General features: G+C 63.1%; 49 protein-coding genes (3 of these 49 only partly in view). 31 read left to right on the forward strand and 18 right to left on the reverse strand.

Translation table 11 applies throughout. The features are described 5' to 3' along the window. Together AQ12_RS02945 and AQ12_RS02950 are read left to right on the forward strand one after the other, a co-directional pair. Positions 1-752, forward strand: partial view of a glutamate-5-semialdehyde dehydrogenase gene (locus tag AQ12_RS02945; RefSeq protein WP_048438357.1) — the 3' portion only. The gene continues 544 nt to the left of window position 1, outside the view; the window shows 752 of its 1,296 coding nt (coding positions 545-1,296); its start codon lies beyond the left edge, outside the window; the stop codon is at positions 750-752. After that, positions 749-1,765: a DUF6352 family protein gene (locus AQ12_RS02950; protein WP_048438358.1), complete on the forward strand. Its 1,017-nt coding sequence runs from the start codon at positions 749-751 to the stop codon at positions 1,763-1,765. Before AQ12_RS02945 ends, AQ12_RS02950 begins: the two co-directional genes overlap by 4 nt. A 682-nt stretch (positions 1,766-2,447) precedes the next feature. On the opposite strand, the gene AQ12_RS22620 is transcribed toward AQ12_RS02950, so the two are convergent. The 4 genes from AQ12_RS22620 to AQ12_RS02975 all read right to left on the reverse strand — a co-directional run bounded on the left by AQ12_RS22620 (position 2,448) and on the right by AQ12_RS02975 (position 17,563). Beyond that, positions 2,448-3,188 (reverse strand): hypothetical protein, encoded by a 741-nt coding sequence (locus tag AQ12_RS22620; protein WP_152682649.1) that lies wholly within the window; start codon positions 3,186-3,188, stop codon positions 2,448-2,450. A 315-nt stretch (positions 3,189-3,503) separates the two neighbouring features. Continuing rightward, entirely contained in the window at positions 3,504-4,175 is a 672-nt protein-coding gene (locus AQ12_RS02965; RefSeq protein ID WP_193387952.1) for an ankyrin repeat domain-containing protein, read from the reverse strand. Positions 4,176-4,296: 121 nt separating this feature from the next. Next, entirely contained in the window at positions 4,297-4,998 is a 702-nt protein-coding gene (locus AQ12_RS02970; RefSeq protein WP_048438361.1) for an ankyrin repeat domain-containing protein, read from the reverse strand. A gap of 178 nt (positions 4,999-5,176) precedes the next feature. Beyond that, complete coding sequence (locus AQ12_RS02975; protein WP_048438362.1) at positions 5,177-17,563, reverse strand: LysM peptidoglycan-binding domain-containing protein; 12,387 nt, start codon at positions 17,561-17,563, stop codon at positions 5,177-5,179. 197 nt (positions 17,564-17,760) lie between these two features. Here AQ12_RS02975 and gshA point away from each other — a divergent pair, with 197 nt between their 5' ends. The 5 genes from gshA (at position 17,761) to gshB (ending at position 23,623) form a co-directional block, all read left to right on the forward strand. Further along, positions 17,761-19,056 carry a glutamate--cysteine ligase gene (gene gshA, locus AQ12_RS02980; RefSeq protein ID WP_048438363.1) on the forward strand — a complete coding sequence of 432 codons (1,296 nt, stop codon included), beginning with the start codon at positions 17,761-17,763 and terminating at the stop codon, positions 19,054-19,056. 140 nt (positions 19,057-19,196) lie between these two features. Then, on the forward strand, positions 19,197-21,065 hold the full coding sequence (locus AQ12_RS02985; RefSeq protein WP_048438364.1) for a potassium transporter Kup: 1,869 nt from the start codon (positions 19,197-19,199) through the stop codon (positions 21,063-21,065). A 15-nt stretch (positions 21,066-21,080) separates the two neighbouring features. Then, positions 21,081-22,028, forward strand: coding sequence for an aldo/keto reductase (locus AQ12_RS02990; protein ID WP_238587632.1), 948 nt, complete (start codon positions 21,081-21,083; stop codon positions 22,026-22,028). A gap of 9 nt (positions 22,029-22,037) precedes the next feature. Continuing rightward, a complete protein-coding gene (locus AQ12_RS02995; RefSeq protein WP_048438366.1) occupies positions 22,038-22,631 on the forward strand; it encodes a DUF6064 family protein in 594 nt (197 codons plus the stop codon). Between the two features lie 44 nt (positions 22,632-22,675). Beyond that, on the forward strand, positions 22,676-23,623 hold the full coding sequence (gshB, locus tag AQ12_RS03000) for a glutathione synthase (RefSeq protein WP_048438367.1): 948 nt from the start codon (positions 22,676-22,678) through the stop codon (positions 23,621-23,623). A gap of 187 nt (positions 23,624-23,810) precedes the next feature. Here gshB and AQ12_RS03005 read toward each other — a convergent pair whose 3' ends face one another. Next, positions 23,811-24,572 carry a class II glutamine amidotransferase gene (locus AQ12_RS03005; RefSeq protein WP_048438368.1) on the reverse strand — a complete coding sequence of 254 codons (762 nt, stop codon included), beginning with the start codon at positions 24,570-24,572 and terminating at the stop codon, positions 23,811-23,813. Between the two features lie 13 nt (positions 24,573-24,585). After that, the gene (locus AQ12_RS03010) at positions 24,586-24,804 is read right to left on the reverse strand and encodes a cysteine-rich CWC family protein (RefSeq protein ID WP_048438429.1); all 219 of its coding nucleotides are present in this window, start codon (positions 24,802-24,804) and stop codon (positions 24,586-24,588) included. Positions 24,805-24,863: 59 nt separating this feature from the next. Between AQ12_RS03010 and AQ12_RS03015 the strand changes: the two genes are divergently transcribed. After that, positions 24,864-25,730 carry a GNAT family N-acetyltransferase gene (locus AQ12_RS03015; RefSeq protein ID WP_152682651.1) on the forward strand — a complete coding sequence of 289 codons (867 nt, stop codon included), beginning with the start codon at positions 24,864-24,866 and terminating at the stop codon, positions 25,728-25,730. Here the strand turns inward: AQ12_RS03015 and AQ12_RS03020 are convergent. Next, positions 25,711-27,909, reverse strand: a complete 2,199-nt coding sequence (locus tag AQ12_RS03020) for a malate synthase G (protein WP_048438370.1) — start codon at positions 27,907-27,909, stop codon at positions 25,711-25,713. The two genes, AQ12_RS03015 and AQ12_RS03020, sit on opposite strands and share 20 nt — an antisense overlap. A gap of 167 nt (positions 27,910-28,076) precedes the next feature. On the opposite strand from AQ12_RS03020, the gene AQ12_RS03025 reads away from it, so the two are divergent. The 11 genes from AQ12_RS03025 (at position 28,077) to AQ12_RS03075 (ending at position 37,714) form a co-directional block, all read left to right on the forward strand. After that, complete coding sequence (locus AQ12_RS03025; RefSeq protein ID WP_048438371.1) at positions 28,077-29,012, forward strand: hydroxymethylglutaryl-CoA lyase; 936 nt, start codon at positions 28,077-28,079, stop codon at positions 29,010-29,012. An 11-nt stretch (positions 29,013-29,023) separates the two neighbouring features. Continuing rightward, positions 29,024-30,223 (forward strand): CaiB/BaiF CoA-transferase family protein, encoded by a 1,200-nt coding sequence (locus tag AQ12_RS03030; RefSeq protein WP_048438430.1) that lies wholly within the window; start codon positions 29,024-29,026, stop codon positions 30,221-30,223. Positions 30,224-30,267: 44 nt separating this feature from the next. Beyond that, positions 30,268-30,735, forward strand: a complete 468-nt coding sequence (locus AQ12_RS03035; protein WP_048438372.1) for a nuclear transport factor 2 family protein — start codon at positions 30,268-30,270, stop codon at positions 30,733-30,735. 66 nt (positions 30,736-30,801) lie between these two features. Then, a complete protein-coding gene (locus AQ12_RS03040; protein WP_048438373.1) occupies positions 30,802-32,010 on the forward strand; it encodes a PAS domain-containing sensor histidine kinase in 1,209 nt (402 codons plus the stop codon). Next, positions 32,007-32,681: a response regulator transcription factor gene (locus AQ12_RS03045; protein WP_048438374.1), complete on the forward strand. Its 675-nt coding sequence runs from the start codon at positions 32,007-32,009 to the stop codon at positions 32,679-32,681. Before AQ12_RS03040 ends, AQ12_RS03045 begins: the two co-directional genes overlap by 4 nt. A gap of 106 nt (positions 32,682-32,787) precedes the next feature. Then, complete coding sequence (locus tag AQ12_RS03050; protein WP_048438431.1) at positions 32,788-34,155, forward strand: CmpA/NrtA family ABC transporter substrate-binding protein; 1,368 nt, start codon at positions 32,788-32,790, stop codon at positions 34,153-34,155. After that, complete coding sequence (gene ntrB / locus AQ12_RS03055) at positions 34,152-35,009, forward strand: nitrate ABC transporter permease (RefSeq protein ID WP_048438375.1); 858 nt, start codon at positions 34,152-34,154, stop codon at positions 35,007-35,009. Before AQ12_RS03050 ends, ntrB begins: the two co-directional genes overlap by 4 nt. A 13-nt stretch (positions 35,010-35,022) precedes the next feature. Next, on the forward strand, positions 35,023-35,847 hold the full coding sequence (locus AQ12_RS03060; RefSeq protein ID WP_238587634.1) for an ABC transporter ATP-binding protein: 825 nt from the start codon (positions 35,023-35,025) through the stop codon (positions 35,845-35,847). Beyond that, the gene (gene cynS / locus AQ12_RS03065) at positions 35,844-36,287 is read left to right on the forward strand and encodes a cyanase (protein WP_048438376.1); all 444 of its coding nucleotides are present in this window, start codon (positions 35,844-35,846) and stop codon (positions 36,285-36,287) included. The genes AQ12_RS03060 and cynS overlap by 4 nt, the downstream gene beginning before the upstream one ends. Before the next feature lie 36 nt (positions 36,288-36,323). Further along, positions 36,324-37,247, forward strand: a complete 924-nt coding sequence (locus AQ12_RS03070) for a LysR family transcriptional regulator (RefSeq protein WP_048438377.1) — start codon at positions 36,324-36,326, stop codon at positions 37,245-37,247. Positions 37,248-37,258: 11 nt separating this feature from the next. Next, the gene (locus AQ12_RS03075) at positions 37,259-37,714 is read left to right on the forward strand and encodes a DUF2214 family protein (protein WP_048438378.1); all 456 of its coding nucleotides are present in this window, start codon (positions 37,259-37,261) and stop codon (positions 37,712-37,714) included. Between the two features lie 61 nt (positions 37,715-37,775). On the opposite strand, the gene AQ12_RS03080 is transcribed toward AQ12_RS03075, so the two are convergent. Continuing rightward, complete coding sequence (locus AQ12_RS03080; RefSeq protein WP_048438379.1) at positions 37,776-38,228, reverse strand: PsiF family protein; 453 nt, start codon at positions 38,226-38,228, stop codon at positions 37,776-37,778. Between the two features lie 95 nt (positions 38,229-38,323). On the opposite strand from AQ12_RS03080, the gene argS reads away from it, so the two are divergent. The 8 genes from argS to AQ12_RS03120 all read left to right on the forward strand — a co-directional run bounded on the left by argS (position 38,324) and on the right by AQ12_RS03120 (position 46,161). Then, the gene (argS, locus tag AQ12_RS03085) at positions 38,324-39,997 is read left to right on the forward strand and encodes an arginine--tRNA ligase (protein WP_048438380.1); all 1,674 of its coding nucleotides are present in this window, start codon (positions 38,324-38,326) and stop codon (positions 39,995-39,997) included. Between the two features lie 10 nt (positions 39,998-40,007). Continuing rightward, the gene (locus tag AQ12_RS03090) at positions 40,008-40,724 is read left to right on the forward strand and encodes an SPOR domain-containing protein (protein ID WP_048438381.1); all 717 of its coding nucleotides are present in this window, start codon (positions 40,008-40,010) and stop codon (positions 40,722-40,724) included. 61 nt (positions 40,725-40,785) lie between these two features. Further along, positions 40,786-41,439 (forward strand): thiol:disulfide interchange protein DsbA/DsbL, encoded by a 654-nt coding sequence (locus AQ12_RS03095; RefSeq protein WP_048438382.1) that lies wholly within the window; start codon positions 40,786-40,788, stop codon positions 41,437-41,439. A gap of 78 nt (positions 41,440-41,517) precedes the next feature. Continuing rightward, on the forward strand, positions 41,518-42,147 hold the full coding sequence (gene lptA, locus AQ12_RS03100; RefSeq protein ID WP_048438383.1) for a lipopolysaccharide transport periplasmic protein LptA: 630 nt from the start codon (positions 41,518-41,520) through the stop codon (positions 42,145-42,147). Further along, on the forward strand, positions 42,147-42,944 hold the full coding sequence (gene lptB, locus AQ12_RS03105) for an LPS export ABC transporter ATP-binding protein (RefSeq protein ID WP_048438384.1): 798 nt from the start codon (positions 42,147-42,149) through the stop codon (positions 42,942-42,944). Before lptA ends, lptB begins: the two co-directional genes overlap by 1 nt. 16 nt (positions 42,945-42,960) lie before the next feature. After that, the gene (locus AQ12_RS03110) at positions 42,961-44,511 is read left to right on the forward strand and encodes an RNA polymerase factor sigma-54 (protein ID WP_048438385.1); all 1,551 of its coding nucleotides are present in this window, start codon (positions 42,961-42,963) and stop codon (positions 44,509-44,511) included. Further along, positions 44,508-45,773, forward strand: coding sequence for a class I SAM-dependent RNA methyltransferase (locus AQ12_RS03115; RefSeq protein ID WP_048438386.1), 1,266 nt, complete (start codon positions 44,508-44,510; stop codon positions 45,771-45,773). The genes AQ12_RS03110 and AQ12_RS03115 overlap by 4 nt, the downstream gene beginning before the upstream one ends. Beyond that, positions 45,751-46,161, forward strand: a complete 411-nt coding sequence (locus tag AQ12_RS03120) for a putative toxin-antitoxin system toxin component, PIN family (RefSeq protein WP_048438387.1) — start codon at positions 45,751-45,753, stop codon at positions 46,159-46,161. Before AQ12_RS03115 ends, AQ12_RS03120 begins: the two co-directional genes overlap by 23 nt. A gap of 143 nt (positions 46,162-46,304) precedes the next feature. Here AQ12_RS03120 and AQ12_RS03125 read toward each other — a convergent pair whose 3' ends face one another. From AQ12_RS03125 to AQ12_RS03140, 4 genes are read right to left on the reverse strand one after another with little or no spacing between them, the layout of a single operon-like run. Beyond that, positions 46,305-47,975 (reverse strand): FMN-binding glutamate synthase family protein, encoded by a 1,671-nt coding sequence (locus AQ12_RS03125; protein ID WP_048438388.1) that lies wholly within the window; start codon positions 47,973-47,975, stop codon positions 46,305-46,307. Beyond that, the gene (locus AQ12_RS03130) at positions 47,972-48,877 is read right to left on the reverse strand and encodes an alpha/beta fold hydrolase (protein WP_048438389.1); all 906 of its coding nucleotides are present in this window, start codon (positions 48,875-48,877) and stop codon (positions 47,972-47,974) included. Before AQ12_RS03130 ends, AQ12_RS03125 begins: the two co-directional genes overlap by 4 nt. Next, positions 48,874-49,368 carry a nuclear transport factor 2 family protein gene (locus AQ12_RS03135; protein ID WP_048438390.1) on the reverse strand — a complete coding sequence of 165 codons (495 nt, stop codon included), beginning with the start codon at positions 49,366-49,368 and terminating at the stop codon, positions 48,874-48,876. The genes AQ12_RS03130 and AQ12_RS03135 overlap by 4 nt, the downstream gene beginning before the upstream one ends. A gap of 19 nt (positions 49,369-49,387) precedes the next feature. Next, on the reverse strand, positions 49,388-50,272 hold the full coding sequence (locus AQ12_RS03140) for a LysR family transcriptional regulator (protein WP_048438391.1): 885 nt from the start codon (positions 50,270-50,272) through the stop codon (positions 49,388-49,390). A gap of 112 nt (positions 50,273-50,384) precedes the next feature. On the opposite strand from AQ12_RS03140, the gene AQ12_RS03145 reads away from it, so the two are divergent. Then, complete coding sequence (locus AQ12_RS03145; protein ID WP_048438392.1) at positions 50,385-51,581, forward strand: hypothetical protein; 1,197 nt, start codon at positions 50,385-50,387, stop codon at positions 51,579-51,581. On the opposite strand, the gene AQ12_RS03150 is transcribed toward AQ12_RS03145, so the two are convergent. The 4 genes from AQ12_RS03150 to thiL are packed head-to-tail and all read right to left on the reverse strand — an operon-like array spanning position 51,550 to position 54,038. Beyond that, the gene (locus AQ12_RS03150; RefSeq protein ID WP_048438393.1) at positions 51,550-52,029 is read right to left on the reverse strand and encodes a CinA family protein; all 480 of its coding nucleotides are present in this window, start codon (positions 52,027-52,029) and stop codon (positions 51,550-51,552) included. The two genes, AQ12_RS03145 and AQ12_RS03150, sit on opposite strands and share 32 nt — an antisense overlap. Continuing rightward, positions 52,029-52,580, reverse strand: a complete 552-nt coding sequence (locus AQ12_RS03155; RefSeq protein ID WP_048438394.1) for a phosphatidylglycerophosphatase A — start codon at positions 52,578-52,580, stop codon at positions 52,029-52,031. Before AQ12_RS03155 ends, AQ12_RS03150 begins: the two co-directional genes overlap by 1 nt. Continuing rightward, positions 52,577-53,044 (reverse strand): thermonuclease family protein, encoded by a 468-nt coding sequence (locus AQ12_RS03160; RefSeq protein WP_048438433.1) that lies wholly within the window; start codon positions 53,042-53,044, stop codon positions 52,577-52,579. The genes AQ12_RS03155 and AQ12_RS03160 overlap by 4 nt, the downstream gene beginning before the upstream one ends. Positions 53,045-53,084: 40 nt before the next feature. Then, positions 53,085-54,038, reverse strand: a complete 954-nt coding sequence (thiL, locus tag AQ12_RS03165; RefSeq protein ID WP_048438434.1) for a thiamine-phosphate kinase — start codon at positions 54,036-54,038, stop codon at positions 53,085-53,087. Between the two features lie 108 nt (positions 54,039-54,146). On the opposite strand from thiL, the gene gph reads away from it, so the two are divergent. Beyond that, a complete protein-coding gene (gene gph, locus AQ12_RS03170) occupies positions 54,147-54,827 on the forward strand; it encodes a phosphoglycolate phosphatase (protein WP_048438435.1) in 681 nt (226 codons plus the stop codon). Here gph and AQ12_RS03175 read toward each other — a convergent pair. Continuing rightward, complete coding sequence (locus tag AQ12_RS03175) at positions 54,824-55,105, reverse strand: hypothetical protein (protein ID WP_152682652.1); 282 nt, start codon at positions 55,103-55,105, stop codon at positions 54,824-54,826. The two genes, gph and AQ12_RS03175, sit on opposite strands and share 4 nt — an antisense overlap. A 173-nt stretch (positions 55,106-55,278) precedes the next feature. Continuing rightward, entirely contained in the window at positions 55,279-55,875 is a 597-nt protein-coding gene (locus tag AQ12_RS03180) for a chalcone isomerase family protein (protein ID WP_053076537.1), read from the reverse strand. 297 nt (positions 55,876-56,172) lie between these two features. Here AQ12_RS03180 and trpE point away from each other — a divergent pair, with 297 nt between their 5' ends. Then, a protein-coding gene (gene trpE, locus AQ12_RS03185) for an anthranilate synthase component I (RefSeq protein ID WP_048438396.1) crosses the window boundary here: on the forward strand, positions 56,173-57,671 show its 5' portion. It continues 1 nt past the right edge of the window; 1,499 of the gene's 1,500 nt are visible here — the first part of the coding sequence; it begins with the start codon at positions 56,173-56,175; only part of the stop codon is in view: it crosses the right edge, with 2 bases visible at positions 57,670-57,671. Beyond that, positions 57,669-57,671, forward strand: the start of a protein-coding gene (locus AQ12_RS03190; RefSeq protein WP_048438397.1) for an aminodeoxychorismate/anthranilate synthase component II. 570 nt of this gene lie beyond the right edge of the window; the window shows 3 of its 573 coding nt (coding positions 1-3); the start codon lies at positions 57,669-57,671; the stop codon falls past the right edge of the window. Before trpE ends, AQ12_RS03190 begins: the two co-directional genes overlap by 4 nt.

Below are 57,671 nucleotides of genomic sequence, written 5' to 3' on the forward strand. Positions count from 1 at the left end.
AGCTCGTGCAGACCACCGACCGGGACGCTGTGGGCCAGCTCATTGCCATGCCGCAATACGTGGATGTGATCATCCCGCGCGGTGGCAAGGGCCTGATCGAACGCATCAGCCGCGAGGCGAAGGTGCCGGTGATCAAGCACCTGGACGGCAACTGCCATGTGTATGTCGATGATCCATGCGACATCGATATGGCCGTGCGGGTTGCAGACAATGCCAAGACGCAGAAGTACAGCCCATGCAATGCGATTGAAGGCTTGCTGGTCGCGCGTTCAGTCGCTGAAGAGTTCTTGCCAAAGATCGGTGCCGTGTTCGCAGCCAAGGGCGTCGAGATGCGTTGCGACGCAGCGGCCAAGACGATCCTCCACCCCACCGTTCGCCCTGAGCTTGTCGAAGGGCTCCTCAAGGACGCCACCGAACAGGACTGGTTCGAGGAATACCTCGCCCCCATCATCAGCATCAAGGTCGTCGAAGGGCTGGACGAAGCCGTCGCCCACATCAACCACTACTCCAGCCACCACACCGACGCGATCATCACGCGCGACCACATGCATGCGCAGCGGTTCCTGCGCGAAGTGGATTCGGCCAGCGTGATGGTCAACACCAGCCCGCGTTTTGCCGATGGATTCGAGTTCGGCCTGGGTGCTGAAATCGGCATCAGCACAGACAAGTTCCACGCACGTGGTCCAGTCGGCATCGAAGGCCTCACCTCGCTGAAATACGTGGTGCTCGGCCAGGGCGAAATCCGCACGTGAAAGACTTCTGGCGCAGCTGCGGTTATCGCCTGCTTGAACGCACGGCAGCAGGCAACCTGATCGTCACCGACGAATTCATCCGTCACCTGTTGCACAGCCCCGAGATGACACCGATTGCGGAATCGGGACCTGCCGAGCTCGCGCTGCATGAGGCATTGCTGGCGCAGCCGCGCATGGCAGTCAGTGCGGCCCAATTGGCTGCGATCGAAGACGAAGATGCACGCAGCAATTACGAAATCTGGCTGCGATTTCGCGCCCGTTTGATGGCGCATGAAACGCTGGACGCCAGCTACCGCGCGCTGTTCGAAGGCGATGGGGTCGATGTGCCGCCGGTCTTTGTGCAGCAGCTCACGCAGATCATGCTGCGGCATGTGATCGGCGACGACGCCACGGTGTTTGAAGCGCGCGCAGCCGAGATGCTGTTTCGCGCACAGCGCATTGCCATCCAGGACGACGGCCAGGTGATGGCCGCTGATGACGAAACGGTGGAGCGCCACGCGATTGCCGCGAACTTCGGCACCCTGGGCGAACTGCTCAAGCAAGGCGGAGCCACGCTACGCACTGCAGAACTCGACGTGCTGACCGATGCGCGTGCCGACGACTACTGGCAGCGCGACGAGAGCCACGACATGGTGCTCGCGCTCACGCATGGCGAGCCGGGGCTCCAGGCGCTGTGCAACGTGCTGCAAGCGTGGGTGAGTCACTTCATCGGCAGCCCTGTGCGCGTGACCGTCGAGCGCGACATCGACGATGCCAACTGGGTCTGGCACGTAGGCCTGGACGCGCAGGCCAGCAGCGTGCTCAACGACCTGTTCCAGGGGCATGAAGTTGACAACGAACGCATGGCCCGCATGCTCTGCCTGTTCGCCCTGCACTTCGATGAGCCGTCGATCGTCCAGCCCGTGATGGAAGGCAAGCCCGTGTACCTGGCAATGGCGATGGACGACCAGAAACGGCTGAAGCTGAAGCCGCAGAATTTGCTGTTGAATTTGCCGCTGGCGGTGGCGAGCTAGCTGCACTGCGCCGGTCAGTTTGCATTTACTCCCTCTCCCTCTGGGAGAGGGTTGGGGTGAGGGCAGACGGCGGTGGAAGACTGTGCTGGCCTCAATTGGGGAAGGAAGCCCGACTCCTGCCGGATTAATCAAGGCTCAGAAAAATCCTGACTCCAGTCGAGCAGAGGCCCAAGCATCACTTGGTCGGCGCATCGTAGGAGCGGTTCAAACTGAGTGTGTTGACTTTCGCACCTTGAAATCAGCCGTGCAACCAGAGGAATGGTGTCGCCTTCCATCTCGTAATGACACGTCAAAAAGATCAGCGCCCGCATACTCATCGGACTCATTTGCGCGTAGCTCTTGGACTCCGCCAGCTCCTTCGCGAGCGCTAGCTTATGGGGCAACCGTTGTGGCGGCAAAGGCGGGGGTGGGCGGCCCCATCGCTCACGCTCTAGTTTCTGCAGAAAAAGGTCTTCACCGATGTTCGCCGAGAGTAGACAAGCTGACGCCTTCATCAGCTCCTCCCGTGTGAAGGTTTGGGCTGGACACGCAGAGTGGAGGAAAACCACCAACAGTGTGGCCAGAAATAAAGATCTTCTGTTCATCGGTTTCTATTCAACATGCGAAACGGCGTGCCGACCTCAGGTCTACCGATGCGGGCGTTTGACGACTGCGTGGCCGTGACCGCTTGAGCCGGGTGGTATCACCAGCAATACTTCTGCACCGCACCGGATTCCTCGCGTGCCGTCCTCAATCTTTCGAGGTTTGCAGGCGTCTGCACAAAATCCCGCTCTTTCTCGACTGACTCCCGAATGCTCGCGACAGCACGAAGGAGATTGGCCTGGCGATCACCAGATAGAGCGGGAAAGGACTCGACAAAAAGTGTCTGATAGGGGTGTGCCTCGACCCAGTCTGCTGCGGCACGTCGTGCGGCAGCCTGCTTCTGGAGATCGCAAAAGGCGTAGCCGTTGATGAAGTAGCCAGCGGTCCCGGCGAAGCCAGCAACTGCATGGCGAGACTGCGCGAGCAAAGGGTGCGAAACATTCAGCACGGCCGCCACCGTTGCATACCGGTCCTTCGCCGCGTAAAACCAGAACACAGCATCATCTCGCAATCCAACGTCGTAAAGACGGATAGCCAGAACCATCATCGTCATCGGTGTTATCCACTCCGGCTGAGACATGATTTCGTCTCTGACCTGCGCGATCGTTGCGGGATCTGTTGATGCGAGTCGGGTATCAAATTTTGCTGCCACCGCAACCTGTGGTGGGTCGCCTTCGGAGGCACCAGACACGTAGTACGGTTGAACATAAATGCCAACGTGTCGAATAGGTTGACCAGAAACAGCATGGGCGAATACGAGCAACCCAAAAAATGTGAGCAAGCGCGTAAGCGATGTCGTGAGAAAAAGGTAACGGGTTACGGCTGGAATGGCAATGGTCATTGCTTGTGCTCGTGTAGACGGTGCCGAATGGACCTGCCGTCCGGGTTCCGATCGTTAAGGGTTTTTCCAGTCGACGTAACCGATACGACCGGGCAAAGAAGTAAGACGCATGCTTTCTTCATGAAGCTTTCACCAGAAATGGATGAATTCAATTGAACGTTGCAACCGTGGCCGCATAGGTGCAACCGAAACACGTGACTCGCGGCGTGCATCCGTGTGGCGAGCATGGTAGAGCGCAACCACTGGTTGATCGGCAGACTTTCACCAGCCAAAGGTATAGCGCAGTCCCGCAGCGGCGATCGTGGATGTCGCTCGTTATCGTTCGGCGAAGGGCGCATGTACACCGCGCCCTGCCAGCAACTCGAACACCTTGCTGCGGGCTGCTTGTCGAGCGGGGTCATTCATAGTGACCGTCGTCGAGACCAGGCGGCCACACCGCACCAGATCTTTCGTCAAGCCGCTTATGAGCAGATCCACCGTCATGTCAAACCGCCCGGCGCCGACGGTGGACAAGCATGTCTCCCCAAGATTCGGATCAGCGCCGAATTTCAAGAGCAATCGCACGTTGATCTCGTACTGGGAGGCAATTGCGTTCATCAAGGGAGTTTCCTGAATGGTATTGAGCACATTCGGATTCCCCCTATGTTGCAAAAAGAGTTCCAGCAGATCCGGGCGATTGCTCCCGGAGGTAAGGAACAAGGGAGACTTTCCGTTGTGGAGCGGCGCATTCGGGTCGGCACCGCGCGCCAGCAAATGCTGCACCGTGGCCACTGAAATGCCAACCTTGAGCAAGCTCCAGTGCAGCGGGGTTTGACCTGCTTCGCCAACAGTATTGATCTTTGCGCCACGCTGAATAGCGAGGTCGATGGCCGGCATGTCTTCCTGCTCGATGGCCCGAACGAGGGCTACTGCCTGGGGATCCTTGAAAGTTTGCGCGGCGTCCATTCCTCCAGCGCGCAAACCTGCTTGGACAACTGGCGAGCTCATGCTTAACGCCGCACCCACCAAGAGAATCCCACAACAGGATGGCGACGCGTAGCGCATAAAGATGCGACCACGAGATATGGGCAACGTGCGCCGTCGAAGCTCGTGCATCTGTGGGTTCAATCTACTTTTGTAGTGGGGGTGGTGGGCCTGCTTGCGGCACCACACCCATCTGCCGCAGCTTCTCCAGAATCAGCAGCCGCTTGGGCTCCAACTCTGGAATTGCCGGCAGTTTGGGAGTTGGTGCGTGGCTGTTTAGCACCCACGCTAGTAGCGGCAAATTGCGGTTGAATCCGTTTTCCAGCGCGTATAGGACGATGTCGTACTGCCGGCGGCTCGCTGAGGTCAACACCATTGGATAGCCGATCTTATTGGCTGTATTGATATCAGCCCCTGCTTGCACCAGCAGCTTCACATATGAAAGTGTCGAGGCTGCCTGAGGCAAGGGTGCATAGTACGCATCGTCTGGGAGTGGCGCGCTAGGGTCACCTTTGAATTCCAGGAGAACTTTCAATAGCTCGGGTTGTTCAGGGTTCAGCCCAGCCGCGAGCCACACAGGGTGCAAATCCTTTCTGGGGCCGATGCGCTGATTGGGGTCGGCGCCTGCTTCGAGCAATGCCCTCATGCCGGTTTCGCTGCGACCCGAGAAGGCCCACATCAGCGGCGTCATATTTTGCTGGCCGGTCGCGTTGACATTGGCACCTTCAGCGACCGAGCGACGGACCTCGGCTACTTTGCCTTCTGCGGCAGCGCGGGCCAGCCTCGCCTCTTTCGTGTCACCAAAATACTCGGTGACAGTTTGCCCCACTACCTTGAGTTCGTTCATCTGGCAGCCCCCGGTGAGTGGAATGCACAGCCATACAAGAAGGCACAAGGTGCCGTGCCAAATCGTGCGCCGCCAGTGGCTGTCTCGGGTGCTCGCAGGGACTGACACTGGTCTTGATGGCGCGTGGAATGTGAAAGTGGGCGGCAATTGGAATCTCCTGAGCAATTGGTGGGCGTGTTCATGGTTTGCCCTTCAGCATCGGCTGCATCACGCTGTTTAGCACATAGGTCATGCTGTGCAGGGCCAAGGCGGTGGTCGGCAGCCGGGATGTAAATGTTGCGCCTGGCGTCCAAGTATTTGAGCGATAGTTATAGGTAGGCTGCTCCACCGCATTCATGGCTAATTGCATGCCTGCAGCCCGAGGTAGTTTGGACAGCCATGCGTAAGCTGCCGCTCCTGACATTGGTGACCCCAATGTCCCGAGCAGGGTGGACCCCAACGCAGGGCCATCGAGTTGCAGCGTGTTGAGAAGCTCGCCTCTCACGTAATGTGCTTGCACTAGCTCGGGGTTGCTCATCATGCGTTGCAGCCCGGCAACCCCGAGTGTCTGCGGATTCAGCCCTGCGGCGTTGAAGGTGACACCGCGAATACCAGTGTTGAACGCTTGCGCCGCTGCCAAGCCTCCACCGAGCGAGTGTCCCGTGAAAGTGACTCGGTTACCGATGGCGCTCTGCAAAATGAAGTCGGCATTGTCGAGTGCTTGAGCATATTGCCTTGACTGCCCAACAGCAATTTGCAAGAAGTTGTGGCTCCAGTCTTTTCTTTCATCTGTACCTCGATTTGCGTAGATATAGCTTCCATCGTTTTGGTTGTGGTAGAGCGCTGCGAAATAGCCTGTTCTCGGGTCGACCAATGCCTCTGGGGTCAAATTAGCCCGCGCCAGCTCAATGGCAGATGTGACGCGCTCTATGCCGTTGGGTAAAAGTTCATTGATTTGATTTTTGAAATAAACATCACGATTCACCAGCGCAAGAACTCCTAGTCGGTGCTGACGCTCCAGAGTGGCGATCTGCGGATTATTCGGCTCGACGATTCGCATCTCTGCGATGGTCGTTCCCACCACATCCAGGCGCTGCCGATGGGCCACATCTTTGGCGATGAACCAGGCGTCTTCAACAGTTCGGCCCGGCATGGCCAGCACATGGGCGTACGCCCGTGCCTGCTCAGTGTCGGACGGCGGCGTCCGGAATTGCTGCGTTAACGCCGTTGTACTTCCACGGCCGAAGTTCACAGGCTCAGAAGGATCTGCATAAATCTCCCTGAACTGTTGTGCGTATCTCTGTGCAGTTTGCTCGGCCGCGCCGGCTGCAACCAGCCTGTGGAAGGCGGCTGTCTCACCGACGATGTCATCTTGCACATCCCCGCCGTTGCGATAGTTGGCGTCCGACCAGGGGCCTTGCCCTTGAAGCTCTTCCACCGCAGCACCCCTCACCGCATTCCCAAACGCATCCACCACCACCTGCGCAACCTGCACCTTCCCCCCTCGCAACACCGCCGCCGTCCCACTCGCGGCCAATCGCGTCGCCACGTCGGCGGCGAAATTACCTCCCGCGCTTCCACCCCACGCCTTCCCCAACGCGTTGCCAACGACGTTGCCCACTGCCGCGCCTCCGGCAGTCGCGACGATGCCCTTCCAGCTGATCGTCTTCTGCCAGCCAACCGCAGTGGCCACTCCCTGCGTGATCGTGCTGGCCATCGCGGCGCGCGCCGCTGCAGGGCCCCAACCGGTCCCAGCCAGCCAGCTGTTCGCGGGCAGCAGGTTCGCCATGCCCATCGAGACCCCGGCCGTCAATCCCGCCATCGCCACCTGCTTGAGGTCGTAGAACTCCTGCACCCCTGCTGCAATCCCCACCGTCTGGCTTGCCAGCGAGCCCAGGATCGCACCGGCCATGCCCGGCAGCATCACGCTCATGGCAATCGCCACCACGATCATCAGCAGTTCACCGAACACGTTCTTGTCGGCCGGCTTGGGCGGCATATACGGCGTCGTATCCCCCACCATCCGGCTTGGGTCATACGGCTGGAAATCCGCTGCGCCGTTGTGCGCGCCGCCCACGAGGTTCGGCAGGTTCAGCGTGAGCCCGACCCGCAGATCGCTATCGCCCTGTATCCCATTCGCATCGGCGATCTGGAACCAGCGCCTGCTGTCGCCATAGGCCTGCTGCGCAATGCTTCGCAAGGTGTCGCCGCTTCGCACCACATACGCTCCAGGCGCTGCCAGCGGATAGGTCGGCGTGATCGAGCGGTAGCCCAGCTGGAATTCGGCGATGTTGTTGTCATAGACGACTTCGCCCGTGGCCGACCTTGGCGTCGCGCTGTCCACGCCCGAGCCGTACTGGCCCAGCACTTCGCCGTTCACGATCAATTGCCGCATCAGCTTGGTGCCGTGCATCGTCGCGAGCACTTGCCCGTTGTTGTCGTTGATGTAGGTCCGGTCCACCTGACCCGGTTGCGTCACGCTGCGCAGGTGTCCGTTCGCGTCGTAGTTGCTGGTGCTCGTGCCCGGCTCGAACGCGGTGCTGGTGCCGCTCACGCTCGCCTCGCGGTAGCCGTCCAGTGCGCGCATCACGACGCCGTAGTTGTTGGTGGCGCTGTTGAGCACGCGATAGGCGGTGAGGTTGCCCGCGCCGTCGAACGTGTCGCTGATCTGGCGGTAGTCGATGCCGCCGCCGTTGTGCTTGACGACCTGCACCACCTGCTGGCCGTCGGCGTTGTAGCAGGTCTCGCGGCGGCGCGAACCATTGCCGCTGATGGCGTTGCCGTTCGCGTCCCTGCCGTACAACTCTTTCAGATAGTTCGCGGGTAACCAGTCCGCGCCGCCGGTCTGCGTCACGCGGCTGGCCATGTCGTACTTGCGCGCGTCGATCTGCGGATCAGGCTCGCCATCGACTTGCCCGAACAGGTGACCGTCGCTGCGCTGGATGGAAGTCAGGCGATTGAGCGCATCGTATTGGTAGGTTTCGGTGAGCTGGCCCAGCGCGGTGCTCGCCTTGTAGTCGAACTGCTCCGGGTCGCCGTTCTTGTAGACCTTGTTGACGATCCTGCCGTAGAAGGTGTCGGTGGTGCGATTGCCGTTCAGGTCGTACGCGAGCTTGTGTCCCTGGTTGGCATTGATGTTTCCCGCCGCGTCGATGGCGTCCACCACCGTCTGGCGGTTCATCTTGTCGTACTGGAAGTAGCGATTGGTGTCGTTGGGTGTTTCGGTCAGGCCGTCGGTGTTGATGACGTGCGTGAACACACTCACCCTGTTGCCCGCCAGGTCGTAGTTCATGAGCACCTGCGAGTGCGTGTCGCCCACCCAGCGCAGGTTGCCGATGCTGTCGTAGCCCATGTGGTTGTTCTGGTAGACGACGCCGGCTTGCAGCACTTCCTCTGCGATCTTGTTGCCAGCCCAGTCCAGCGCGTAGGTCGTGGTCTTGGCGAGCGCCGCGTCCTGCACCTGGTTCAACTGCCCCGCCTGGTCGTATCCGTACGTGAGGTTCTGCCCGCGCGTGTTGGTGACCGAGCGCAACTGTTTCGCTGCGTCGTACTTGTAGGTGTAGACGGCAGCGCCGATGTCGGTGCGTGTGGTGACACGGCCGAAGTAGTCGTAGCTCCATTTGGCGGTGAGGTTGTTGCCGTCGGTCTCGGCGATCTTGCGGTCCTGCGTGTCGAACGCGTTGGTCTCGCGTACCGCGCCGCTGTTTTGTGTGGTGCGGATCACGTTGCCGCGCAGGTCGTATTGATACCGCGTCTTCTCGCCTGCGCCATTGGTCTGGCTCAGCATCCGGCCCGCCGCATCCCACTCCATCGTCTCGGTGATGCTCGCTGTTGTCGAGGCAGTCAGCGTGACGCTGTCTCCCGAGCGGCCCGCGGTGTACACCTCGAACATCGCGGGCTCTGCGCCGATCGCCCGTGCCCAGTGCGTGACAGAGGTTTTGAGGCCGACCTTGTTGTACGCAAAGGTCGTGCGGTTGGCCATCGCGTCTATGGTTTCCTTTCGTTCACCGAACGCGTTGTAGCGATGCACGATGCGCCCGCCGTCGGCGTGGATTTCTTCGGCCAGGTTGCCCTGCGCGTCGAAGCGCTGGCGGTTGATGTTGCCGTTGCCGTCCTGCATGCCGACCTGTCGGCCCATCTTGTCGTAGTGGATGTGGCGTGTGGCGATGCTCACGTACAGGCCGCCTGCGCCCTCGATCGGCTGGTACTGCCGGATCATCTGGTTGCTTGCGTTGTAGTCGTACTTCGTCACCCATGCTGTGTTGCGCACGTCCGAGATGCTGGTGACATTGCCCCATCGGTCCACGCTCTGGTTGACGACGGGGCGCAGCTTCTGCGATGTGCCGTCGTACCCCTGCGCAGTCACGTTCGCAAGGCTTCCCGTGTACAGCGTGGTCTGCGTGCCGTTGGCCATCTTGCCCAGCACGCGAAACTGTGTCGCCGCCACATCGAAGCCGCGCAGGTCGAGCTGGTACTTGTCCCCGAAGTCGGCCCACAGTCCGTTGGTGGCGGGCATCGCTTCCCACGCGCTGGTCGATGAGCGCTTGATCTCAATCGACTGGCTGATGACGCCCGCGACCCGCTCTACCTCGATGACGTGGCTGGCTGTCGGCGCGGTTGGGCCGCTCTGGTTGCTTACCTCCACCCACACGCCAAAGTTGCTCTTCTTGTAGACCGTCACTCGCGTGATGCGGGCGACGCCGCCTTCTGCGGTGTTGTCCAGCGGGATGGCGATGACCGCGCCGGTGCTGCCTGCCTCTGACGTGAGGATGGACATGGCGCTGCGCGTGGCTGTGCTTTCGGAGATGCTGCCATCGGCGTTGGCGACCCTGGCGCGGTATTCGACGACTGCCTTTACTTCACCCGCGCCCAGGTTCGCGAGCGCACTCCATGCGAGCGTGACCGAGCCCGCGCTCCAGCCCGAGAAGCTGTTGTATGCCCCGCCTGCGGTCACGGTGGCTGTGACGTTCGCGCTTCGCACCGCGACGTCGCTGTAGGTTTCGGCGCGTTGGGCCAGCGTCTGCTGCTTGACGCGACCCAGCGCGTCGTACTTCATGTCGATGCGGCGCAGCGCGGTGCTCGACGCGGCACTGCTGATGGTGGCCAGCGTGTAGGCGGTCTTGAGGTCGGAGTTGTCGTAGGCGTAGCCCGCGCTCGACAGTTCTGCCGTGCGGTTGCCCAGGCGGTCGTACAGAAAGATCTTGTCGATGCCGCCTTCATTGCTTCGCCAGAGCCGCCCGGCGCGGTCGTAGTCGAAGTACTCCTGTGTGCCTCCGGCCACGCCCTTCGCAACCGTTTCGCCGAACGCGTTGTATTTGAAGTCCGTCGTGGCGACGGTGGTAATGCTCGACTGGCTCACGATGGTCGCCTTGCCGTCCACCAGTTGGGTGTTCGACAGCGGAGCGCTCACCTTGATGAGCCGACCCAGCGCGTCGTACTGGTACGCGCGAAAGATGAGACCCGAACTTGCCGTTGTGCCCACCGTGGTCGCCACGGCCTGCCACTCCTTGGCGACGCGGCCATGCGCATCGAATGATGCGTAGCGGTGATTGCCCTGTGCGTCCTGGGTGTGCGTCGCATGGCCGGCTGCATCCAGATAGGTGAACGTGGTGCGGTCATTGGCCGTGTCCACGTTGGCGACCGGCTGCGCGCCTGCGATGGACGAAGCGCCCCGGGCGTGCTCGGTCTGCATGACGACATTGCCGAATGCGTCGCGGCTGTAGACCGTCAATGGTGTGAGAGCGGTCGATCCGTCTTCGCCTGCTCGCGCGGGCTGCGCGATGGCGGTCACGCGTCCGAGCGCGTCGTACCAGGTGTACGTGATGCCGTTGTCTGCGGCGACTTGCTGCACCAGGTTGCCAAGTGCGTCGTATTCGTAGCGGGTCGTGACGTCGCCCACGCCCGGAGCAAACGTGTCCGGGTCGGTGTACTCCACAGCCTTGCGCGTTTCACTCTTCTTGCGATTGAGCTTGTCGTAGGTGTAGGTGGTGCCGCGGTCTGCGGTGTCGATCACGGCAGCGGGCTGGCTGGTCGCGGTCGCACCGGAGACGGCCCGTGCGTATTCGGTCTGTTCCTGCAGGTTGCCGACCGCGTCATAGCTGTACCGGGTCAGGAAGCCGCCCGCATTCACGCTGGCTTTGAGCCGACCGGCCGCGTCGTAGTAGCTGAATTCGCTCACCACGCCTGTCGATATGTTCTTCGCGCGCGCGACCTGCACCGTTTCGCCGAACGCGTTGTAGGTGGTCGTTGTGAGTCTGGATGTGTTGTAGTACTGCGCCGCTTCCGAGTCCCAGATGTAGGCCGCCTCTTCAGTCAGGGTGCTGACGCGGCCCATGTTGTCGTAGCGGGTGGAGAGCGTGCGGTCGTTGGCCGCGTCGGTCACCAGCCGCGCTTCAAGCTGGGCCTGCGTGATGCTGGTGGCTGTGCCGAACGAAGTGATGGCCGTCGCAAGGCGCTTGAGCGAGGTGGCTTCGCCGAATGCGTTGTAGACGCGCTGGGTGACGTAGCTCATCGCGTCGACGTCGTAGACCTCACTGCCTGCCGCGTCATAGACCTTGTAGGCCATCTTGCCAGCGACGTCCTTGTTGGCGACCGCGTTGCCCAGCGCGTCGTACCAGGTCTCGCTGACAAGGGACGTGAGCGCGAGTTCAGAGCGCGTGACGGTCTGCCCCTGTCCGTTGGTGGCGAGTGCAGCGTCGCTCTCTTGCGCATACACCGCGACCGGTGCAAAGCGTGTGCGCACCTGCCGGCCCGCCGCGTCGTATTCGTAGCGCGTCACGCGCTCTTCTGTCCGTCCGGCGGCCTCCTTGCGCGCGAACAGGTTGCCCAGCGCGTCGTATTCGAATGTCGTGCGCAAGACCGTCGGCGTCGGGCTGACAAAGCTGGTTTCGCTCAGCACGGCGACATCGACTGAGGGCGATCTTTCCTCGGTCATGCGTCCCGACGCGTCGTAGTCGTAGCTCCAGGTCGCGCCCTTGGCGTTGCTGAAGCTCTTGCGATTGCCCACGCCGTCGTACTCGTAGCTCTCCACCTGGCCGAGTGCATCGGTGGTGGTCTTGAGGCGGTTGGCGTTGTCGTAGCTGTAGCTGGTGGCGCGCTGTGCCAGCGGCGTGGGTATCTTCGACTTGAGTGCTGCCGGCAACGGTGTCGTGCCGATCGTGCCGTAGTCGGTGATCGGGTTCTCGTAGCGGATGGAAGTGCGCACGTTGCCCACGCCGTCATAGACAGTCTCTGTGGCAGCGCCTGTGCCGTCCACTGCCATCACGAGCCGGTTGGCCCCGTCCCAGGCCATGCGCGCGATGCGGTCGTTGGCCGCGTCTGCTGAGACGGTGATGGCGGTGAGCGTCACGCCTGCGCCGGTGGGCGTTGCCGTCTTGTTGCGCTGGATGCGCTGGGTGATGTTTCCGTTCGCGTCCAGGATGTTTTGCACGACCGCGCCTGCCGCATTCATGGTGTGCGTGAGGCGATTGGCCTTGTCATAGACGTAGTTGGTCAAGCGGTCCATGCCTGCGGTTGCGATCACCAGGGCGGGCGATGCGCCGGGTGCGATCCGCCTTGAATAGGCCGCTTGCTGGATCACATTGCCGTTGCGGTCATAGATGCGTCGCGTCACTGCTCCAGTGCCATCGGCGCTGTGGGTTGGGCGATTCGCACCGTCGTAGACGTTCATCACCTTCTGGTCGCTGGTGCTGGTTGTGGGCAGCACGGCGGTGGTGCCGGTGAACGACGACGGTGCAATCGTCGTCGCATACGCCAGCCGCTCGGTGACGTTCCCGGCCTTGTCGTACTTGAATGTGACGACCGCGCCCGTGCCGTCGATGCTGTAGGTCACCCGATTGAAACTGTCGTAGAGCTTGCGTTCGCGTAGGTCCCTCGCATCGTCGGACACCAGGTTGACTGGGCAGCCGGGCGTCCAGCCGACCAGCGCATTGGCATAGGCGCGGCGCTCCACCACGTTGCCGTTGCCGTCATACACATATCGCACCACTTCGCCCGCACCGGTCGCTGTGGCGGTGAGACGGCCGTCGTTGTCATGGACGCGGTAGAGCGTCTGGTCGTCAGGGTCGGCGACGAGCTTGCCTGCCAGCTGCAGCGCAGTGGTCGTCGCCCCGACTCCCGTGACCGGGCGCGCGTAGCGGATGGTTTTGGTCAATCGACCTGCTGCGTCGTACTCGCTCGCCTGCACATTGCCCGCGCCGTCGATCGTGTAGATGGGGCGGTTGTTGGCGTCGTCGATGCGGTAACTGGTGACGTTGTTCGCGTCCGTCACGCTCACCACGTTGTCATTGGCGTCGTAGCTGTAGCGGGTGGTGAGGTTGAGCTTGCCTTGCGCCGTGCCCGCATCGACCGTCTGCGCGATCCGGCGTCCGAGCTTGTCGAAAACATAGTCGGTCCTGCTGCCCATCGGGTCTGTTACCGACACCACGTTGCCCTGCGGGTCGTAGGCGTATTGGGTTTTCAGGGCCAGGCCGCCTGCGGCCGCGTCCACCGTCATCGACTGCAACTGGCCGTCCTTGTTGTAGGCGTATTGGGTCAGAGCCCCGTTCGGTTCGGTGACACTGATCTGGCGGCCCTGTGCATCGGCTGTATAGCTGGTGGCCAATGCAAGGCCACCAGCGCCCGCATCGACCGTGCGCGTCCATTTGCGGTTCGCGTCGTCGTAGGTGATGGTGACGATCTTCGCGTTGCCATCGGTCTCGGTGAGCAGGCGCCCGGCACGGTCGTAGGTTCGCGAAGTGGTGACGCCGTCACGCGTCGTTGCTTCCAGACGGCCGTCCATGTCGTAGGCATAGGTCGTGGTGATGCCGCGCGCATCGCGCACGCTCGCCGCCTGTCCATGGCGGTCCTGCGTCGTGACCAGTTGCAAGCCCTCGGGTGTTGTCACCGTGATCGTCCGGCTGGCCGTGTCGTAGCTGTACCCCGTGATCTTTTGCAGCGCATCGGTCTGCGTCAGCACCCGGCCGAACGCGTCGTAGCTTGTTGACGTGTCCGCTTGCAGCGGGCCAGTGACACTCACCTGCCGGCCCAGCCTGTCGTAGCTCACGATGCTGGCGGCGTTGGTGCCATCGACTGCCCTGTCGATGCGACCGAACGCGTCGTAGCTGGTCTCGCGTTTGCGGTTCAGGCCAGACGCATCTTCTGTGGTCCTGGTGGCGAATCCGCGCCGGTCGCGCGTGGTGCTGACGACGCGCGTGCCTGCTGTGCCCAGCGGGTCGATCCGCTCTATTTCTTCGCCAAACGCATTGAGCGTGTAGTCGGTGATGCTGGCCGATGCATCCTGTTTTTTGTCGAGCCCACCGGCCTTGTCATAGGTGTAGTCGACTCGCCAATCCTTGCCAGAATCGCGGATCGATGCAATGGCGGTGGTGAGCGTGGTGTTGACGAGACCGCCTGCCTTGGCACCCGTGAGCAGCGCCAGATTGGCAGCGGAGATACCTGTCGCATAACGGATCCCGGCGGTCTTGTCGCCGAGCGCGTTGTACACGCTCTCCACGACTGCGCCCGTCGCGTTCACCGTGTGCGTGAGGCGTCCGTCTGCGTCGTAGAAGTAGAGCGTTCGCTGTCCGTTCGGGTCGGTCGTGCTCGTGCGACGGTCCGCATCGTCGTATGCGTGCACCCGGCTGTGTTGCAGTGCAATGGCCTGGGCCTGCGCCGGTGTTGCGGCCAGTTGCATCGCTGCATATCCCTCGCCTGTCAGTTCGCAGATCAGGCGGCCGCGCTCGTCGTATTGGTTGGCCAGCGTGGCTCTCGTTTCCTGCCAGGTGTTGACCGCGCGCAGCGTGAGCGTTCGATTGCCCATGCCGTCGTAGTCGTGCGTGGTGATCGTGCCCTGGTAGTCGATCTCTTTCTTGAGCTGGCCGACCTGGTTGTATTCGAAGAGCGTCTTGCGATCTTGCGTGCCTGCGACCGGCACCAGCGTCTGCACGGAGCTCGCAGGCGTGAACGGCGCCGTCACCTTGTTCTCGTATCGCATTTGCGCAAGCACGCGCCCGGCCATGTCGTAGGTGGTGCGGGTGAGGTAGCCCTGCGCATCGATCTCACCTTCGACGCGGCCGCTGCCATCGCGCAGCCAGGTGGTGAGCTGGTGCCCGGCGCCGTCATCTGCGCTGGCGATCAAGGTGGCCAGCTGACCTGTTGCACGGTCGCTCGCAAGCGTCTGGTTCGCGTAACGCGTTGTCTGCACCAGGAGCCCCGTGCCGTCGTAGGCGTGCGTCTGCAGATAGCCTTCTGCGTCCAGGCTGGCGATGAGCAGGCCGTCGTTGTCGTAGAAGTTGCGGGTGATGCGGTCATCCGCTGCATTGGCGACCGGTGCAATCGCACTGGCTGGCGGCGTGTTGCCCAGCGCCGTGGTGACGATGGTGCTGGCATACCGGCGCGTTGCCATCAGCTGCGACGCGCCGTCGTAGTCGTACTGCGTCACCGCTCCCTGTGCGTCCACCATTTTTGACAGCCGCCCGGCGCTGTCATAGGCGCGCCATTGGCTGCGGTCAGTGGTTGATGCCGCCGCCGGGCGCACGGTGGCGATGGACGCATTGAGCCAGTTGCCGCTCGCATCCACCAGTCTGGAAAGGACTGCGGCAGTGCTGTAGGTCAGGCTGCGAGTCAGTCGATCAGCCCTGTCGTAGAAGTATTCGGTGAAGCTGCCGTCGCCGTCGATGGTGGCCTGTTGCCTACCCTGCGCGTCGTACAGGATGAAGCTGCGCACACCGGTCTCGTCAGTGGTCATCACCAGCCGGTTGGCCGCGTCCCAGGTGTAGCGTTTCACACCCAGGGCCACGCCCTGCAAGCGGGTCGAGACGGTGATGAGGTTTCCGGCCCTGTCCCACGCGCTGGTGGTGCTAAGGCCGTTGGCCTGGGTCACCGATGTAGTCGCGCCCGCGTCGTCGTAATCGGTGATGGTGCTGCGACCCAGCGCGTCGGTCGCTGTCTTCTGGCGGCCCAGTCCGTCGTAGCTGTAGCTGAATGCGACCCCGCTGCCATCGGTCACCGTCAGCAGTTGGCCCTGCGCGTTGTAGGTGTAGATCGCGGTGGCTTGCGTGGCGGCATCGCCTGTCGTGCCGTAGGTGGTTTCTTTCCACAGCTGCCCGCGCTCGTCGTAGCTTCTATCCGTGCGTGTGATGCCTGCGGCGGGTTGGGCCGCCGACCAGGCAAGCAAGGCCGGCTCCGTCATCGATCCTGCGTACGTCGCATCGAATGACTGTGTGCGCGTGCGCTCGCCGTATGCGTTGTACGTGTGCTGGGTGACGCGGCCCTGCGCTGTCACCACGAACGCCAGGCGTTGCGGTGCATCGGCCTTGTAGATATAGCGGGTGGTGGTGCCTGCGCCGGGCTGCGACGCGGCCTGGGCCTTGTCTGCATCGGCGGCGTGATAGACCGTCTCGCTTTCGAGCTGGTTGCCTGCGGTGTACGTGCGCGCTAGCGAATTGCCGCCGGTGTCCCACTGCTGGGTCAGGTTGCCGAATGCGTCGTAGCGATATTGCGCATACGAGCCGTCGCCGTGGGTGACTTTTGTGAGGTCGCCGGTCAACGTGTCGTATTCGAACGCGCGCTCCAGCAGGCCGCCCTTGTCGATCTGCTTCAACTGTCCGGCTGCGTCGTACCTGAAGACCGTGAGCGAGCCTGCCGCGTCGGTCACCGTCGTCTGGTTGGCAACGCTGTAGTCGTAGTTCGTGGTGCGGCCCAGGCCGTCGGTGATGGATGTGACCTTGGCGTAGCCGCTCGCATCCACCGCGCCGTAGCCAAACGCAAGCGTGCTGCCGTCGCCCTGCGTGATCATCAGGAGCCGCTGGCTGCTCGCATCGACGTAGTCGTAGTGCGTGACCCAGCTTTTGCTGTCGGTCGCGTCCGCTGGCGTGAGGTCCACCCGCACGTCGGACAGGCGACGGGCGCTGTCGTAGCTGTAGCTCGTGCGCGTCGTGAAGGTCGCGCTGCCCGACGCGCTGGCGGTGATTTCGCTGAGGTCTCCGCTGGCGTTGTACTTGTACGTGAGCACCTCGCCGTTGGCCGCGTTCATCGACTCCAGCCGGCCCTGCGCGTTGTATGCATAGGTCACGGCGTTCGAGTCCGCATCCAGCGTCTTGACCAGTCTGCCCGCCTGGTCGTAGCGCTCTACAAGGCCGGTTGACCCATCTCTCCAGACGAATTGGCTTAGCGCGCTGTCCCAGCCTACCGAGTCGTGCGCGCCGCCGCCCGCGGTCGTGATGTAGAGCGCTCGCGCCGCATCCCATGTGTAGGTCGCTTCGGCACCGTCGTGGTCCGCGCGGATGATCGTGCCCGGCCCTGCGTGCAGCGGCCCGACGATTCGCTGACGCGTGGAGCCCACGGCCCATGCGTCCTGAACCCCCGCATTGAACTTGCCGCGGCTGTTGTAGGTACGAACAACCGACAGGTCCGAGCCCCGGCTCGCAATAAATTCATCCTGGCCCTGCACGACCAGGTTGCCCGTCACGGCGTTGACATACACCCGCTCAGATATTTGTTCGCCGCGGCGACCCGCCGTCGGTGCGCCCTCGGAGCCGTTTTGCCCCAGCGTTGACAAGGACGTGAGCGACAGCCCCAGGCTGTTGCCGGCAACTATTGCAGCCATTCGTTTGCTTTCTTTGAGTTATAGGAAAAAGGACTCCCGTTGACTCACTTATCGGCACCGCAATGGGCTTGTTTAGGAAAAGATGAAAATAGTTGGTCCTGCAGGCGTGAAGCCGCGAAGGTGCGGGCTTGCAATACCGCTGCGCCGCCCTCAAATCCCTACAATTCAGTCAAGAAAAACACGAAGGCAATAGGGCCATGGTTCCCCATCTCATCACTGCCCTGACAGGCCCCATCAACGAGCTCGAGCAGCGGGTGCTCGACTCCATGCCCGCCATCGAGCGCTGGTTTCGCCTCGAATGGATGGAGCACACGCCGCCGTTCTATTGCTCGGTGGACATTCGCAATGCGGGCTTCAAGCTGGCGCCGGTCGACACCAACCTGTACCCCGGCGGCTGGAACAACCTCACACCCGAGATGCTGCCGCTGGCGGTGCAATCGGCGATGGCTGCCATCGAAAAGATCTGCCCCGAGGCCAAGAACCTGCTGGTGATCCCCGAGAACAACACCCACAGCACGTTCTATCTGTCCAGCCTGGCGCAGCTCCAGCGCATCTTTCACATGGCCGGGCTCAATGTGCGCATCGGCTCGATCGACCCGGACATCAAGGAGCCGACCTCCATCAAGCTGCCCGGTGGCGGCGCGGTGCTGCTGGAGCCGGTGGTGCGCACCAAGCGCCGCCTGGGCCTGAAAGACTTCGATCCCTGCACGATCCTGCTCAACAACGACCTGTCCAGCGGCATTCCCGGCATCCTGGAAGACATCCATGAGCAGTACCTGCTGCCGCCCTTGCACGCGGGCTGGTCGGTGCGGCGCAAGAGCAACCACTTCAAGAGCTATGAAGAGGTGTCCAAGCGCTTTGGCAAGCTGCTGGGCATCGATCCGTGGCTCATCAACCCGATGTTCAATATGTGCGGCGAGGTGAATTTCGCCGACAGTTCGGGCATGGAGTGCCTCACGACCAACGTCGATGCGCTGCTGACCAAGATCCGCAAGAAGTACAAGGAATACGGCATCAACGAGAAGCCGTTCGTGGTGGTCAAGGCCGACAACGGCACGTCTGGCATGGGCATCATGACCGTGCGCGACGTGAAGGACCTCGACCAGCTCAGCCTGAAGACCCGCAACAAGATGGACGTCAACAAGGACGGCCAGCCGATTCACCAGGTCATCATCCAGGAAGGCGTGCTCACCAACGAACGCGTCAACGATGCGGTGGCCGAGCCTGTCGTGTACATGATGGACCGCTACGTGGTGGGCGGCTTCTACCGGGTGCATGCCGATCGCGGGGTGGATGAGAACCTGAACGCGCCCGGCTCCAGCTTTGCCCCGCTGGCCTTTGCCGAGAGTACGCGCTTACCTCAGCCCGGTGAAACTCCTGGTGCCAGCGCGCCGAACCGCTTCTATATGTATGGCGTGATCGGGCGGCTTGCCATGCTCGCCGCGAGCTACGAACTCGAAGCCACCGACCCGGACGCAGAGACCTACGATTGAGCCCGCGCTGAAATAGACCGGCCGGTCCAACCGCGTTGCTGCACTGCAACATGGATGGTTTCGGGGCAGGCGCAGGCGCACAATAGCGGTCCCAAAAGAACCCACCCCGTATCGGCCACGGCCGGCAAGGCGGGGCACTTGTGCAAAAGTCAAAATCTTCGCTCGCGGCGCTAACCATTGGCGCCATCGGTGTCGTCTACGGCGATATCGGCACCAGCGTCCTGTACGCCGTCAAGGAAGTTTTCGGGTCCGGCCATGTGCCGTTCACGATCGCCAACGTCTACGGCATCCTCTCCCTCTTTTTCTGGACGCTGACGGTCATCGTCTCGATCAAGTACGTGGTGCTGGTGCTGCGCGCCGACAACAACGGCGAAGGCGGATTGATCGCGATGCTGGCCCTGGCATCGCAAGCCGTCAAAGACAAGCCGGAGCTGCGCAAGTGGCTGCTGGCGGTGGGCATCTTCGGCACCTCGCTTTTTTACGGCGACGGCGTCATCACCCCTGCGATCACGGTGCTGTCGGCGATAGAAGGCCTGGAAGTGGTTTCGCCGAGGTTCAAGGATTGGGTCGTCCCGCTCACGCTCATCGTGCTGTTTTGCCTGTTCGCCGTGCAAAAACGCGGCACCAGTGGCATCGGCCGGTTCTTTGGCCCGGTCACGCTGGTGTGGTTCGCGGTACTCGCGCTGCTGGGCATCTCGCACATCCTGCGTCACCCTGAAATTCTTTACGCGCTCAGCCCGCATTACGCCGTGATGTTCATGGTGCGCAACCCGGGCACGACCTTCATCATCCTGGGGGCCGTGGTGCTGTGCGTAACCGGTGCCGAAGCGCTCTACGCCGACCTCGGGCACTTTGGCAAGCGACCGATTCGCATTGCATGGTTCAGCGTGGTCATGCCGGCGCTGGTGCTCAACTATTTCGGCCAGGGCGCGCTTCTGCTGGAGCGCCCGGATGCCGTGAAGAACCCGTTCTTCCTGATGGCGCCTGACTGGGCGCAGCTGCCGCTGGTGGTGCTGGCGACGGCTGCCGGTGTGGTTGCATCGCAGGCGCTCATCACGGGCGCGTTCAGCGTGACCAAGCAGGTGATCCAGCTGGGCTACTTGCCGCGGCTGAACATCCAGCACACCAGCGTGCGCGACACCGGTCAGATCTATATCCCGGCCGTGAACTGGGGACTGTTCGTGGCCATCGTGCTGGCAGTGCTGTTCTTCCGTTCGTCCAGCGCACTGGCTGCCGCCTACGGCATCGCCGTCACGCTCGACATGCTCATCACCACGGTGCTGACCTTCTTTGTGATTCGCTACGGCTGGAAGTACCCGCTGGCGCTGTGCATTGCGGCGACGGGTTGGTTCTTTGTCGTCGATCTAACCTTCTTCCTGTCGAACGCCCTCAAGCTGCTGCAGGGCGGCTGGTTTCCGCTCGCGATCGGCGGCATGATTTTCACGCTGATGATGACCTGGAAGCAGGGCCGCGCGATTCTCAACGCCAAGATCAAGTCCGATGCGATCGACCTGCCGAGCTTTCTCGAAGCCGTGTTCGTCAGTCCGCCCACGCGCGTCGAAGGGACAGCGGTTTTCCTCACGGCAGAAACCGGCACTGTGCCCAATGCGCTCCTGCACAACCTCAAGCACAACAAGGTGCTGCACGAGAACAACCTGTTTGTCACGGTGAAGAATCACGAGGTGCCGTGGATCGGCATCGGCAAGCGCGTGGAGATCGAGCCTCTGGGACACAGCTGCTGGCAGGTCGTGCTGCATTACGGTTTCAAGAACGACCCCGACGTGCCGCGGGCGCTTGAGCAGATTCGTGGACGCGGTTGCGAGATCGAAGCCATGACCACCAGCTACTTCCTCTCGCGTGACACGGTGATCCCAAGCATTGGCGGGGGCATGGCGCCCTGGCGCGAAAAGCTGTTTGCGCAGATGCACCACAACGCCAGCGGCGCGGCTGACTTCCTGCGGCTGCCGAACAATTCGGTGGTTGAGCTTGGGTCCAAGATCGAGATCTGACTTAAGCTTGGCTGCATGAAGCGGCGAGCATTTCTCCAGATGGCGCCGGCGTTCACGGCGCTTCCTGCGGTGTCAACGCTGCACGCGCAGCCGAGCGCGACCGCACCCGCACCTGGACCCACACCCGCACCCGCGAAAGCCGCCGTGCTGCTCAAGACCGTGCCTTCTTCCGGCGAGCAGATTCCTGCCGTGGGCCTGGGCACCTGGATCACTTTCAATGTGGGCAACGACTCGGCCGCTCGCGACCAATGCGCGCAAGTGCTTCGAGCCTTCTTCGCGGCGGGCGGACGCCTGGTCGACTCATCACCGATGTACGGCTCTTCGCAAGGCGTGATCGGAGAGGGCCTGCGCAAGCTTGGCATGCCTGGCTCGCTGATCTCTGCCGAGAAGGTCTGGACCTCATCGGATGGACCCGCACAGATCAGGCAATCGCAGGCGCTCTGGCAAGTCCCGCGATTCGACCTGCTGCAGGTACACAACCTGCTGGCCTGGCAAGAACACCTGCCGATGCTGCAGGCGATGAAGGCGGCGCGGCAATTGCGCTATGTCGGCATCACGACATCAGAGGGCCGTCGTCACGCGGACTTCGAAGCGATCATGCGTGGCCACAAGCTCGATTTCATCCAGCTCACCTACAACCCGCTGGACCGCGAGGTCGAACAGAAATTGCTGCCGCTGGCGCAGGAGCGGCGCATCGCGGTGCTCGTGAACCGCCCGTTTCGCGAAGGCCAGCTGCTGCGCAAGCTGCAGGCGCATCCCCTTCCTGCGTGGGCCGCCGACATCGGATGCACGAGCTGGGCGCAGCTGGTCATCAAGTTCATCGTCTCGCATCCAGCGGTCACCTGCGTGATTCCTGCGACGCGCCAGGTGGCGCACGTACGCGAAAACCTCGCAGCCGCGTCGGGCGCCATGCCCGATGAAGCGTTTCGAAAGCGCATTGCCGATCACATCGGCAAACTCTGAAAGTCGCGTGTGTCCGAGTGGTCGAGCTACGAACTGTCGGACTTTCTCATGTTCTCGGCTGCCACCTACTGGCGGCTGGTCGAGCGCCTCAATGCCGACGCATGGCCGTGGCAAGTCATCGTCATGGCGGCGGGCCTGTTGCTGGTGTGGATGGTCGCCGCACGCAAGCCACTGGCGGTACCGGTAACCGGGGCCGTGCTGGCCGTGGCCTGGTTCAGTGTGGGGTGGCAGTTTCACTGGCAGTTGTTTGCACCGATCAACTGGGGCGCGCGCTACCTGGCATGGGCGTTCTGGGTGCAGGCAATGCTGTTGCTGGGCGTGGCCTTGCGACCGGGCTTGCGTGCGGAGCCGTCGGTCCGGACGCGATGGGCGGGTGTCGTCGTGGCGCTGGTCGCGGTGATCGCGTATCCCGCAGTGACGGCGCTTCTCGGGGGTTCTCTTGCAAGGGCAGAGTTTGCCGGATTGATGCCTGAGCCCACCGCGCTCGCCACTGCGGGGTTGCTGGTGGCCACGCGAACCACGCGCCGTGGATTGCTGCTGGGCATTCCCTTGCTCTCGCTGGTCATCGGCTGGACGATGCTCAGGTTGCTGCACCTGCAATAGCCCGAAACGGGCGAAGACACCTTTTTTGTGCAACAGTAGAACGCATGAAAATTCTCTTCGTCGCTGATCCGCTGGAAGTCTTCCAGACGTACAAGGACACAACCTATTCCATGATGCGTGAGGCGCAGCGCCGCGGTCATTCGGTTGCCGCTTGCGAGCCACGCCACATCAGCTGGCGCTCTGGAGGAGTCGTGACCGCGCAGGTGCGCGAGATCAGGCTCACGGGCGTTGACGACGACTGGTTCATCGTCACGCACGAAGGTGTGAAGGCCCTGAAAGACTTCGACGCCGTCATCATGCGCAAGGACCCGCCGTTTGACAGCGAATATTTCTACGCGACACATCTGCTGGAACAGGCCGAGCGCGAAGGCGTGGCTGTGTTCAACAAGCCGGCCGCGCTGCGTGACCACCCTGAAAAACTCGCGATCATGGAGTTCGCGCAGTTCTGCAGCCCCACGCTTGTCACACGCGATGCGCAGGAAGTGCGGCGCTTTCACGCAGAGCATCACGACATCATCCTCAAGCCGCTCGACGGCATGGGTGGCATGGGCATTTATCGGGTGAAGGCGGACGGGCTGAACCTGGGCTCCATCACCGAGACGCTCAATCGCGATGGCGCGACCAGTCTGATGGTGCAACGCTTCGTGCCCGAGATCACGCTGGGCGACAAGCGCGTGCTGGTGATCGGCGGCAAGCCCGTGCCGTTCAGCCTGGCGCGTATTCCGCAGGGCACCGAGGTGCGCGGCAACCTGGCGGCAGGCGGCAAGGGCGTTGCGCAGGCGCTGTCGGCGCGCGACCTTGAAATTGCCAATGCCATCGGCCCCAAGCTCGCGGCGCGCGGGTTGCTGCTGGTGGGACTGGATGTGATCGGTGATTCGCTGACGGAGATCAATGTCACGAGCCCGACCTGCTTTCAGGAAATCACGCAGCAGACCGGGTTCGATGTGCCTGCGATGTTTCTGGATGCGCTGGAGGCCGCGAAAGCGGCGTAGCGTTCAACCCGCTGTCATGGCGGACTCGACCCCCAATCCATTTCCGATCGGTCGCCGTGTCCGCTTCGCGGTGGATGCCGGATCGAGTCCGGCATGACAGCCCACCTGACTGTCATTGCGGGCTCGACCCGCAATCCATCTTCGATCGAGCGCTGTCCCCGCTTCGGGTCCGGCATGACCAGCTGGTTCAGGCCACCGCCCCATCCACAAACACGCGCAACTCGCCCGGCGCGAACTGCGTCCAGGCTTCATTCGTCGTGAGCGGCGCAGTCACCACCACCGCCACCTTGTCCTGCGGTGTGGTGTTGCGGGCGAAATCAATGCTCATGTCTTCATCGGCCAGGTGCGCGTGCGCGAACGGGTGCTTGCGCTCGACAAAGAACAGGTTGGTCGAGCAGTGCGCCCACAGCGCCTGCCCATTCGACAACAGAAAGTTGAACGTGCCGTGCTTTGCAATCTGCGGCGTCAGTTCGCGCAAGGTCAGCGTGAGTTCGGCAATATCGGGCACACCCGCATGCGACTTCGCCAGCTCCTGCATCAGCCAGCAAAAGGCGCGCTCACTGTCTGTCGCGCCGACTGGGCGGAAGCTCGAATGCAGGCGCGGGTGGAAGTTCTCCAGGTTGCCGTTGTGCGCGAAGACCCAATAGCGGCCCCACAATTCGCGCACGAACGGGTGGCAGTTCTCCAGCGACACGGCGCCTTGCGTCGCCTTGCGGATATGCGAGATCACGTTGCGGCTCTTGATCGGATAACGCCGGATCAGCTCGGCCACCGGCGAATCGCATGCCGGTTGGTGATCCACAAAATGACGCAAGCCCGCGCCTTCAAAAAACGCAATGCCCCAGCCATCGGCGTGATGGTCGGTGCGACCGCCGCGCTGGGCGAAGCCGCTGAAGCTGAACGTCACGTCCGTCGGCGTGTTGCAGTTCATTCCGAGAAGTTGGCACATGGTCTGGTTGTGGTCAGGTTGTATCGAGCCGTGCGGCTGCCCGCGCGCAGGTTTCGCAGATGCACGCGTTGTTCTTTGCCGCCGAGGGGACGCTGGCCAGCAGTTCGGCGCTGAAGTCAACCTGCATGCACCAGCAGTTCGGCTGCGCGACGCGGGTCTGGCGTTCGATCTCCATGGCGCAGCGGTTGAGCTCGCCGCACAGGGGGCATTGCGCGGCTCGAAAGGCATTCATCGTGCCAGTGTAGGCCACGGTGCCGGGCGTTGGGCTGCGCGCAGCGCGATACTAGCGGCATGCCTGAGTACGAGATCCGCCCCGCCAGCCACATCGACGCTGGCATCCTGCATGGCGCTTTCCGCGAAGCGTTTGCCGACTACCTGATCGGCCCGTTCACGCTCGGGCTGGACCAGTGGCCTCAGTTCCTGGAGCGGCACACCATCGAGCTGACACAAAGCCGCGTCGCCATGCGCCGGGGTGATGTGATTGCATTCGCGCTGGTGGCGCCCCGCCCGCGCATCGCCGCATGGCGGCTCGCCACGATGGGCGCGATTCGCTCTGCGCGTGGCAGCGGCGCCGCACCCGCGTTGCTCGATGACTTCATCGAGCGCGCCCGTGCTGCGCAGGTGGAGTGGGTGGAGCTGGAATGCTTCGCGCAGAACGAGCGCGCCTTGCGCCTGTACACCAGCCGCGGGTTCGAAGCAATCTCGCCCTTGTACGGTTACGTGCGCGAAGGCCGCGCGCCGGTCGATGCGGCCGTATCCACCGCAGATGTCGACATGATCGACCTGGGCGACGCGTTCGGCTTCATCGATGCGGTGGACTTCAGGCTGTGCAACCTGCCGCTGCAGGTGACGCCCGCATCGCTGCGCGCCGTCGAAGGGACCTTGCACGCGATGCGCTGCGGCGATGCGGTGATCGTCTATGTGGAGACGGGGCCTGAAGCGCTCACCATCCAGAGCCTTGTCGATGCCGACCCCGCGCAGGCCGATGCCAAGGCGCTGATCGCTGCGCTGATTGAAGATCACCCGCGCCACCGCATCGTGGTGCCGCAATTGCAGCGACCCGATGTGGGCGGCGAGGCGCTGGAGAAAATGGGCTTCGTGCGCCAGCCGCTGCACCAGGTGCTGATGCGCAAGGCGCTTACGCCGTCCCCGCCTTGACCTTCAACCGCCATGCGTGCAGCAACGGTTCGGTGTAGCCGCTTGGCTGCTCCAGGCCCTTGAACACCAGATCGCAAGCCGCCTTGTAAGCCGCCGACGTCTCGAAGTTGCCAGCCATGTTCTTGTACAGCGGATCGCCTGCGTTCTGCTTGTCCACCACCGCGGCCATGCGCTCGAAGGTCGCCTTGACCTGCTCGTGCGTCACCACGCCGTGCCTGAGCCAGTTGGCGATGTGCTGGCTGCTGATGCGCAGCGTTGCGCGGTCTTCCATCAGGCCGATGTTGTGGATGTCCGGCACCTTGGAGCAGCCCACGCCCTGGTCGATCCAGCGCACCACATAGCCCAGGATGCCCTGCGTGTTGTTGTCCAGTTCCTGCTGGCGCTCGTCGGCGGTCCACTTCGCTTCGGTCACGACCGGGATCTGCAGCAGGCCGGCGAGCAACGCGTCATGGTCGGCGTCAGCACTCAGCGCGCCTTCCATGTCCTTCTGGATCTGCGCAACATTGACCTGGTGATAGTGCAGCGCATGCAGCGTGGCTGCGGTGGGCGATGGCACCCATGCCGTGTTCGCACCCGCCTTGGGATGGCCGATCTTTTGTTCGAGCATCGCAGCCATCAGATCAGGCATCGCCCACATCCCCTTGCCGATCTGCGCGCGGCCACGAAGCCCCGAAGCCAGGCCGACCGCCACATTGTTCTTCTCGTACGACTGAATCCACGCGCTGGCCTTCATGTCGCCCTTGCGGAACATGGGGCCTGCGAGCATGGCGGTGTGCATCTCGTCGCCAGTGCGGTCGAGAAAGCCGGTGTTGATGAAGGCGACGCGCGCCGACGCTGCCTCGATGCACGCGCGCAGGTTGACGCTGGTGCGGCGCTCTTCGTCCATGATGCCCAGCTTCACGGTGTTGGCCGGCAGGCCCACCAGCGATTCGACGCGGGCAAACAGCTCGGATGCAAACGCCACTTCCTTGGGGCCGTGCATCTTGGGCTTGACGATGTAGACCGAGCCGGTGCGCGAGTTGCGGATGATGCCCGGGTCCTTGCGCTTCAGATCGTGGATGGCAATCAGCGTCGTGATCACGCCGTCGAGAATGCCCTCGGGGATTTCCTTGCCGCCGCCATAGAGCACGGCAGGATTGGTCATGAGGTGGCCCACGTTGCGCACGAAGAGCAACGAGCGGCCGTGCAGCGTGACTTGGCCGCCGCTCGGCCCCTTGTAGACGCGATCCGGGTTGAGGCCGCGCGTGAAGGTCTTGCCGCCCTTGCTCACCTGCTCGGTCAGCGTGCCTTGCAGGATGCCCAGCCAGTTCGCATACGCGACGACCTTGTCCTGCGCATCGACCACGGCCACCGAATCTTCGAGGTCCAGGATGGTGGAGAGCGCCGCTTCCATCACGAGGTCGCTCACGCCTGCTGCGTCGCTCTTGCCGATCGCGGTGGTGCGGTCGATCTGGATGTCGATGTGGATGCCGTTGTGCTGGATCAGCACCGATGACGGCGCTGCCGCATCGCCCTGGTAGCCGGCGAACTGGGATGCATCCTTCAAGCCGGTGGATGCGCAGCCCTTGAGCGCGACCTTGAGCGCACCGCCTTCGATGCTGTAGCCGGTAGCGTCGGCATGCGAGCCGGAAGCCAGCGGGGCGGCGTTGTCGAGCACCTGGCGCGCATAGGCGATGACCTTGGCGCCGCGAACCGGGTTGTAGCCGCCTGCGCGTCCAGCGCCGTCGGTCTCGGGTATCGCGTCGGTGCCGTAGAGCGCGTCATAGAGCGAGCCCCAGCGCGCGTTTGCGGCGTTCAAGGCATAGCGCGCATTGAGAATCGGCACGACCAGTTGCGGTCCGGCCTGAATGGCGAGTTCTGCATCGACGTTGGTCGTCGTCGCCTTGGCGCCGGTGGGCGGCGCAACCAGGTAACCGATGTTCTCCAGGAAGCGTCGATAGGCCGCCATATCCAGGATCGGCCCAGGGTTGGCCTGGTGCCAGGTATCGAGTTCGGTCTGCAGGCGATCGCGCTCGGCCAGCAGCGCGACGTTTTTGGGCGCGAGGTCGGCGACGATGGCGTCGAATCCCTTCCAGAAGGTGGCGCTGTCCACGCCGGTGCCCGGCAGTGCCTTGTCTTCGATGAAGCGGTACAGCTCGGTGGCAACTTGCAGGCCGTGAATGGTCGTGCGGTCGGTCATGAATCTCTCTCCTGGCGGTGGCAACAAAACGAAAAGCACGGGCAATGCCCGGCTGGTGTCCGTACTGTATTGGATACTTTGACGACCATTAATAGCGGCCACATTGATTTATCCATGACTTAAACAGACGTAATCGCCACGGTAGTTTCCGGTGGTAGGGTGCGCAGATGCAGCAAAGCGACCTTCATACAGTGACGATCAGCGAAGTCGGCCCGCGCGACGGCTTGCAGTCGGTGAGCGGCGTGATGCCGACCGCCGACAAGTTCAAGTGGATTGACGCGCTCTACGCAGCGGGCTTGCGCGAAATCGAAGTGGCGTCGTTCGTGCCCGCGAAGCTCCTGCCGCAGATGGCCGATGCTGCCGCCGTCGTCAAGCATGCCGTCGGGCTTCCCGGCCTGACGGTGATGGCCCTGGTCCCGAATCTGCGCGGCGCTCAGGCGGCGCTGGAGGCGGGCGTTCACAAGATCACCATTCCGGTGTCGGCCAGCCAGGCGCACTCGCTGGCGAACGTGCGCAAGACGCGCGAACAGATGGTCGAAGAAGTGCGCGGCATCGTCCGCTGGCGAAACGAAAGCGCGCCAAAGGTGCCGGTCGAAGTCGGCATGTCGACGGCGTTCGGTTGCACGATCCAGGGCGAGGTGGCCGAAGACGATGTGATCGCTCTGGCTGCGCAACTGGTGCAATCGGGCGTCGATGAAGTGGGCTTGTCCGATACGACCGGCATGGCCAATCCAGCGCAGGTCCGCAGGCTGTTCACGCGCCTTCGCGCAGAGATCGGCGAGCGCGCGGGCGCGGCCCATATGCACAACACGCGCGGGCTCGGGCTGGCCAACTGCCTGGCGGCCTGGGATGTGGGCGTGCGCACCTTCGACTCGTCGCTGGGCGGATTGGGCGGCTGCCCGTACGCACCCGGGGCGTCCGGCAACGTGGTCACCGAAGACCTCGTGTTCATGTTCGAAGCGATGGGACTGCGCACAGGTATCGACATCGAGAAACTGATCGCGGCCCGCGCGCCATTGATGGCCGGCCTTCCCGGCGAGCCGGTGTACGGCATGACGCCCGAGGCCGGGTTGCCCAGGGGATTTCGCGGACACCTTTCATGAAGACAGACGACATGACAACAGGCACTTCGAGCAAGCTTCCGTATGCGGGTATCCGCATCGTCGAATTCACGCACATGGTGATGGGTCCGACCTGCGGCATGGTGCTGGCCGACCTGGGCGCCGAAGTCATCAAGGTCGAGCCGGTGGCAGGTGACAACACGCGCCGCCTGCTCGGCTCGGGCGCGGGCTTTTATCCGCTGTTCAATCGCAACAAGAAGAGCATTGCGCTCGACCTGCAAAAGCCCGAGGGTCGCGCGGCGGCGCAGCGGCTGGTGGCCACCGCCGACATCGTGAGCGAGAACTTCAAGCCGGGCACGATGAAAAAGCTGGGGCTCGACTACGAGACGCTCAGGCAAACCAACCCGCGCCTCATCTACATCAGCCACAAGGGCTTCCTGCCCGGCCCTTACGACCACCGCACTGCGCTCGATGAAGTGGTGCAGATGATGGGCGGCCTCGCCTACATGACCGGACGGCCCGGCGACCCCTTGCGAGCGGGCGCCAGCGTCAACGACATGATGGGCGGCATGTTCGGCGCGATCGGTGCAATGGCTGCATTGGCGCAACGCGAGAAGACCGGCGTGGGGCAGGAAGTGCAAAGCGCATTGTTCGAAAACAACGTCTTCCTGGTCGCGCAACACATGATGCAGTTCGCGGTGACGGGCCAACCCGCAGCGCCGATGCCGGGGCGCATCTCCGCGTGGGCGGTGTACGACGTGTTCACGGTGAAGGGCGGCGAGCAGATCTTTCTCGCAGCCGTCAGCGATTCGCAGTGGAAGGTGTTTTGCGAGGCGTTCGGCTTCGGTGATCTCTTCGTCGATCCGCGCCTGAAGACCAACAACGATCGCGTCCAGGCGCGCGACTGGATGATGCCCATCCTGCGATCGCGGCTGGCCGATCACTCGGCGGCGGAGTTGAGTGCGGTGTTCGAAAAGAACGGACTGCCGTTCGCGCCGATCACGCGGCCCGAAGACCTCTTTGACGATCCGCACCTGAACGCCACCGGCGGTCTTGCGCCCCTGACCTTGCCGGACGGCCGCGAAACGAAGGTGCCCTTGTTGCCCCTGATGCTGGACGGCGAGCGGCTGGGCATTCGTTCGCAGCCCCCGGCAATGGGGCAGCACACGCATGAGTTGCTGGCGGAGATCGGTTACGACGCGGCTGCGATTGCGGCGCTGGCTGCATCGGGCGTCATCGCGGGTGCGACGTGATCTGAACGACTGGCTCAGGCACGCAACCTGCTTCGAGCAGGCAGATGGAATCCAAACCGCCGCTGCCACCGTTCACCTTCGAATCTGCCACGCAGAAAGTGCGCATGGCCGAGGACGCCTGGAACACGCGCGACCCCGCTCGGGTCGTGCAGGTCTATACCGAAGACACGCGCTGGCGCAATCGCGGCGAGTTTCCGGTGGGGCGCGCAGAGGTGCGCAGCTTCCTGGAGCGCAAGTGGGCGCGGGAACTCGACTACCGCCTCATCAAGGAGCTGTGGACGTTCGGCGGCAATCGCATTGCGGTGCGGTTTGCCTATGAGAGCCACGAACCGACGGGCCAGTGGTATCGCAGCTACGGCAACGAGAACTGGGAGTTCGACGAGCATGGCTTCATGCGGTTGCGCTTTGCCAGCATCAACGACCTGCCCATCGGCGCAGCGCAGCGCCTGTTTCATTGGCCGCTGGGCCGGCGGCCCGACGACCATCCGGGATTGAGCGACCTGGGGCTCTGAGCACACCGAGGGATTTCACCAGCCCGCGCCGCACCAATCTGGCACAGGCATTGCATTGCAAGCCACATGCCTGCCGGTGCCCTCCAACTCCTCGACACGTTCGATGTTCCTGCGGGGCCCGTGTCCCAGCCCTTGTGGAAGAACCAGCTGGAGCTGCTGCTCGAATCGACAGGTGAAGGCATCTTCGGCGTGGACCTGGGCGGCAACTGCATGTTCATCAACCGCGCAGGCGCACGGATGATCGGCTTCGAGCCGGACGAGGTGCTGGGGCGCAACATGCACGAGCTCACCCATCACTCGCACGCCGATGGTTCTCACTATCCCGACAGCGAGTGCCCGATCTTCAATGCGTTTCGTCGCGGCCTGCCGTGCCGCCTGGACACCGAGGTGTTCTGGCGCAGGGACGCGACCGCGTTTGCGGTCGAGTATTCGAGTTATCCCATCATGGAAGGCGATTCGGTGCTCGGCGCGGTGATCACCTTCGTTGATATCACCGAACGCAAACGCGCAGCCGATGCCTTGCAACTGGCCAAGACCTCGCTCGAAGTGCGCGTCGCCGAGCGCACGCACGAACTGTCTCAGGCGCTGGAGCGCCAGCGCGAACTTGCCGCCTATTCGGAGAAGATCCGCGAGGAAGAACGCACCCGCATCGCGCGCGAAGTGCATGACGAACTGGGCAGCCTCCTGGTCGCGCTCAAGATGGATGTGAACTGGCTGGACAAGCGCTTGTCCGAGCAGCCGCGCCGCCAGGCGCAAGAGGCGCAGGACATGCGAGAGCGCATGCGCAGCAAGTGCCAGAACATGAGCCGCCTGATCGAGAACGCGGTCGACAACGTGGGCCGCATCATCACCGACCTGCGCCCCAGCATCCTCGATCATCAGGGCCTGTGGGCCGCGCTCGAGTGGCAGGCTCACGAGTTCGTGCAGTCGGCCGAACTGGAGCTCGATTGGGACTCGCGCGCGGAAGAAGCGCCGGACCTGCCGGGGCCTGCGGCGATGGCGGTGTTTCGCATCTTCCAGGAGATGCTGAGCAACGTGGGGCGCCATGCGCGGGCGAGCCGGATCGCCGTGCGCATCAGCACCACCCGCGAGTGGCTGCGCATCACGGTCGATGACAACGGCATTGGCGCCAGCGCCGATGCGTTCGACGCCGCGACCGCCTATGGCGTGATGGGCATGCGCGAGCGTGCGCGCCATTTCGGCGGCCACATCGCCATCGCGAGCCAGCCCGGTCACGGATCGTCGTTCACGCTTGTGCTGCCGCTCGGCTCATGACCCGAACGACCGTTGAAGCATCCATCCGCGTGCTGCTCGGCGACGATCACCGCATCGTGCGCGAGGGCCTGAAACAGGTGCTGGCCGATGCGCCTGAAATCGTCGTGTGCGCTGAAGGCACCACGGGTGATGAAGTGCTGGCCTGTGCGACTTCACGCGGTGGCGACAACGGCATCGATGTGGTCCTGCTCGACATCGCGATGCCCGGCCGCGACGGACTCGACGTGCTGCAGGAACTGAAGCGGCGATGGCCGCTGCTGCCGGTGCTCATGCTCAGCACGTATCCCGAAAAGCAGTACGCCGTCAGGTGCATCAAGCTGGGCGCATCGGGCTACCTGAACAAGAGCGCCGACGCGGACGACATGATCGCCGCGGTGCGCAAGGTGGCCGCGGGCGGCGTGTTCGTGACGCCGCTGACCGCCGAGGCGCTGGCAGGCGCTGTAGGGGCGAGCGGCAGCCGACGCGGACCCGAGGCACTGTCGCACCGCGAAGACCAGGTGTTCCGGCTCCTCATCATGGGGCGGAGCGTGAGCGAAATTGGTGCCCAGCTGCAGCTCGCGCCCAATACGGTGAGCACCTACCGCAGTCGCATCCTGGAAAAGACCGGGACTCGCAACGACGTTGAGCTTGCGCTTTACGCAGAAAGACTGGGCAAGGGCGCGCCGGTGTAGTGCTGCCCCTACACGCCACGGACATTGCATCGACGACTTGAGGGCGCGAGCGATTTCAGGCGCGGCGCTTGCAATCGTGCTGGCATCAACCGAGAAGGGTGCCTCCATGACCAATGCCTACGATGCCTTTGACGCCGACAAGCCGCTGATGCTGCGCTGTGCATGCGGCCAGGACCACGCGCCGGGCGAACACGGCCAGGCTACAGGTAGCAGCGAAGAAGAGCTGTCATGCAACTTCATGGAGGCGTCGCTCGTGAAGGCGCTGTTCCCGGTGGACAGCGTGCGTCGCAGCTTCCTGCGAGCGGTCGGTGCCAACACCGCGCGCGCGGCGATCGCGTCGGTGCTGCCGATGTCGGCGCTGCAGGCGATGGCGCAGGACAAGGGCCCGCTCGAAAAGAAAGACCTGAAGATCGGCTTCATCGCCATCACCTGCGCAACGCCTTTGATCATGGCCGAGCCGTTGGGCTTTTATCGCCAGCAGGGCCTGAACGTGCAGTTGATGAAGACGGCGGGCTGGGCGCTGATTCGCGACAAGATGATCAACAGGGAACACGACGCGTCGCACTTTCTGTCGCCGATGCCGCTGGCGATTTCGATGGGCCTCGGATCGACACAGGTGCCGATGAATGTGGCGACCATCCAGAACACCAACGGGCAGGCCATCACGCTGCACGTCAAGCACAAGGACAAGCGCGACCCCAAGAGCTGGAAGGGTTTCAAGTTCGCGGTGCCGTTCGAATACAGCATGCACAACTTCCTGCTGCGCTACTACCTGGCAGAGAACGGCATCAACCCGGACACCGACGTGCAGATTCGCGTGACGCCGCCACCGGAGATGGTGGCGAATTTGCGCGCGGGCAACATCGACGGCTTCCTCGGGCCGGACCCTTTCAACCAGCGCGCGGTGTACGACGAGGTCGGCTTCATTCATATCCTGTCCAAGGAGATCTGGGACGGCCATCCGTGCTGCGCGTTCGGCGTGAGCGAGGACTTCATCCAGAAAAATCCCAACACATTCGCTGCGCTCTACCGCGCGGTCATCACATCGTCGCTGATGGCCAGCCAGCCGAAGGATCGCGAACTGATCGCCAAGGTGATTGCCCCGGCGCAGTACCTGAACCAGCCCGAGACAGTGATCGCGCAGGTGCTCTCGGGCAAGTTCGCCGATGGACTGGGCAACATCCGCAACGTGCCTGACCGCGCCAACTTCGACCCTGTGCCGTGGCAGAGCATGGCGGTGTGGATGCTCACGCAGATGAAGCGCTGGGGCTACGTGAAGGGCGACGTCAACTACCGGCAGATCGCAGAGAAGGTGTTCATGCTGACCGACGCCAAGAAGTACATGGCGCAGGCCGGATGGAAACCACCCGAGGGTGCGTATCGCAAGTTCAAGGTGATGGGCAAGGAGTTCGATCCTGCAAAGCCCGAGGAATACGCCCGCAGCTTTGCCATCAGCAAGATGAACCCGGCATGAAGTCGCTTAACGCGAAAGCGGCGTTGGTGTCGCTGCTGTTGCTGCTCGCCTTCATGGGCGTGTGGCATCTGGCAACGCTGCCATCGGCTGCCAGCGTGACGGCCAGCACGGTTTCATCCGAGCAGGCCGAATACAACAAGATGATGGGCAAGGATGCGGCAAGCGCCAAGGCCACTGGCTTTCCGACGCTGCTGCAAGTGGGCACCACGTTCGTCAGGCAGCTCTCCGACCCGTTCTACGACAACGGCCCCAACGACAAGGGCGTCGCAATCCAGCTCGGGCATTCGCTGGGTCGTGTGGGGCTTGGATTTCTGCTGGCGTGCCTGGTGGCGATTCCGCTGGGCTTCGTGATCGGGATGTCGCCGCTGTTGCACAAGGCCTTCGATCCGTTCATCCAGGTGCTCAAGCCGATCTCGCCGCTGGCCTGGATGCCGCTGGCGCTCTACACCATCAAGGACTCATCGATATCGGGCGTGTTCGTGATCTTCATCTGCTCGGTCTGGCCCATGTTGATCAACACCGCGTTTGGCGTGGCGTCGGTCAAGCGCGAATGGCTGAATGTGGCGAGCACGCTGGAGGTCAAGCCGCTGCGCAAGGCTTTCCAGGTGATCCTGCCTGCCGCGGCGCCGACGATTCTCACGGGCATGCGCATCAGCATGGGCATTGCGTGGCTGGTGATCGTGGCCGCCGAAATGCTGGTGGGCGGCACGGGCATCGGCTACTTCGTGTGGAACGAGTGGAACAACCTGTCGCTCACGAATGTGATCTTTGCGATCGCCGTGATCGGGGTTGTGGGCATGCTGCTGGACCTGGCTTTCGCGCGCTTGCAGAAGTGGGTGACGTATGTTGAATGAGGTAGGGGTTGGATTGAGGGCCGATCAAGTCCGCAATGACAACCAATTGCCGGGCTTTCTCAAGGTAGAGGGGCTTTCCAAATCATTCGCGAAAGACAAGCCCGTCTTCGACAACGTTTCATTCACCCTAGACAAAGGCGAATTCGTCTGCATCATCGGCCACTCAGGGTGCGGCAAGACCACCATCCTCAACGTGCTGGCGGGTCTCGATACGGCCACAGGCGGTCATGTCTTCATGGACGGCCGCGAGGTCGCCGGCCCCAGCCTGGAGCGCGGCGTCGTCTTCCAGAGCCATGCGCTCATGCCGTGGCTCACGGTGCGCAGGAACATTGCGTTTGCCGTCCGCTCGCGCTGGCCGCACTGGACCGCCGCGCAGGTCGATGCGCATGTGCAATCCTTCGTCGCGATGGTCGGGCTCTCGCAGGCCATCGACAAGAAGCCGTCGCAGCTCTCGGGCGGAATGAAGCAGCGGGTGGGCATTGCGCGGGCGTTCGCAATCCAGCCCAAGATGCTGCTGCTCGACGAGCCCTTCGGCGCGCTCGATGCGCTCACGCGCGGCACCATCCAGGACGAGTTGCTCGCCATCGTGCGCGAGACGCAGCAAACGGTTTTCATGATCACGCATGACGTCGATGAAGCCATCTTGCTGGCCGATCGCATCGTGCTCATGAGCAACGGCCACGAATCACCTGCCGGCTATCGCCCGGGCGGCATCGCCGAAGTCGTGATCAACACCTTGCCGCCCGAACGCAAGCGCGCCCAGCTGCATCACCTGGCCGGCTACTACGAACTGCGCAACCACATCGTCGATTTTCTGACCCGAAAGGAACCCACATGAACCGCAACGACATCACCGAAAAGATCATCTCCACCAAGGTCTCCAAAGGCATCAAGTGGTCCGATGTGGCCGACAAGGTGGGTCAGTCCAAGGAGTGGACGACCGCCGCCTGCCTGGGACAGATGACGCTCAACGACGAGCAGGCCAGGGTGCTGGGCGACATCTTTTCATTGAGCGAAGAAGAGCAGAAGTGGCTCAAGGTCGTCCCCTACAAGGGCTCGCTGCCCACCCAGGTGCCGACCGACCCGCTCATCTACCGCTGGTATGAAATCGTCAATGTGTACGGCGCCACGATCAAGGAGTTGATCCACGAGGAGTTCGGCGACGGCATCATGAGCGCGATCGATTTTTCGATGGACATCACGCGCACGGCCGACCCCAAGGGCGATCGCGTCAATGTGGTGTTGTCGGGCAAGTTCCTGCCGTACAAGACCTACTGATCGCCCTGCAAAAGTCCGTGCGCATAATTTGGCGCAATGGACAAACTCAAGCAGCTGGAATCGTTTGTGTCGGTCGCGACGCGGGGCAGCCTGACGGCGGCGGCCCGCGCCGAAGGTGTGGCGCCCGCCATCATGGGTCGCCGGCTCGACGCGCTGGAAGAGCGGCTGGGTGTGAAGCTCTTGATGCGCACGACGCGGCGCATCAGCCTGACGCACGAGGGCAGCGCGTTCCTGGAAGATTGCCAGCGTCTGCTTGCCGACCTTTCCAATGCCGAGGCGAGCGTGAGCGCCGGGGGCGTCAAGGCCAGCGGGCACCTGCGCATCACAGCCCCGGCGGGCTTTGGCAGGCGGCATGTCGCACCGCTCGTGCCGCGCTTTCGCGAACTGCACCAGGACGTCACGATCTCGCTGAACCTGAGCGACCGCGTGGTCGATCTCGCAGGAGAAGGCTACGACTGCGCCGTGCGGGTCGGCGACATGCCTGATTCGGCGCTGGTGAGCGCGCGCCTGGCGGACAACCGGCGCCTGTGCGTGGCGACGCCCGCCTATCTCAAGCGCCACGGCACGCCGCAGCATCCGGCAGAGCTGGCCAAGTTCGACTGTCTCACGCTGTCCAGCGATGCTTCGCAGACGCGCGGCTGGGCGTTTCGCGTGCCGGCCGCAGACGGCTCCGAAGTCATGCACATCAAGCCTGCCGGACCGCTCGACTGCTCCGACGGACAGGTGCTGCACGACTGGTGCCTGTCGGGCTTTGGCATCGCGTGGCGCAGCACCTGGGAGGTGCAGGGCGAAATCGCGACGGGCCACCTGGTCGAGGTGCTGGCCGACTTCGCTGCGCCGCCCAACGGCATCTACGCCGTCTTTCCGCAGCGCAAGCACATGCCGCTGCGGGTGCGCCTGTGGATCGACTTTCTCAAGGAAAACTATGGCCGTCCGGAGTTCTGGACCGCCGGACACTGAAAGAGACGTTCATGACACTGGAAGCCCTGCTCGCCTACGCCCACATCCTGGCGATCCTCACCCTGGTCGTCTTCATCTCCAGTGAGGCCGCGCTGTGCCGCCCGGAGTGGATGAACGCAAAGATCGTCGAGCGGCTCGGCAAGGTCGACATGATCTATGCGATTGCAGCAGTCGCCGTGCTGCTGACCGGGCTCGCGCGAACCTGGTGGGGTGTGAAGGGTGCGGGCTGGTACTGGACCAACGGACTGCTGCACCTCAAGCTCACGATGTTTGTCGTGGTGGGGCTGATCTCCATCAAGCCGACGCTGATGTTCGCCCGCTGGCGCAAGGCCCTGAAAGCAAGCGGCGCACTGCCGGGCGACGATGAAGTGCGCCAGGCCCGCAAATGGGTGATGGTGCAGGCCCACCTGATCGCGCTGATTCCCCTGGTGGCGGTGTTCCTGGCGCGGGGGTTCGGCGGCAAATAAAAAGGCCCGCAGTGAGCGGGCCTTGGGTGGGCAGCCATGATGGCTGCCGGGTGAGGTGAAATCAGGAAGACAGGCAGGAGCTCATGAACTTCTTGCGCTCGTCGCCCTTGAGCTTCTTGGCGCCGGCGTCCTTGTTGCAGGTGCCCATCTTGGCTTGCTGCGCCTTTTGCGCGTCGCTCTTGCCCTTCAGGCAGGAGCTCATGAACTTCTTGCGCTCGTCGCCCTTGAGAGCCTTTTCCTTGGCGTCGGCGTTGCAGTCACCCATCTTGGACTGCTGCTTGTTCATCGCTGGCGCAGCAGGGGTCGCTGGCGTTGCCGGGGTTGCAGCAGCCTTGGGAGCCGAAGCGGCTGCCGGGGTTGCCGGTGTGGCAGGGGTTGCAGGCGTAGCCTTGGGAGCGTCGGCCTTCTTGGCGGACGCGCCGGCCATCGGTGCGCCGGCGTGGCTGGCGGCAAAGGCGGTATTGCCGAACACCAGGGCGGAGCCCAGGAGGACGATGGACATCAGATTCTTCATGGAAATCTCCGTTAAGTGGTTGCAAATCGCCCGATGGGCTGGTGCATAACGAATGTGCTGCCAAACCCGATGACCGCCCCCCGTAAAATCCCTTAATGCTTCAGGTCAAACAGGATTTGCTCGGCGCGCTTGCAGCCGGGCTGGAACGGCTTTTCCCCGGTTCGGGTGATAGGGCCGCATTCGAATCGCCCAAAGTGGCGGCTCATGGCGATTTCGCGTGTACGGCAGCCATGCAACTGGCCAAGCCGCTCAAGCAGAACCCCCGGCAGGTCGGCGAGGCGCTTCGCGCGGCTCTGCTGGAGACTGCGCCGTTCCAGCGCTGGGTCGAGTCCGTGGAAATCGCTGGCCCGGGCTTTCTCAATATCAAGCTCAAACCCGAGGCCAAGCAGCAGGTCGTCCGGGAAGTGCTCGCTGCCGGCGAGTCGTTTGGGCGCCAGCGCAGCAACGGCCAGAACATGATGGTCGAGTTCGTCTCGGCCAACCCCACCGGCCCGCTGCACGTCGGCCACGGCCGCCAGGCGGCGCTGGGCGATGCCATCTGCAACCTGTTCGCGACGCAGGGCTGGGAGATGCACCGCGAGTTCTATTACAACGATGCCGGTGTGCAGATCGCCACGCTGGCCACCTCGACCCAGCTGCGCGCCAGGGGCCTCAAGCCAGGCGATGCGGGTTGGCCCGAGGCTGCGTACAACGGCGAATACATCCAGGACATCGCCAACGACTTCCTGGCCAAAAAGACCGTCAAGGCCGACGACCGCGAGTTCACCGCCAGCGGCGATGTCGAAGACCTCGACTCGATCCGCCAGTTTGCCGTGGCCTACCTGCGCCACGAGCAGGACCTGGACCTGAAGGCGTTTGCGGTCAGCTTTGACCACTACTTCCTGGAGTCCAGCCTGTACACCCGGGGTCTCGTGGACAAGACCGTGCAGCTGCTGCAGGCCGCCGGCAAGACCTACGAGCAGGACGGCGCGCTGTGGCTGAAGTCGACCGACTACGGCGACGACAAGGACCGCGTGATGCGCAAGTCCGATGGCACGTACACCTACTTTGTTCCTGATGTGGCGTATCACATCAACAAGTGGGAGCGGGGCTTCACCAAGGTCGTCAATATCCAGGGCACCGACCACCACGGCACCATCGCGCGCGTGCGCGCCGGCCTGCAGGCGGCGGGCGTGGGTGTTCCGCAGGGCTACCCCGACTACGTGCTGCACACGATGGTGCGGGTGCTGCGTGGTGGTGAAGAGGTCAAGCTTTCCAAGCGCGCGGGCAGCTATGTGACCTTGCGCGACCTGATCGAATGGACCAGCAAGGACGCCGTACGGTTCTTCCTGGTGTCGCGCAAGCCCGACACCGAATACACCTTCGATGTCGACCTGGCCGTCGCAAAAAACAACGACAACCCGGTCTATTACGTGCAGTACGCCCATGCGCGCATCTGCTCGGTGCTGGCTTCCTGGGGCGGGGACGCATCCTCATTGAAGGAGATGGACCTGTCGCCGCTCACCAGCCCGCAAGCCCAGGCCCTGATGCTGCAGCTGGCCAAGTACCCCGAGATGCTGCGCTCGGCCGCCGAAGATTTTGCGCCGCACGACGTCACCTTTTACCTGCGCGAACTGGCGGCGGCTTACCACAGCTACTACGATGCCGAGCGCATCCTGGTCGATGAGGAAAACGTGCGAAATGCCAGGCTGGCGCTGGTCGCCGCCACGGCGCAGGTGTTGCACAATGGCCTCGCTGTGCTGGGCGTGAGCGCTCCGCAAAAAATGTAGCTATCCAGGAATGACGCGCGTGAAGAACAAGCAAACCGGTTCGGTCATCGTCGGAATCATCATCGGCGTGGTGCTGGGCCTGGCTGCGGCCCTGGCCGTGGCCGTCTATGTGACCAAGGTTCCCGTGCCCTTTCTGAACAAGGGCCAGAACCGCAGCGCCGACCAGGACGCTGCCGAGACGCGCAAGAACAGGGACTGGGACCCGAACGCGCCGCTCTACGGCAAGAACCCGGCCCGGGCCCTGGCGCCTGCATCGGCGGTCGTGGCTGCGCCGGCACCTTCCGCATTTCCGCCGGTATCGGCTGCTTCGGCTGCCTCGGCTGCATCAGGCGTCGCCAGTGCGTCGGCGCGACGGGCTGCCAGCGCAGCCTCCGCTGCGGTCGCTGCGAAGAAGACCGAAGAAGTGCCTCCGGCTGTCAGGGGGCGCCCTGCTTCCGACCCGATCGGCGATCTGGCGGCGGCGCGCATCGGCACAGGCCCCGGCGGCGATCCGTTTCTCTACTTCGTTCAGGTCGGTGCTTTCCGTACGGCCGAAGATGCAGAGGCGCATCGGGCCAAGCTTTCACTGATGGGCATCGAAGCCAGGATCACCGAGCGCGAGCAGTCGGGCCGCCAGGTGTTTCGCGTCAGGCTGGGTCCCTACGAGAAGAAGGAAGAGGCCGACCGGCAAAAGGAAAAGCTGGAAGGCAGCGGCGTCGATACGGCGCTGGTTCGTGTCCAGCGATAGACGGTTCCCGGAACCTTCTCCTGCCTCGCCGCCTCTCACCTCAGCTAGAAGGAGTGATCTGATGAATCGACGTGAATTTTCCGCTGGCGCTGCGTGCCTGTTCGCAACTGCAGCCCTCGGAGTGGCCGGCCCGGTTTTCGCACAGGGCAAGAAACCCGAGGACGGCGGCGACTACATCTCGCTGGACAAGCGCGTTCCCGTCGATGCGCCCGCCGGCAAGGTCGAGGTCATCGAATTCTTTTGGTATGGCTGCCCGCACTGCAACGCATTCGAGCCGCGGCTCGTCTCGTGGATCAAGCGCCAGCAGCCCGATGTGGCGATACGCCGGGTGCCGGCGGCCTTTCGCGATGACATGGTGCCGCAGCAGCGGCTGTTCTTTACCCTCGAAGCGATGGGCAAGCTCGACGAGCTGCACGAAAAAGTCTTCCGCGCGATCCACGAAGAGCGCAACCCACTGGACCGCGAGGCACTCATCGTCGACTGGGTCGGCAAGCAGGGTGTGGATGCGGTGAAGTTTCGCGAGTTGTACAACTCGTTCGGCATTTCATCGAAGGCGCGCCGCGCCGTCCAGGTCCAGGATGCGTACAAGGTCCAGGGCGTTCCGGCCATCGGCGTCGCGGGCCGGTTCTATACCGATGCCGGCCTGACGGGCAGCATGGACCGCGCCCTGCAAGTCACCGACTACCTGGTGGCCGAAGCGCGCAAGACCCGGTAGTCGTGTCTGCCAATCCCCGCTGGCCGGGGTGATTCCGTCATTGGGACGGCTACAATCGCAGCAAGATTCATGCCTCCTATGACCAAACAACCCATCCTCACGCTGCTGGCCGTCACCTGCCTGATCGCTGCCAATCCGGTCAGTGCCGAAAAGGCCGACCGGACCAAGCCCATGAACGTGGAGGCCGACGCCCTGCGTTATGACGACCTCAAGCAGACCAGCGTCTTCACTGGCAAGGTGGTCCTGACCAAGGGGACGATCATCATTCGCGGCGCGCGCGTCGACGTCCAGCAGGACGCAGAGGGCTACCAGTTTGGCGTGGTGACAGCCGAGCCGGGCAAGCTGGCCTTCTTCCGGCAAAAGCGCGAGGGCGTGGATGAGTACATCGAAGGCGAAGGCGAGACCATCGAATACGACGGCAAGGCCGACCGGGTCAAGTTCATCAAGCGCGCCGAGATGCGTCGCTATCGCGGCGCGACACTCAACGACGAAACCGTTGGCAGCCTGATCACCTACGACAACACCACCGACGTATTCACGGTCGATGGCGGACCCGCCGGTACAGCCGGTGGGGCACTGGGCACTGGCCGCGTTCGCGCCGTGCTCGCACCGCGCGCCAACGCCTCCGCGCCCGCACCTGCAGCAGGCCCCGCCGCCGCACCGATCACCCTGCGGCCCACGACCACGCTCGACGGGGGCAAGAAGTGATGGACGCGTCAGCGGCAGGGCGCACTGCCGCGCCCGGCACTGGCGCTCCTGCGCCCGTCAGTCGGCTGCAGGCCCGCAACCTGCAAAAGACCTATGGCAGCCGCAAGGTCGTCAAGGACGTGTCGCTCAATGTCGAAAAGGGCGAAGTGGTGGGCCTGCTCGGCCCCAACGGCGCGGGCAAGACGACTTCGTTCTACATGATCGTGGGACTGGTGCGCGCCGATGCCGGCGAGATCTCGATTGACGGCGAGTCGGTCGAACACATGCCGATCCACCGGCGCTCGCGCCTGGGCCTGTCTTACCTGCCGCAGGAAGCGTCCATCTTTCGCAAGCTCAATGTGCAGGAGAACGTGCGGGCCGTGCTGGAACTGCAGCTCGATGCGCAAGGCAAGCCCCTTAAAAAAGCCGAGATCGACAAGCGGCTCACTTCGCTCTTGCAGGACCTGCGTGTGGACCACCTGCGCGATTCACCGGCGCTGGCCCTTTCGGGTGGTGAGCGCCGCCGCGTCGAAATCGCGCGTGCACTGGCGACCCAGCCGCGCTTCATCTTGCTGGATGAGCCGTTTGCCGGCATCGACCCGATCGCGGTGATCGAGATTCAGCGGATCATCGGCTTTTTGAAATCGCGCGGCATCGGCGTGCTCATCACCGACCACAACGTGCGCGAGACACTGGGCATCTGCGACCACGCCTACATCATCAGTGATGGCAGTGTGCTGGCGCAGGGCACCCCTTCCGAGATCGTGAACAACGCCGACGTGCGTCGCGTTTACCTCGGCGAACACTTCCGCATGTGATTGCGTCCTGGCCGGCATGAAGCAGGGGCTTTCACTTCGCGTCTCGCAGCATCTCGCGCTGACGCCACAGCTGCAGCAGTCGATCCGGCTGTTGCAGTTGTCCACGCTCGAACTGAGCCAGGAGGTCGAGCAGATGCTCGACGAGAACCCGTTCCTGGAAGTTTCGCAAGACGATGCGCCGCGCGAGGAATTCGGGCTGGCCCAGGCGGACACGGCAGCACCCGAAGACGACCGCGAGACCGAATTCGCGGACTACGCGCCGACGTCCACGACTACATCGTCAACCACCGAAGCCGAACCCGCAGCCGCGCCTGACGCGGAGCCGAGCTGGGAAGGTGACGGCAGCACCGAGGTGATCCCGGATGACGGCGAGTGGGGCGGAGACGCCGCGCCTCGCAAGAACAACCTGGGCGGCGACGACGAGATGGACGCGACGGAACTCGCGCGCGGCCATGAATCGCTGCAGTCGTTCCTCCATCGGCAGGCGTTGTCGCTGCGCCTGTCCGAGATCGATGGTTTCGCGCTCCGGTTCCTGATCGAGTCGCTCAACGACGACGGTTACCTGGACGAATCACTGACATCGCTGGCCGCCAGCCTCGCGCCCGATGACCTGGAGCAGCAGGAAGAACTGGTCCACCGGTTCACGGTGGCGCTGGGCCTGCTGCATCACCTGGAGCCCGTGGGTGTAGGCGCGCGAACGCTGGCCGAATGCCTGATGTTGCAGCTCAAGGCCAAACATGCAGCCGAAGGACCGCATCCGGTCTGCATGACCGCGATGCGCATTTGCGCGCAGCCCATGGAGTTGCTCGCCAGGCGCGACATCAAGCGGCTGTCGCAGTTGTGCGGGGATAGCGATGCCAACATTCGCGCGGCCATTACCCTGATCGGTCGGCTGGAGCCCAAGCCGGGACGGCGCTTCGTGGACGTCGAGCGCAACATCGTCGTGCCCGATGTGCTGGTCGCCAAGGTCGGCCGTGGCGCGCAGTCGCGTTTTCAGGTCCGGCTCAACCCGGATGTGATGCCGCGCCTTCGCGTGCACGATGTGTATGCGGGCGCGCTCAAGTCGCACAAGGGCGAGGGGCACCAGGCGCTGCAGCAGCGATTGCAGGAGGCTCGCTGGTTCATCAAGAACATCCAGCAGCGCTTCGACACCATCCTGCGCGTGTCCAGCGCCATCGTCGAGCGGCAGAAGAACTTTTTCGTGCATGGTGAGCTTGCCATGCGCCCCCTTGTGCTGCGCGAGATTGCCGATGAGCTGGGCCTGCACGAGTCGACCATCAGCCGCGTCACCACGGCCAAATACATGTCCACGCCCTACGGCACCTTCGAGCTCAAGTATTTCTTCGGCTCCGCGTTGGGCACCGAGACTGGCGGCAACGCATCGAGCACCGCCGTACGTGCCCTCATCAAGCAATTCGTCGCTTCCGAGAACCTGAAGAAGCCGCTCTCGGACAGCCAGATTTCCGACATGCTCAAGGAGCAGGGCATCGAATGCGCGCGGCGCACAGTTGCCAAATACCGTGAAGCGCTGAGAATCGCGCCTGCGAACCTTAGAAAGGCGCTTTGAACTCCCTACAGCTCTTTTTGCCCTGCGCCGCCGGCGTCGAGGGCTTGCTCGCCGACGAGGTGCACCGCATCACCGGCCTGGCCGGCGATGACCTGCTCACCGGTCGCGGCGGTGTCGTGCTCAATGCGTCGTGGCGCGAGGCATTGCGCCTGAACCTGCACAGCCGTCTGGCGCAGCGCGTGCTGGTGCAGTTGTCGCACACGCCGTATCGAAGCGAAAACGACCTCTACGAAGCCGCGAGCGCGGTGACTTGGGAAGCGTGGTTCACCAACCGTGAAACCTTCAAGGTCGAGGTCACTGCGCAGCACAGTCCGCTCAAGAGCCTGAACTTCGCAGGCCTGAAAGTGAAGGACGGCATCGTCGATCGCTTTCGCAACAAGACCGGCGAGCGGCCCAGCGTCGAGACGCAGTGGCCGCATGTGCGCGTCTTTGCTCATCTGACCAGCGACATGGCGACGCTCTACATCGATACCTCAGGCGAGCCGCTTTTCAAGCGCGGATGGCGTGAAGACAAGGGCGAAGCGCCTTTGAAGGAAACGCTGGCAGCGGCCATGATCGCGGCCAGCGGCTGGGACGGCACGGTGCCGCTGTACGACCCGTGTTGCGGCAGCGGCACCATCGTCATCGAAGCGGCGCAGGTTGCCTGCAACATTCCGCCGGGCCAGTTCCGGCGCTTTGGCTTCGAGCGGCTCGTGCCCTATCAGGAGCATGTGTGGAAGGCGATCTGGGAGACCGGCAAGGCGCAAAAGCGGGAACCCACCGCGCCGATCTTTGGCAGCGACGTGGCATTTCGGATGGTCGACTTTGCGCAGCGCAATGCCGAGCGTGCGGGCGTGGCCGATGCGGTGAACCTGCGTGGCGGCGATGCTTTGCAGCGGATGCCGCCTTCGGAAACACCGGGGGTGATGCTGGTGAACCCACCGTACGGCGAGCGCATCGAGACAGCCGGTGTCGCGGGCAAGAGCCAAGGCGGCCGTGAGCGCGCGGAAACCGAAGACGGCGGTGACTTCTTCAACCAGCTCGCATCGCACTGGAAGAAAAATTACCCCGGCTGGACCGCCTGGGTGCTGACGCCGGACCTCAAGCTGCCGTCGCGCATGAGGCTGAAGGAATCGCGCCGCGTGCCGATGTGGAACGGACCTATCGAATGCAGGCTGTTCCGCTTCGATATGGTCCGGGGTTCGGCGCGTGACAAAAGTGCGGGTGACAAAAGTGCAGGTGAGAAGAGCGCTGGTGTGAATGATAAGAACGACGGTTCTTGATACCAACATCGTGCTGGACCTCTTCATCTTTTCTGATGAAGCGGCCAGGCCACTGAGAGAGCAGCTCGAGCAAGGCGCCCTGCGCTGGATCGCCACCGAGCGGATGCGTGGTGAACTCGAGCGGGTGCTGGCCTACCCGCACATCGTCTCGCGCATGGCGTTTTATGGAAAGACCGCGCAGGACGTGCTGGCTGCTTTCGATCGCCATGCGCAGATCGCGCAAACGCCAGGCAAGGCTCGGTTCATCTGCAAGGACGCCGATGACCAGATGTTCATCGACCTCGCCGTGCAGCATCAGTGCCTGCTGCTGAGCAAGGACAAGGCAGTGCTGACCATGAAGAAACGATTGGCATCGCTCGACGTTGAAGTGATGAGGGCGTTGACCTGAAAGTGCATGGGTTGCGACAGCGCACGGTTTCCTGGCTGTCATGCCGGACCTGATCCGGCATCCACCGCGAAGCGGCAGCGGCCGTTGAAGACATGGATTGCGGATCAAGTCCGCAATGACCCTCGTTGCCTGGAGCACTGCGCTCAAGATGCTGAGGTGAACCCTGCGTTGCTCGACGTCTCGCGCACCGTGCGGGCGCCAAACCCTTCGGCCTGCGCCATCGGCCAGTAGAGCTTGAACACATTGTGTTGCTCGCTGAGGTCGCCGGACAGCAGTGCGCCGGGCTCCACCGACATGATCAGGTTGGCGAGCAGCCTGACTTCAGTGTCGGTGATGCGCCGTACGATGTGATGCGCCGATATTTCGCGCGGGTGCTTCAGGCCTGAGGCCTGCACCAGCTCCTTCAACGCATGCAGCGTCGAGCGGTGGAAATTGAAGACGCGCTGTGCCTTGTCCGGCACCACCAGCGCGCGCTCGCGCAGCGGATCCTGCGTGGCGACGCCGGTGGGGCAGTTGCCGGTGTGGCAGGTCTGGGCCTGGATGCAGCCCAGCGCCATCATGAAGCCGCGCCCTGCGTTGCACCAGTCAGCGCCTAGCGCCATCATCCTGGCGATATCGAATGCAGTGATGACCTTGCCCGCGCACCCCACGCTGATGCGCTCGCGCAGGCCGGCACCCACCAGCGTGTTGTGGACCAGCAGCAGGCCCTCCTGCAACGGCGCACCGACGTGGTCGCTGAACTCGACCGGCGCCGCACCCGTGCCGCCTTCCGCGCCATCGACCACGATGAAGTCCGGCGTGATACCTGTCTGTAGCATCGCCTTCACGATGCCGAACCATTCCCACGGATGGCCGATGCACAGCTTGAAACCCACTGGCTTGCCACCCGACAGCTCGCGCAGCCGTGCGATGAAGGCCATCATCTCCAGCGGCGTCGAGAAAGCACCATGCGACGACGGCGAAATGCAGTCGACGCCTTCAGGTACGCCGCGTGCAAGGGCAATTTCTTTCGTGACCTTCGCCGCAGGCAGGATGCCGCCGTGCCCGGGCTTGGCGCCCTGGCTCAGCTTGAGTTCGATCATCTTCACCTGCGGTTGCGTGGCGTTGGCAACGAACCGCTCTTCGGAAAAATGGCCGTCGTCATCGCGGCAGCCGAAGTAGCCCGAGCCGATCTCCCAGATCAGGTCGCCGCCATGGGTGCGGTGATAACTGGAGATCGATCCTTCGCCGGTGTCGTGTGCGAAACCTCCGAGCTTCGCGCCCTTGTTGAGGGCCATGATCGCGTTGGCAGACAGCGAGCCGAAACTCATCGCCGAGATGTTGAAGACGCTCGACTCATAGGGCTGTGCGGTCTGCGGCCCGATGGTCACCCGGAAATCGGACGAGGCCACGACGGTGGGAAACATCGAATGATTGATCCACTCGTAGCCCTGCCGCGTCACATCGAGCTGCGTGCCGAAGGGGCGGTTGTCTGGCTCGCCCTTGGCGCGCTGGTACACGAGTGAGCGCTGCGCGCGAGAAAACGGCGCTGCCTCGGCGTCGCTTTCGATGAAGTACTGCCGCATCTCCGGGCGGATGTACTCGAAGAGAAACCGCATGTGTCCGATGACAGGGTAGTTGCGCAGCACCGCATGGCGCGTCTGCCGCAGATCGCGGATTCCGATGACGACAAGCGCGCCAAAGATGAGTACACCGAGCGCCGCACGATACGGCGAGTGGGTGAGCCACGCCAGCGAGACAACCAGGCCGACGACGCATGCCGCCAGCGTGTTGTAGCGCACGCCGTAGTGGCGCGAGAACCATGCCGCCTTCATCGCATGAAGCCGCGCAGCGCCTGCGCTGTCTCGGCGTGCAGTTCCTCTGGAATGAAATGACCTGCAGGCATGCTCTGGCCGGTGACTGTTCCGGCGCATTGCGCCTGCCACAGTGCAATCGGCTTGAACAGTTTTTCGATCAGGCCGCGCTGGCCCCACAGCGCAAGCATGTCGCACTGGATCTTGTCGCCGTGCTCGCGACTCGCGCGGTCGTGATCGAGGTCTATGCCCGCGCTCGCGCGATAGTCTTCGCATGCCGCATGGATAGCCTCTGCGCGGCAAAAGCATCGCTCGTATTCAGCCAGCGCTTGCGGCTCGATGTAGTTGAGCCCGCCCGCGCCCCAGCCGCCTAGCTTGGCATGCAGGTACATCCGCGCGTTGGCCCCAATCATCGTTTCAGGAAGCGGCGACGGCTGGATGAGGTGGAACCAGTGGTAGTAGTAGCGCGCAAAGGTCATGTCGGTTGCTGCATACATGTCCAGCGTAGGCGCGATGTCGATCACGCACAGCTTTTTCACTGCCGCCGGATGATCGACGGCCAGGCGATGGGCGACACGCCCGCCCCGGTCGTGCCCGCAGAGGAAGAACTCTTTTTCTTCCAGCAGGGCCATCAGCTCCACCATGTCGCGCGCCATCGTGCGCTTGCTGTAGTTGGAATGATCCTGTTCGCCGGGTGCCTTGGCCGAGTCGCCGTAGCCTCGCAGGTCCGGCATGACGAGGAAGTAGTCGTCCTTGAGTTGCTGCGCGATGCGATGCCAGATGGCATGCGTCTGCGGAAAGCCATGCAGCAGGAGCAGCGCCGGCTTGCCTTTGGCGCCGCCGAAGCGCGCGAAGATCTCGGTGCCGTTGACGGCGAAGCTCGCCTTGTCGAAACCATCGAACCATTTTTGATCGGTGTTCATTCGGTCGGATTCCTCGCGAGAAATTTTTGCAGATTGCCGGCGGCTTGTGCGCGCACCTTGCCGCGAATCACCGGCGTCCATCCGAGCAGCACACCAGGCGCGCCCAGCGCCTGCCGCGACCACTTCCAGAAGTCGAAGCTGTCTTCATGGCGAACGATCAGCCCCGCCGGATTGAACCTGAACTTCGCGTCGATCGCGTTGTCAACGATGCGGCCCGTGGCGCTGAACCGGTAGTGCGCGTCCCAGTGGGCGCTGCCTGTGTCGGCATCGGCCTTCACATCGCGAAAGCTGAGCTTCCATACATCGGCACCCCTGGCCTGCGTGGCTTCGCACAACATTCGCCACATGGCTGCGACTTCGCGTTTGCCCTTGAGCGAGAACACCTCATCGTCAAAGGTGACGTCATCGGCGTAGCAGCCGGCCATCGTCTTCGCATCGAGTCGTGCAAAGGCGCCGTAGAAGGTCTCGATGGTCTGCTGGTTGGGGTGCATGAAATGTCCTCGTTGTTCGTCAGAGCGCCCTGGGTACCGCACCCGCGAGGAAATCGTACACCGCGCGGATGCGCGGGCTCGTGCGAATTTCGCGATGCACCGTCAACCATATCGGAAGGGGTGGAACCTTCAACATCGGCAAGACAGGAACGAGGTCGCTATCCATGCGCGCCAGGTAGTCCGCCACGAAGCCGATGCCCAAGCCGGCGCGCACCGCTTCCCAGTACGCAACGAGATCGTCGGTGCGAAAGGCGAAGGCCTCGCGCGTGACGGGAACGCCGAACTGCGCGAAGCCCTTGAGAATCGCCTCGTCGCGGTCGTTGCCGACGAGTTCGTGCGAAGCGAGGTCTGTGATTTGCCTGGGTATGCCGCGCCGGCGCAGATAGTCCCGATGCGCATAGGCACCCAGTGTGACTTTTGCAATGCGGCGGGTCACGAGGCTGGCCTGGTCGGGCTGCACCATGCGCAGGGCAATGTCGGCTTCACGCCGAAGAAGGTTGCTCACTGCGTTGCTGGAGACGAGATCGACCTGTACTTCGGGAAGGGCGCTTCGCATCTGGGCCAGGACACCTGGCATCACGAAGCACGCGATCGTCTGGCTCGCGCTGATTCGCACGCTGCCTGTGATCGCTTCCTGTGCGCCAGAGACACTGCGCGCGATCTGCATCGCGCTGCCTTCCATCGCACGGGCGGACGTTTCCAGCCAATGAGCCATGTCGGTCGCCAGCAGACCACGGCCTGTGCGCTCGAACAGCACAACGCCGAGCTGGCTTTCCAGCTCGGCAATGTGGCGTCCGACGGTGGGCTGCGTCGTTCCCAGCACGCGTGCCGCACCGAGCAGGCTGCCGTTGTCCAGCGCGGCCAGAAATGAGCGGATGAGGCGCCAGTCGAATTCGTGCTTCATGCGAGGTATGCAGTTTTGAATAGCAGCTATGAGTCAATGGCATATTGTCGAATAGACCTTATCTTTCCACAATTGGGCCTATCGAAACAGGTGCAAACGCGGGATCGTTCCAATGCAAAGACGCAACTTTCTTCATGTGGTGGGTGGTGTGGGTATCGCCGCGGCCCTTCCTCTGTCCGGCTGCTCCCTGTCCAGCCAATTCCCGGCTCAGGCCGTGCAGGCGTGGCAGGGGCCGAGCCCGCAGGAGACCGACGTCAGGCGCTGGATTCTCAGCTACGCCATCCTTGCGCCGCATTCGCACAACCTTCAGTCGTGGCTGGTGGACTTGCGCACGCCCGGCGAGATCGTCTTGTTTTGCGACCTGACGCGCCTGCTGCCTGAAACCGATCCGCTCTCTCGCCAGATCATGATGAGCCAGGGGACCTTCCTTGAGTTGCTGGACCTGGCTGCACGGCAAAGGGGCCAGCGTGCTGCCATCGAGCTGTTTCCGCAGGGCGAGTTTGCCAATGACAAGCCTGACGCGCGGCCTGTTGCGCGAATCCGTCTCGCGGCTGATCCGTCGATACGCCCCGATCCATTGTTCGCGCAGATTGCGCACCGGCACACGAACCGCGAGCACTACGAATCGCGCCTGCCCTCGGCCGATGGCATGCAGGCGATGACACAAAGCCTGGCCGGTCATGCCGTGCGTGCGGGCTTCATTGATTCATCGCAGCCTGCCGCGATGCAGCAGCACCGCGAGATTGCGAAGGAGGCGTGGCGCATTGAACTGGTGACGCCGCGAACCATCATGGAGTCGTACAAGGTGCTGCGAGTCGGCCCCGAGGAGATCGCGCAGCATCGCGATGGGCTCTCCATCAACACGCCTGTGATTCGTGCACTCACCGCACTGGGGCTTTTTGATCGCACCAAGGCGCCGGGACCCGGCGACAGCGCAACAACCGGTCAGCTCAAGGATTTCAACGCGAAGATCGATTCGACCCCGGCGTTTTTCTGGATGGTGACCGAGGGTAACGACAGGCGCACGCAGATCAATGCGGGCCGTGCCTATGCACGAGCCCAGCTGGCCGCGACCGCACAAGGCCTGGTCATGCACCCGCTTTCACAGGCGCTGCAGGAGTACCCTGAGCAAGCTGCGACCTATCGGCAGATTCACGAATTGCTTGCAGCGCCGGCGCCGCGTTTCACCGTGCAGATGTGGACCCGCCTGGGCTATGCCGCACCCGCGCAGCCCTCACCACGCCGTGGACTGGACGCCCATCTCGTCGCAGGCGTTGCTACTTCGAAGGCGTCTGCGCCACGCGGCTGATCAGGCCTTCGACCGCGTGTTCGACTGTTGCGCGGCGCACGGCCGCGCGGTCTCCGTCGAACCGTCGCGTTTCACTGTCGAGGCGGCCGTCAATCATGAAACCGAACCAGACTGTGCCCACCGGCTTGTCCTTGCTGCCCCCGGTCGGGCCTGCAACGCCGGTCACGGCCACGCTGACCTTCGCGCGGGAATTTCGCACCGCACCAAAGGCCATGGCGCGCGCCACCACTTCGCTGACGGCACCGTTGGATGCGATCAGGCTTGCATCAACCCCCAGTGATTCGGTCTTGGCTTCGTTGGAGTAAGTGACGAACCCGCGCTCGAACCACCGGCTCGAACCTGCAAGGTCGGTGCACGCAGCGGCGATCATCCCGCCGGTGCAGCTTTCAGCGGTGGCGAGCATCCACTCCCGTTCGAGCAAGACCTCAGCGAGCCGTTGGACGTCCATCACCAGACCCTCCAGAGTGCGATCACGAGCAAGGTGCAAAACGCAGCGACCAGGTCGTCGAACAGGATGCCGAATCCGCCCTTCCAGCCAAATCCGTGAAAGAGGTCGTCGGCCCACGCCACCGGCCCCGGCTTCACCGCATCGAAGATGCGAAAGAGCACGAACGCGGCAAACTGCGCAGTCAGGCCGGCAGGCATCACGAGCCACAAGATGATCCAGAAAGCGACGACTTCGTCCCACACGATGTTGCCCGGGTCGAGCAGCCGCATGTGTTCGGCCGTGACAGTGCAGGCCCACAGGCCGACAACGAGTGACACCGCAATCACGCCGCCGATCTGCATCGGCGTCAGCCACAGCTGCATCATCACATACGCAAGCCAGGCCCATAGCGTGCCGGCGGTGCCCGGTGCGACTGGCGAAAGGCCCGAGCCGAAGCCCAGTGCGATGCAGTGCGCCGGATGCGACAGCATGAAGCGCGCGCTGGGCCGGATCACGGGCGGGCGCACGGGTGGATTCAGGGGCGTTGGCACAGGCACGGGCGTTGAGTTCATCGGGGGCGGCAACTTCCGTTCTGGACCCGGAAGTCGCGCGGCATCACCGGGTCCTTGTCCGCCCACAACCCGGCACGTGCCGCGCGCGCGTGCTTTTCCTCTTGCGCATAAGGCCCGGGATTGCCGCGAAAACGGTACGACCAGGCGAAGCCGTTGGAAACCATCCACTCGCCTACATCTTGCTGCCCCAGTCGCAATCGGGCCAACACACGATCGTTGCCGTCGCGCTTGTTGCTCATCACGACCACGCGGCGACGATGGACCAATGCGGTGAGCTCGGCGCGTGAAGTTGCGCCGAATCGCTGGCAGATTTCCGGTGCGTCTATGCCTACGACGCGCACCGGGCGCGCCGCGCCGCCGCGCTCGGGTCGTACCCAGACGGTGTCGCCGTCAATGACGGTTGTCACGATGGCGGCAAACCGCTCGGCCTGCGCCGCAAGGGGCGAGAGCGCGAGTGCGGCCATGGCAAAAAAGGTGCGCAGTGCCTGCATGAGTGGTGGGAAATCAGGCGAAGTGGTCGAACGACGCGTAGTGTCGCAGCATCGGCTCACCGCGCGCATCGACCAGGCGCAAACCGCGTTCGTGTTCGACACGTCCAATGCGGGTGACAGGAGTCGCTGCGCTGCGCGATGCAGCTTCGACGGCAGCGCGCATGGCCGGTGGCGCGCAGAACACCAGTTCGTAGTCGTCGCCGCCCGCCAGGGTGTATTCAAGCCGTCGATCGTCGTCCAGATGTGCGCCCGCAGCCATCAACTGCATCGCAGCCGATGTTTCGATGACGGCACCGACCCTCGATTGGCGCAGGATATGGCTGAGGTCGCCGAGCAAGCCGTCGCTGACGTCAATGGCCGCTGTGGCGATGCCGCGCAGTGCCTGGCCCAGTGCGACGCGTGGCGTGGGCTGCTCCATTCGCGCGCGCGCTGCCTCGAATGCTTCGCCGGGTATGGACAGCGTGCCTCGAAACACTTCCAGTGCCAGCCGCGCGTCACCGACTGCGCCGCTCACATAGATGTCGTCTCCCGCCCTGGCGCCCGACCGCAGCAGGGACATTCCCGTGGGCACCTCACCGAATACGGTGATGCAGATGTTGAGCGGACCTTTGGTGGTGTCCCCACCCACCAGTTCGCATTCGTGCGCATCAGCCAGCGCCAGCAAGCCGCGCGAAAAGGGTTCGAGCCATGCTTCGTCGGCTTGTTGCATGGACAGTGCCAGCGTGAAGGCGAGCGGCCGCGCGCCGCAGGCTGCGAGGTCACTGAGATTGACTGCCAGCGCCTTGTGCCCGAGCCGTGCCGGATCAACAGTGGACAGGAAGTGGCGGCCCTCCACCAACATGTCGCTCGACACAGCCAGCTGCATTCCGGCAGCTGGCGCGAGCAATGCGCAGTCGTCGCCGATGCCCATCGCATTGCGACGGACGGGACGCTTGAAGTAACGATCGATCAGGTCAAATTCACCCATGGGCGCCATTGTTCACCAATTGCGCAGTGCAAATCGCTGCCGTGCATGATGTAGGCAATCGGAGGGTATGAAATGGGTGGGTACGAAACGGGACCTGCGGCGCAATCGATGCGACACATCAAATCGCTTGAGGTTGACGCGGCCATCGTGGACCTGGATGGAACTCTCGTCGATACGCTCGATGACTTCCGGGTGGCGCTCAATCTGATGCTGTCGGACCTGGGCCTTGCGCACCTGGAGAAGTCGGTCATCGAACCCATGATCGGTCGTGGCTCGGAGAACCTCATCCGCGCGGTGCTCGCTCGTGTCGGCGCGAGCGACGCGCTCTATCAAGACGCATGGCAGTCCTACCAGAAGCACTACCTCTCGATCAATGGGCAGCATTCAGCCGTGTTCGACGGGGCCGTGGCGGGGCTTGAAGTCCTGCGTGCGCATGGCTTGCGTCTGGCGTGCCTGACCAATAAGCCGCAGGCGTTCGCCGCTGCGTTGCTGGAAGCCAAAGGATTGGCTTCCTATTTCGATGTGGTGTTTGGCGGGGACGCTTTCGAGCGAAAGAAACCGGACCCGCTCCCTCTGGTCAAGACCTGCGAAGCGCTGGGCACCCGGCCTGCCCGCACCCTGATGATCGGCGATTCGAGCAATGACGCGGCGGCTGCGCGTGCGGCGGGGTGCCCAGTGGTTCTGGTGACGTACGGCTACAACCACGGCGAACCCGTGAGGGCTGTCGATTGCGATGGATTTCTGGAGTCGCTGGCGTTGCTTGGCCAGTGGCTGGGCCCGCGTCGCTAGTGCATGTCATCCGGTGCATCCGGGTCCATCATCGAGCGGATTGTGTCGCGGATTCCGGCGGCGGCCAGGGCAATGAACACGGCCGCGAGCACGGCGCAGGAGATCATCCAGGGCAGTGATGTGGTGAGCTGGTTGATTTCTGCCCCGCGGGCGTCAAGCCCCGCGTCACCTGTTGGCGCTGTTTCAGTGCCGCCCCAGACCGCCATCATCGCGGCGAACACAAGGGCCAGCCCGACAACAAGGGCGAACCATCCAAACCGCTGAACCAAAACTCGCATCCTCTATCCCCCGTTTGTTGCGCGAGGGCGAGTGGGCCGGAGTCCTCTTCAATAAGAGAATTTCCCTGTCTCATCCCCTGCGGCCGTCTTGTGGGCGGCTACGGGAAATTCTAGGGATGCGATTGCAGGTTGAACCCCAGACATTCGTACGTCTGTGCTGAGCAAAGGTCGCGTCAGGCGGGCTTTCCGAGAAGCGCGTCTTTCAATTTCCAGTCGGCGGGACTGGGGCCGAGCCAGATTCGCAGCAGCGCGTTGTAGAACTCAGGCTCCTTGAAGGGCTCGGTTTGCTGGAAGCACTTTGCGCTGTTGATGGAAATCACGGTGCCGACGCCCGGCACCCAGTCGATCATGAAGCTTTCACCTGCCTTCAAGGCCTTGCATTCCGAAAAGAGCTGGCTCATGCGCAGGACGCCGGGCACGAGCTTGGAAAACGCGGCCTTGTCCATGTTGTCTTCCATGCCGCGCGAGAACAGCTTTCCCAGTTCGCCGGAGTCGATGTCGCGCAGCATGGTGATGTTCATGCGCTTGGCGCCGGGCATGGCCAGCACTTCTTCGGTCGAGCCGGCTTTCCTTGGCAGGTACAGGCCGGCGGTGTAGACCTTGAAGATGGCCTTGTAGCGAATGCCTGCGCCGTTGAGGGTGACCTTGGCGCCTCGCACATCGGAGGCGTCGTCGTACTTCACGCCCGACACCGTCTGGGACTGGGCCTGTGCCATTGAGGTGGAAATGAGGGCGGCTGCAAGAAGGCCAGCCTTGAGCAGTTTTTTCATGCGATCTGTCTCCGTTGGCGAAAGAGGTGCTCTCGCTTTCTGTAATGGAATTCTTGCGTACCACGGCACGTCCGGCTAGAGGGTTTTCTCGCGTTTGCTACACTGCCGCCATGTTCATCCACCGCACTATCGTGACGGGTCTCGCCGACCGGGGAGCCTGGCCCTGGCGTAAGCCTTCTGTAGTGCGTTCCTGATTGCACGGGGCAGCCCGTGCCCCTCGCGTTCCGCCTTGCCGGGACACAACAATTGGACTGATGCGGTACCGCCGGTGCTGCCGAGCTTGTGGAGGCTCAACCCATGATCACAGAACTTGAATTCAAAAGCCTGGCTTCTCAAGGCTACAACCGAATACCGCTCATCGCGGAAGCCTTTGCCGATCTCGAGACCCCGCTGTCGCTTTACCTGAAGCTTGCGCATGCCAAAGCGGGGGGCAAATACAGTTTCCTGCTGGAGTCGGTTGTCGGTGGCGAGCGGTTCGGCCGTTACAGCTTCATCGGATTGCCCGCACGCACGCTGCTGCGGGCCAGCGGATTCGGTGCGGATGCGGCGACCGAGGTCGTCACCGATGGAGTCGTTGTAGAAACCGTGCGGGGCAACCCGCTCGACTTCGTCGAGGCCTACCAGAAGCGCTTCAAGGTCGCGCTGCGACCCGGCCTGCCGCGATTTTGCGGCGGCCTTGCGGGCTACTTCGGCTATGACACCGTCCGCCATATCGAGAAAAAGCTGGAGAAGTCCTGCCCACCCGACACGCTGGGCTGCCCCGACATCCTCCTGCTGCAATGCGAGGAGCTGGCGGTCATCGACAACCTGTCGGGCAAGCTGTACCTGATCGTCTATGCCGATCCGATGGCGCCAGAAGCGTTTGCTACGGGCAAGAAGCGGCTGCGTGAGTTGAAGGAGCAGCTGAAATACTCGGTGAGCGCGCCGGTCATCAGGCAGACCCAGGGTTTTCCGGCCGAGCGCGAGTTCGCAAAGGCTGATTACCTTCGTGCCGTCGACAGGGCCAAGGAGCTCATCGCTGGCGGTGACTTCATGCAGGTTCAGGTCGGGCAGCGAATCAAGAAGCGCTACACCGAATCGCCTTTGTCGCTTTATCGCGCGCTGCGATCTCTCAATCCCAGCCCGTACATGTACTACTACCACTTCGGCGACTTTCATGTGGTCGGTGCTTCGCCGGAAATCCTGGTTCGCCAGGAGCAGACGGACGAGGGCCAGAAGGTCACCATCCGTCCGCTTGCGGGAACGAGGCCCCGCGCTGCGTCGCCGCAAGAGGACAAGGCCGTCGAGATGGAACTGGTGAACGACCCCAAGGAGCGCGCCGAGCACGTGATGCTGATCGACCTGGCCCGCAACGATATCGGCCGCATTGCGAAGACAGGCACTGTCAAGGTGACCGAGGCATTCGCCGTCGAACGTTACAGCCACGTGATGCATATCGTCAGCAATGTCGAGGGCATCCTGAACGATGGCATGACGAGCATCGATGTGTTGAAAGCCACCTTTCCGGCGGGCACGCTGACCGGGGCGCCCAAGGTACATGCGATGGAGATCATCGACCAGCTCGAGCCCACCAAGCGCGGCCTCTATGGCGGCGCATGCGGCTATCTCAGTTATGCGGGCGATATGGACGTCGCGATCGCGATCCGCACCGGCATCATCAAGGACCAGATGCTCTATGTGCAGGCGGCTGCCGGGGTTGTGGCCGACTCGGTTCCAGAGATGGAATGGAGGGAAACCGAGGCCAAGGCGCGCGCCTTGCTGCGCGCATCAGAGCTGGTTGAGGAGGGACTGGAATG

This window comes from Caenimonas sp. SL110, assembly GCF_001044395.1.
Lineage (GTDB): Bacteria > Pseudomonadota > Gammaproteobacteria > Burkholderiales > Burkholderiaceae_C > Ramlibacter.

Coding starts and splice junctions, on each gene's coding strand:
- AQ12_RS03090 (WP_048438381.1), top strand. CDS start 40,008: ATGACGCGCGTGAAGAACAAGCAAACCGGTTCGGTCATCGTCGGAATC.
- AQ12_RS03050 (WP_048438431.1), top strand. CDS start 32,788: ATGACCAATGCCTACGATGCCTTTGACGCCGACAAGCCGCTGATGCTG.
- thiL (WP_048438434.1), bottom strand. CDS start 54,038: ATGGGTGAATTTGACCTGATCGATCGTTACTTCAAGCGTCCCGTCCGT.
- gshB (WP_048438367.1), top strand. CDS start 22,676: ATGAAAATTCTCTTCGTCGCTGATCCGCTGGAAGTCTTCCAGACGTAC.
- AQ12_RS03005 (WP_048438368.1), bottom strand. CDS start 24,572: ATGTGCCAACTTCTCGGAATGAACTGCAACACGCCGACGGACGTGACG.
- AQ12_RS03135 (WP_048438390.1), bottom strand. CDS start 49,368: ATGCACCCCAACCAGCAGACCATCGAGACCTTCTACGGCGCCTTTGCA.
- AQ12_RS03160 (WP_048438433.1), bottom strand. CDS start 53,044: ATGGCCGCACTCGCGCTCTCGCCCCTTGCGGCGCAGGCCGAGCGGTTT.
- ntrB (WP_048438375.1), top strand. CDS start 34,152: ATGAAGTCGCTTAACGCGAAAGCGGCGTTGGTGTCGCTGCTGTTGCTG.
- AQ12_RS03035 (WP_048438372.1), top strand. CDS start 30,268: ATGGAATCCAAACCGCCGCTGCCACCGTTCACCTTCGAATCTGCCACG.
- cynS (WP_048438376.1), top strand. CDS start 35,844: ATGAACCGCAACGACATCACCGAAAAGATCATCTCCACCAAGGTCTCC.
- gshA (WP_048438363.1), top strand. CDS start 17,761: ATGGTTCCCCATCTCATCACTGCCCTGACAGGCCCCATCAACGAGCTC.
- argS (WP_048438380.1), top strand. CDS start 38,324: ATGCTTCAGGTCAAACAGGATTTGCTCGGCGCGCTTGCAGCCGGGCTG.
- AQ12_RS03010 (WP_048438429.1), bottom strand. CDS start 24,804: ATGAATGCCTTTCGAGCCGCGCAATGCCCCCTGTGCGGCGAGCTCAAC.
- AQ12_RS03080 (WP_048438379.1), bottom strand. CDS start 38,228: ATGAAGAATCTGATGTCCATCGTCCTCCTGGGCTCCGCCCTGGTGTTC.
- AQ12_RS03025 (WP_048438371.1), top strand. CDS start 28,077: ATGCAGCAAAGCGACCTTCATACAGTGACGATCAGCGAAGTCGGCCCG.
- AQ12_RS03140 (WP_048438391.1), bottom strand. CDS start 50,272: ATGAAGCACGAATTCGACTGGCGCCTCATCCGCTCATTTCTGGCCGCG.
- AQ12_RS03075 (WP_048438378.1), top strand. CDS start 37,259: ATGACACTGGAAGCCCTGCTCGCCTACGCCCACATCCTGGCGATCCTC.
- AQ12_RS03020 (WP_048438370.1), bottom strand. CDS start 27,909: ATGACCGACCGCACGACCATTCACGGCCTGCAAGTTGCCACCGAGCTG.
- AQ12_RS03070 (WP_048438377.1), top strand. CDS start 36,324: ATGGACAAACTCAAGCAGCTGGAATCGTTTGTGTCGGTCGCGACGCGG.
- AQ12_RS03155 (WP_048438394.1), bottom strand. CDS start 52,580: ATGAACTCAACGCCCGTGCCTGTGCCAACGCCCCTGAATCCACCCGTG.
- AQ12_RS03175 (WP_152682652.1), bottom strand. CDS start 55,105: ATGCGAGTTTTGGTTCAGCGGTTTGGATGGTTCGCCCTTGTTGTCGGG.
- AQ12_RS03095 (WP_048438382.1), top strand. CDS start 40,786: ATGAATCGACGTGAATTTTCCGCTGGCGCTGCGTGCCTGTTCGCAACT.
- AQ12_RS02990 (WP_238587632.1), top strand. CDS start 21,081: ATGAAGCGGCGAGCATTTCTCCAGATGGCGCCGGCGTTCACGGCGCTT.
- AQ12_RS03030 (WP_048438430.1), top strand. CDS start 29,024: ATGACAACAGGCACTTCGAGCAAGCTTCCGTATGCGGGTATCCGCATC.
- AQ12_RS03015 (WP_152682651.1), top strand. CDS start 24,864: ATGCCTGAGTACGAGATCCGCCCCGCCAGCCACATCGACGCTGGCATC.
- AQ12_RS02965 (WP_193387952.1), bottom strand. CDS start 4,175: ATGAGCTCGCCAGTTGTCCAAGCAGGTTTGCGCGCTGGAGGAATGGAC.
- AQ12_RS03110 (WP_048438385.1), top strand. CDS start 42,961: ATGAAGCAGGGGCTTTCACTTCGCGTCTCGCAGCATCTCGCGCTGACG.
- AQ12_RS02975 (WP_048438362.1), bottom strand. CDS start 17,563: ATGGCTGCAATAGTTGCCGGCAACAGCCTGGGGCTGTCGCTCACGTCC.
- AQ12_RS02970 (WP_048438361.1), bottom strand. CDS start 4,998: ATGAACGAACTCAAGGTAGTGGGGCAAACTGTCACCGAGTATTTTGGT.
- AQ12_RS03180 (WP_053076537.1), bottom strand. CDS start 55,875: ATGAAAAAACTGCTCAAGGCTGGCCTTCTTGCAGCCGCCCTCATTTCC.
- AQ12_RS03040 (WP_048438373.1), top strand. CDS start 30,802: ATGCCTGCCGGTGCCCTCCAACTCCTCGACACGTTCGATGTTCCTGCG.
- lptA (WP_048438383.1), top strand. CDS start 41,518: ATGACCAAACAACCCATCCTCACGCTGCTGGCCGTCACCTGCCTGATC.
- AQ12_RS03130 (WP_048438389.1), bottom strand. CDS start 48,877: ATGAACACCGATCAAAAATGGTTCGATGGTTTCGACAAGGCGAGCTTC.
- AQ12_RS03150 (WP_048438393.1), bottom strand. CDS start 52,029: ATGGACGTCCAACGGCTCGCTGAGGTCTTGCTCGAACGGGAGTGGATG.
- AQ12_RS03125 (WP_048438388.1), bottom strand. CDS start 47,975: ATGAAGGCGGCATGGTTCTCGCGCCACTACGGCGTGCGCTACAACACG.
- AQ12_RS03120 (WP_048438387.1), top strand. CDS start 45,751: ATGATAAGAACGACGGTTCTTGATACCAACATCGTGCTGGACCTCTTC.
- gph (WP_048438435.1), top strand. CDS start 54,147: ATGCGACACATCAAATCGCTTGAGGTTGACGCGGCCATCGTGGACCTG.
- AQ12_RS22620 (WP_152682649.1), bottom strand. CDS start 3,188: ATGACCATTGCCATTCCAGCCGTAACCCGTTACCTTTTTCTCACGACA.
- AQ12_RS03045 (WP_048438374.1), top strand. CDS start 32,007: ATGACCCGAACGACCGTTGAAGCATCCATCCGCGTGCTGCTCGGCGAC.
- lptB (WP_048438384.1), top strand. CDS start 42,147: ATGGACGCGTCAGCGGCAGGGCGCACTGCCGCGCCCGGCACTGGCGCT.
- AQ12_RS03145 (WP_048438392.1), top strand. CDS start 50,385: ATGCAAAGACGCAACTTTCTTCATGTGGTGGGTGGTGTGGGTATCGCC.